We start from the raw sequence: 45,300 nt of genomic DNA, 5'->3' as shown, positions 1-45,300 counted from the left end.
TGCAAGGTGAATTGTCAACAGGCCCTAGTTGGACTGTCCATTCCAATCGAGAAATATCGTTTAAACAGATTCCAGCGGACTGAAAAATCATGATCATTCTCTGGAAGTCGCCATATGCAATGAAGATGATCCGGTAAAACAACCAATCCATCCATATGATAAGGGTGCTTGTTCATGACATATCGAAATGCAGCTTTCAAACGGGTTAATGTCGGTTCTTCACATAATAGCGGTTGACGATCATGAGTGACTACAGTAAAAAAATACGTGCCGCCCTTTATGAATAGACGATGATAATCGCTCATATTTATAACTCTTCCGTGGTTGGTTGGATTGTGTGGTGGGCACGTCGCTGCGCTCCTTTGCCCACCCTACAGTAATGCTGTGCATGCTATTTTACATTGTTCGCTGGTATCGAACCTTGGCCAGAAGGGTATCTTCTGCCAGCAGGCGTACCCAGGGCCATAATAAAATACTGAGCAGACTGCTGCCGATCACGCTTACCCAGCTCACATGAAAACTGACAAAGGCATCCACCAGCATCATCACCAGCTGATAGACAAAACTCAGCAGCCCAATCAAGGCCATTTGCTGGCCAATTGAAAAGAAATAAAAACGACGGGCTTTGGTGCTGGCAAGCCAGGTTACAATGATCAGAGCAAAAGCGTGCTCGCCTAATACCGTCGATAACAGCACATCAAGAATCAAACCAATGATAAAAAGATTTCGTACATTAAAATAATCCGGCAGATAAAACTGCAGGTACAGCACCAGCAGCAAGACCCAGGGTGGGCGTACACCGCTCATAAACTCAGGCATGGGCAGAATGGTCAGTGCCAGAGTCAGCAAAAATGCAAGAACCAGTCGCAGGCTGATGGACATCATGCGTTCTCTCCGGCTGCTTTCATACGCTCATTTATCTGGGCTGTCAGTTTGGCCTGTTCATCGTCGGGCCAGATCAATAAAACCAGGCGATTGCGGTTCAACAGGGCAACCGGTGTTACATCCACCTTAATGAACGCTTCCCCTGGATTATTGTTTACATTTGAAACGCGCCCTACCGGATAACCCTCCGGATACAAACGCCCCAGACCTGAGGTTACCAGCAAGTCACCTTTCATGATTTCGGATGTTCGCGGCAGGTTAATCAGAGACATCTGACTCGCATCATTAAGGCCAACCAGGATGGCACGCTCGCCCGTTCGATTATTTCTCACGGGAACTGCGCTTTTGAAGTCGGAAATCAACAGCACCGTACTGGTCATATGCCCTACATCAATGACCTGACCGACCACGCCTTTGGCATCCAGCACCGGCTGACCAACGTAGGCACCATCGCGTTTCCCTTTGTTCAAAATCAACAGCTGGCGGGCAATACTGGTATCTACAGCAAGAATCTGAGCCGCCATGGCTTTCATGCGGGCTTTTGAGGAGGTCAGCAAGAGGCCACGTAACTGGGAGTTTTCTTCCTTGATGGCCATGAGGCGCTGCATATCCGCCTCGAGCATGGTCTGCTGATAGCGCAGCTGCATGTTTTCGTTGATCAGGGCTGTTTTGGCGCTGAGCAGTAACTGCACCCATCCAAATACGCGTACAGGATAATCCACGGCGTATTGCAGGGGCGAAACCAAAAAGGAAAAACCACCACGCACACTATCAAGATATTTGTAGTGGTAGTCAGAAAACATCAGGATAACAGATAAGGCTGATGCCAGGACAAAGGACAGCGATCGGTTCTTTGTCTTGGCAAACAATCTGTCCCGTGAACTATTCAGTTGAGAGGAAATCACCACCGCGCAGATCCATTGTTTCGAGTGCCTTACCACCGCCACGAGCTACGCAGGTCAGTGGATCTTCTGCAACCAGCACGGGCAACCCGGTTTCTTCCATTAATAAGGTGTCCATATTTTTTAACAGAGCACCACCCCCGGTCAGTACCATGCCACGCTCGGCAATGTCTGCTGCCAGTTCAGGCGGTGCCAGCTCAAGAGCAGCACGTACAGCGCCAACAATACCAGACAATGGTTCCTGCAACGCCTCCAGAATTTCGGCGCTGGTGAGAACAAAGCTGCGTGGCACGCCCTCGGCCAGGTTTCTGCCCCGGACTTCAATTTCAAAAAGATCGCGGCTGGGATAAGCAGAGCCAATTTCGTGCTTGATTCGCTCAGCCGTGGTTTCACCAATCAGGGTACCGTAATTGCGACGCACGTAGGATACAATGGCATCATCAAATTTGTCGCCACCGATACGAACGGACTGGTGGTAAACAATACCGCTCAGGGAAATAATGGCTACTTCCGTGGTGCCACCACCGATGTCAACCACCATCGAGCCACTGGCCTCTTCAACGGGCATGCCGGAACCGAGGGCAGCGGCCATCGGCTCTTCAATCAGGAATACTTCCCGGGCGCCGGCACCCATGGCCGACTCACGAATCGCGCGTCGCTCAACCTGGGTGGAACCACAGGGAACACAGACCAGTACCCGAGGGCTTGGTCTCAGGAAACGGTTCTCATGAACCTTGTGAATAAAATGCTGCAGCATTTTTTCGGTAACGAAAAAATCAGCAATCACGCCGTCTTTCATGGGACGAATGGCGTTGATGTTGCCAGGTGTCCGTCCCAGCATACGCTTGGCCTCGAGACCAACAGCGGCTACGCGCTTCTGGCCGGACTCGTTTCGAAGAGCGACAACGGATGGCTCATTGAGCACGATCCCTTTGTCTCTGACATAAATCAGTGTATTGGCGGTTCCCAGATCGATGGACAAATCATTGGAAAAAACACCCCGGAGTCTGTTGAACATAATGTGGTATAACCTCGTTCTTTTTTTAGCCGTACTTTATCCTAAATTTGATTATAAATCGACAAGGATTTGGAAGATTTTTTGTAATAAGCTGAGAGAGGAACGGCCTTACGCTGAACCGTGTAGCCCGGATTAGCGCAGCGTAATCCGGGAATAACGATATCCGGGCTACGGTCAGAATCTTATTTCAGCGAAAAAACACGTTCCAGCTCGTCTTTGTGTGTTTCAACAAAGCGTTTACCAAGACCAGGTACCTGCCCGAGCTCGGCAACGGTCTTGAATCCCTTATGCTCATCGCGGTATTTTACAATCGCCTCTGCCCGCTTCACACCGATGCCCTTAACAGATTTTGTCAGGGTTTTTACATCAGCGGTATTCAGGTTGATCGTGCGAACGACAGAATGTTCAGGCTGCACGGGAGCAGGTGCTGCACCGGCCGCCCAGGATTGGGGGAACAAAACAATAAAAGACAACAGACTGATAAACAGACGGATTTTCATAAACTACTCCATATTGATTGGACTACGCGGGACAGAATTATCGCGCGCTTTGCGCTGTTAACTTCCATAACAGAGCAAAGCAGAGTATCGCATCGATTTCAATTCTTGTCGAGCTTCGCCGCAGATGACAGGGCTCAACGCTTTCGGTCAGGATGGATTCGCCTCGGCTCTCTCACGAATGCGGGTCAGGGCGTAGTCCAGGCGTGCCAGCGTTCTGGTTTTGCCAATCAGCGCGAGGGTGGCGTCGATGGCGGGTGATGAGCCGGTACCGGTTACCGCAACGCGCAGTGGCTGGCCGATTTTGCCCATGTTAATGCCGAACTCCTCACTGACTTCAATAATCACCTGGTGCAGACGTTCGGCAGACCAGTCGTCCTCCTGCTGCAGGCGCTCATACAGACGCGTCAGTGGTTCGAGAATAACGGGGCGCAGGTGCTTTTTAATCGCATCTTCGTCATAGGCTATCTGATCCACATAAAAATAATGACTGGCTTCGCACATCTCCACCAGCGTTTTGCAACGCTCTGCCTGCAGAGCAACCACCGCTGCCAGTGACGGCCCCTGCTGCGTATCAAGGCCAGCCGCGGCAAAATGCCAGGCCAGAGCCTCAGCCACATCAGCCGGGTTTTGCGATTTCAGATAATGCTGATTCAGCCAGTACAGTTTTTCGTAGTTAAAACTGGATACGCCACGGCTGACATGCTGCAGATCAAAGAGATGAATCATGTCATTGAGCGAAAAAATCTCCTGATCGCCATGTGACCAGCCCAGTCGAACCAGATAGTTCAGCAGAGCCTCAGGCAATATGCCCTCTTCACGAAACTGCATCACGCTCACCGCACCGTGACGCTTAGACAGACGTTTGCCGTCGTCGCCCAGAATCATCGGCAAATGCGCAAACACCGGTATGGGTGCGCCGAAAGCCTTGAATAAATTAATCTGCCTTGGGGTGTTATTAATATGATCATCACCACGAATCACATGAGTAATGGCCATGTCCCAATCGTCAATAACCACCGCGAAATTATAGGTTGGATTCCCATCTGAGCGAATCAGAATCAAATCATCGAGCTCGCTGTTTTCAACCTGAATATCACCGTAGACCTGATCGTGAAACGCCACGGTGCCTGTTTGAGGATTTTTAAAGCGGACAACAAAAGGGGCATCGGTCTCGGGCAGATGTCTGTCGCGGCAATGGCCGTCGTAGCGGGGCTTTTCCTTTGCCAGCAATTGTGCTTCACGCAGCGCTTCCAGACGCTCTTTGGAGCAGGTGCAGCGATAGGCCTGGCCTTCTGCCAGCAGCTGTCCGGCCATTTGCAGGTAACGTGCGTAACGATCGCTCTGGTATACAGGCCCTTCGTCGCAGGTCAGGCCCATCCACGCCATGCCATCCAGAATAGCCTGAACGGATTCCTGAGTGGAGCGTTCTTTGTCGGTGTCTTCAACCCGAAGGACAAATACGCCGCCATGACGTCTGGCATACAGCCAGGAATACAGGGCTGTGCGAACACCCCCTACGTGTAAAAGACCAGTGGGGCTTGGGGCAAAGCGGGTTCTAACGACCATTGGGCGCTCCGTTGTATGCAGGAAAATAATCGGGCTATAATAGCCGACTTTACAGTCAACGCAAAGCTGACGATGTCTAAAAGCAGGACTCTATGAAAGGGATTGGCATAAAATACCAGCTGCGAATCACGACCCTGATACCCGTGTTCGTAGTCGCCTTGCTGTTCGCCGTCTTCTACAATGGCCAGTTCAACAAGGATCTGAAACAACACGTATCCCGTCTGGGGGAAACCTACATACGGCAGTTATTACCCGCAGCCCAGCTGGCGATGATGCGCAACGATCATCGAACCCTGCAGGGAATCATCAACGCCTCGATCGTTAATCGGGAAGTGGTGGCGCTGGCCTTTTACGATGCCGAAGGCAGGCTGATAGCCTATCGCGGGGGAAAACATTCCGTCAATACACCCTTCAAACCACCGCAGTTTACGGGTGATTATGTTGAAAGACGACGACTTACGCCCTATACCGCCAACTTTGTAGCTCCCATTATCCTGCCCAAATTCAATCTCTATTCCGACGCATCCGACCAGGCCAGCCCGACTTTTCTGCCCTGGCAGGCGGATGACAACCTGGGCTGGTTATCTATTGATATCGATACTCAGCCCATGCAGATCAAACGCTATCAGATGTACATCATCACCATTTTTATCACCCTGCTTGGTTTATTGATCAGTCTGTCCATTCACTATTTTCTGTCCAAGCGCATTTATCTGCCCATTGCCCGCCTGCGACGCAGCATGAAACAAATCATCAGCAACGAATTTGAGACCCACATAGCTGTTGGCAGCAAAGGTGAAATTGGTGAAATTGAACAGGGTTGTGCGCATCTGCAGAAACAATACCTCAGCACAATCCGCGACATGAATCAGCACATCGAAACGGCCACGGAGGATCTGCAGCAGAGTCTGGAGCTGCTGGAAGAAAAAAATATTCAGCTGTCGCTTGAAAAGAAAAAAACCGAGGAGCGCAGCCGTCATAAATCCGAGTTTCTGGCCAATATGAGTCATGAAATCCGTACGCCGATGAACGGCGTGCTGGGCTTCACCAACGTTCTGCTGGAAACCAAGCTGGACACCCTGCAGCTGGATTACGTTAAAACCATTAAATCCTCATCCCAGGATTTGCTGAATATCATCAACGACATTCTCGATTATTCCAAAATGGACGCCGGCAAGCTGCATCTGGACTGCATTCCTCTGGACCTGCGCGCCTGCATTGACGAAGTCCTGACCCTGGCCGCTCCCAACGCTCATAAGAAAGGGATTGATCTGATTCCCTCCACCGAAATCAACGTGCCTAAAACCGTCCTCGGTGATCCCCTGCGCATCAAGCAAATCCTGACAAATCTGGTCAGTAACGCGATTAAATTTACCGATCATGGCTACGTTCTCGTTCATACCAGCATTGAGCAGGAAACCAGCAGTGATTACAGCCTGACGATTTCCGTAACCGATACCGGCATCGGGATCTCCAAAGAGGATCAGGTCAAACTGTTCCAGGCCTTTAACCAGGCTGATACCACCATCACCCGCCGCTACGGAGGAACCGGGCTTGGGCTGGTCATTTGCAAAAAGCTCGCGGAAGCCATGAAAGGCCGTATCATTCTCAGCAGTGAGATGCATAAGGGCTCCACCTTTTCCATCAAAATTACCCTGGAAAAACTGGCTGCCTATGAAGTGGAAAAACATCAGAGTCATCGCTTTGGCAACCTGAAGGTTCTGTGTTTTGACGATAATTCACTGCAACTGGAGTCACTGTGCAATGGTCTGGGCTGCTGGGGAATTGAGTGTGTACGCGTTAACCATTTCAATCAGCTGGATGCGGCGTTTCAGGAAAACCCCGACTGCGAAATAGCGTTCATTAACGTCAACGAAGGCTGTGAAAAGCAAGTGGCACAGGTTATTGAGAACAAGAGCATCCCCTGCGTACTCTTGTCCAAATGGCTGATTCATAATGCAGAATCCCTGGGTGCCAGGGCTTTTTTATACAAACCACTGAGCACACAGAAATTATATGACACCATCGCATCTCTGTTGAATCAGACGATACAGCAGAGCGAAAACGAACTGGAACTGATGGAGTTAAGACAGCAGCTGAAAATCAGGCACCCAAACATTCTCATAGCGGAAGACAATCCCGTTAACCGCATGCTGTTCAACTCGCTGCTGTGCGAACTGTCTACTATCAAGGCGGTAGAAGATGGTAAGGACGCTGTGAACGCCTGCCAGAAAAAACCCTATGATCTTCTGATTCTTGACCTGCAGATGCCCCGCCTGAATGGTCTGGATGCCGCCCGCAGGATCAGGGAAGAATCAGCCCTCAACAAGAAAACACCCATTGTTTTAATCAGTGCCAACACCAGCGATATCAACCCGGAAAGCCTGAGTGACGCCTGTATTGATCTTTGCCTGCAAAAACCAATTGATGAAAAACAGCTCCTGAGCCATGTCTTAAGCATGCTGAAACAGAAACAGGAGGCCAAAGCCGACAGCACAGCCATCGACTGGCCACTCTGCGTGCAGAAACTGTCAGGAAACAAAGCCGTTGCGGCAGAGTTTCTCGCCCGCTTTGTTCAGGAACTGTATGTTAATCGGGTAGAATTCATTGGTCTGCTCAAACAGCGCGACCTGAAAGGCCTCGAAAATGCCGCTCACAAACTGCACGGTGCCTGCTGTTTTTGCGGTGTACCACGCCTGCAGACGCAGGTGGTTCTGCTGGAAAAACAGGCTCGTGAAGCCAAAAGCGCACACGAACTGAAACACTGCGTCGATACCTTATTGCAGTATATTGACGAGGTGATCGAGGAATTTGATAATTTCTATCAGACAAAAGAGTCTTCATGAAAAAACAACAGAGAGATAACATGGCTATCAAAAACGCAATATATGCCCAGTCTGGCGGAGTCACCGCCGTCATCAACGCCTCAGCCTGTGGCGTTATTCAGACAGCACGCCAACACCCCGATAAAATCGGAAAAGTCTTTGCAGCTCAAAACGGGATCATCGGAGCACTGGAAGAAAAACTCATAGACACCTCGCTGGAAAGCGACGCAGACATAGCAGCCCTGTTGCACACACCCTCTGGCGCCTTTGGTTCCTGTCGCTACAAACTCAAAGACAGCGGCCCGGAGTACGAGCGCTTACTGAAGGTTTTTCAGGCGCATGACATCGGTTATTTTTTCTACAATGGCGGTGGCGATTCCCAGGATACCGCTAACAAAATTGCCATTATGAGTCGGGAAATGAACTACCCGGTCACCTGCATCGGCATTCCAAAAACTGTCGATAACGACCTGCCATTTACTGACAATTGCCCAGGCTTTGGTTCTGTCGCCAAATACGTGGCGATCTCAACTCTGGAAGCTGGTTTTGATGTCGCGTCCATGGCCGCCTCCTCCACGAAGGTCTTTATTCTGGAAGTGATGGGACGACATGCGGGCTGGATTGCAGCAGCCGGTGGTCTGGCGGCACAACATGAAGGCGAGCCGCCTCATATTATCCTGTTTCCCGAAGTAAGCTTTGATGAACAACGGTTTCTGGCCAAGGTTGATGAATCGGTTAAGCAGCATGGCTATTGTGTTGTGGTCGTTTCCGAGGGTATTCGTAATCAGGAAGGCAAATTTTTAAGTGACGCCGGTTTGCGCGATGCCTTTGGTCATGCGCAGCTGGGTGGCGTTGCCCCGGTGATTGCTCAGCTGGTCAAAAGCAATCTGGGTTACAAATATCACTGGGCAGTAGCCGATTATCTCCAACGCGCCGCCCGACACATTGCGTCTCAGGTTGATTTGGATCATGCCTACGCTTTGGGCAAGGCTGCGGTGGAACTGGCGCTCAGTGGTCATAATGCCATTATGCCGATTATCAAACGCGAACAGGATGCCCCCTACCGCTGGCGCATTGATCACGTGGATTTGAAGGACGTAGCCAATCAGGAAAAAGGCATGCCGCCCGAGTTTATTCGCGCCGATGGTATGGGCATTACCGATGCCTGCCGCCGCTATCTGGCACCGCTCATTCAAGGCGAGGCCTACCCACCGTATCAAAATGGTCTCCCAAGGTATGTACGCCTGAAAAACACCCTGGTCCCGGCGAAATTATAAGCATCAACTCCCGGATTACGGCTGCGCCTAATCCGGGCTACAGTTCGTCAACAACCCAAAAAAAACCCGCGTAGCCCGGATTAGGCGCAGCCGTAATCCGGGACCCATCCCCCACAACGACACTCAAAATCTTCGTAAAAAAAAGCCACTCAATCGAGTGGCTTTCAGCTCCAGAGACCCTGTTACGGTCTGCAGGCAGCAGGACGATATTTGTTAAGTAAAGTACCACCTGCTTTACAATCCCAGGTAATATCGCCGTTAGCTGTCAGGGTTGGTGTCATTAAAAGCGTACCACCACCAGCAGCTGCTGTGTACGTGACTGTGATAACACCATTCGCACCAATCGCGATGGATGTAACATTGGATGTAGCGGCTGGTGTAACATAGCCGGTAGCAGCCTGAGTTGCAGGCAGGGCATTATTGGTCTGAGCCGTTTCTGCAACCGCCAGCTTAGCTGAGGATGCCATGGTCATGCCTTCCGAAACCCGCGCTCTGATGGTGTAATCCTGATAGGCAGGAATTGCAATAGCGGCCAAAATACCTACAATTGCAACCACAATCATCAGCTCAATCAACGTAAAACCCTTTTGTTTCATGTTGCTCTCCTTAGTTAATATAGTCTTGTTATTAATCACAGCAGTAACTTAGTCAGGATTCTTAATGGGAAAAGATTAACAACCCGGAAAAGCAACCATGTAACTTTTTTATCATAATTTGCTCTATTCAACAAGACCTTAGCACTTGTGTAACCCTTTGTTCATGCTGTCTGATATTCTCTGTAAAACCAGATTATTAAAAAATACAGTACAGACGGGCTACCTTTTAAGTATATACTCAGATCCCAAAAACATGTTCAGACTGGATAAAAAATGTTACGAAAACAACGCATGCATGAAACACTGACTCCGGCCTTAATGCCACAACTGCTCATTATAGAAGACGAATCGCACAGGCATCATGTACCCACTGGAGCTGAGAGCCACTTTAAGCTGACCGTGGTAAGCGAGCTGTTTGAACCCATGACGCGCATACAGCGTCATCGCCTGCTTAATTCGCTCCTGGCCGACGAGTTCGACAAAGGATTACATGCCTTGAGCATGCATTTGTTCAGCCCGGCAGAATGGCAGACGCAGGAAGAAAAAACGCCGCGCTCTCCAGCCTGCCGTGATGGATTTAATCAGGATCGCTCTGAAAAATAAAAGGCTTGCAATCGTTTATTTGAGCATGACTATTGCTCTATAATGATTTCTTTTTGCCATAAAATACAATGCGGAACGCCTAATACATGAAAGCCTGGTCCTCAGAAAAAATATCCGTTTTTGCGCTGGTGTTATTAATTACCGGAGCGATTGACAGCATTCGCAACCTGCCGGCAACAGCCTTGTTCGGTTCTTCTCTGATTTTCTTTTTTACCTTGTCGGCCATTGTATTCCTCATTCCCGTCGCGCTGGTTTCTGCGGAATTGTCCTCCACCTGGTCTGAGGAAGAAGGCGGGATCTACAGCTGGGTTAAACACGCATTTGGCGAAAATGTCGCCTTTTTCACCATCTGGCTGCAGTGGATTAACACCATGGTCTGGTACCCTACCATTCTGTCCTTTATTGCCGGCACGCTGGCGTATCTGATTAACCCGGAGCTGGCCCAGAATAAATACTATCTGATTGCGGTCATTTTAACTGTTTTCTGGTCACTGACGCTGCTGGGTCTCTCAGGGCTGCGCGCCTCGGCCGCCTTCGCCAGCATTTGTGCGATTGTCGGCATGATTCTGCCCATGGCACTGATTATTCTGCTGGCCGTGATATGGATTATTCAGGGCAACCCTATCGCCATTGATCTAAGCCTGAAAAATCTCATCCCGCACTGGCATGACAGCCAGTCCTGGGTCTCGCTGACGGCGATCATGACCTCTTTTCTTGGCATGGAGCTGGCTGCGGTTCATGTGCGTAACGTACGCGATCCGCAGCGAAACTTCCCCCGTGCCATGATGTTCTCTGTCATTCTGATTCTCAGCACCATGATTCTGGGCTCGCTGGCCATTGCCTTTGTTCTGCCGCAGGACCAGATTAATCTGGTTGACGGCGTCATGCAGGCTTTCAGTAATTTTTTCGCAGCCTATCATATGAGTGCGCTGATGCCAGTGGTGGTTATTCTGCTTTTACTCGGCAGCCTGGGCGGTATGGTCAACTGGATCATTTCACCGGCGAAAGGCTTACTGATGGCGGCAGATAATGGCTTTTTGCCGCACTGGCTTTATCGCCTGAACCGCCACGGAATTGCCTCGCGTATTCTGTTGCTGCAGGCCACCCTGGTCACGCTGCTGTGCAGCGGTTTCCTGCTTTTTCCAAGCGTTAATGCCATTTACTGGCTGTTCACAGACTTGAGCACTGAGCTGTACATCCTGATGTATGCCCTGATGTTTATTGCTGCCTGGCGCCTGAAAGGCAAATTCGCAACCCTGCCGCGCCCTTTCAGTATTCCCGGCGGCCGTGTTGGTTATTATCTCACCTGTGCTTTAGGCCTTATCGGTTGCAGCATCACGCTCGTGGTTGGTTTTATCCCGCCTGAGAATGCCGTAACCAGCGGTGGTGCCGGTCATTTTCGACTGGTATTCTCATTGGGTATTTTGCTTATGGTGCTGCCTTCGTTTTTATTGTACATTCGTAAGCAACGTTGCTCGCGTTGAGTTTTATCTCTGTGCCGGGCAAAAAATCCGGGCTGTCATTCCCGCGCAGGCGGGAATCTATCCAGGAGCTGGCCCCGTGCCTGATTTGACCAGGGATCTCCGCCTGCGCGGGGAGGACAAATGTGATGTGCGGAGGGCAAATAATATTAAAAACGTAACTACTCAGGTTGTGGATAAATTTGCTCTTTCATTCAACCTAATGAACCCACGTTATCCTGAACGTAGTGAAGGATCTCCTGATGTTGGCTCCATGCTAAACCATTTGAGATCCTTCGCTACGCTCTGGATGACGTACCTGGGTAGTTACTTAAAAACTAAAAATTGTCCAGTACAAAGCAGTTTTGTTAAATTATTATGCAGATTTAATATTCTCTTAAGAATAAAATGATATCTTCTTCTCTACCACGGTTTATTTGTAAGCAGGGTATCCAAATGACGATTGAAGAACGGAAAACGCAACTGCTCAGGATAATTGATGACGTTCAAAGCATAGACGGGCTACACTCGGAAGGATTGGAACGGAAACATGCAAGTATCAGTAACTACAAGGATGAACAGGACCTGGACGTACAGGAGCAATGCATCGCTATGTTCATCTATGACACTCTGAACGAAGAGGCAGCGCGAAGGAAGCTGACCTGGCATCCTGTCTCTTCTCAGGCAAAATCCTCCACGGATACAAGCACATTAGCCAGTAATCTCGAAGAAGATATTGCCCTTTTCAAGAAATTAATTTCACCAAAGGCTCCCAGCCCTTCAACGGAACGAAGACAAAATGGAAAAGCCAGACCGCCCCAGCCAAAGCTGGTCTCGATAGAGGAAGTGGCAGCACCCAGTCCATTGAGCGTATTTGATGATCTAAGCAAAATCAAAGCAGAGTATGCCAGGACATTCCTCGAACTGAGCAAAAGCACTGTTCGCTTATACCTTACTGAAGACCCTGAAATAATGGCCTTGCTCGAAACATTCCGAACAAAAGCAGCAGGCGCGACTGAAGTAATCAGTAATACTGACAAAATAATAGAAGACAGTAAGTATAGATTTGATACCAGACAACACACAATTACATCGAACATTGAAAAAGCCAATCTGGAATTGATGGCTATATATGAAATTTTTGAACCGCTTAAAAAACGTCTACAACAGCGTATAGAAGAGCTTGCACCGTTTGCCCACGAAGCGGCATCACCGGAACTTATTCAAAAGTTACGCAAAGAAAATATCAAGGTTCATGCGCTACTGAAAAAGAGCCTGCGACAGTTTCTTAATCAATTTATGGAACTGAGCTTTGGCGATAAAAGTGATACGGATACTCAGACCATTGTTAAAGAATTAACGACATTTATTGACTCCCTGGTGTCGAATATGAGCAAGGGCGATCTCATGCTGGATATAAGCCAGCTTGCAGAGTTCAAAAGCAGCCTTTACCATCACTTGAACGAAAAATCTGACCTGAGGGAAATATTTTCCAGTATGATTTGGGAGGATACATCACAGGCGGAGCCACTGACAGCAGAAAAAATTGAACAGATGCTCGCATCATTATTCACGACTGCCTCAGCTCAGGAATCCTCTGTGACACAGGAACATGAACCCACTGCAAAACAAAAATTTCTGGCCAAAATATCCAGTAGCACACCGCAGGATCTTCAAATTGCTCAGATCCGCGAGCAGCTCGCCAACGCCCGTCTGGTCACAGATAAAATCGAGCAATTCGCCATACAGGGAATAAAAAACTATTCGGTCAATCTTAAAAACCTGCCAGAATTTGATAAACGTGTTACAGAGGCTTACAACAGGCTCCACGAAGATACCGCCGGGCTTTTACATACACTTTCCCGTTTAAAAGTGCTGAACTTTGCGTGCATAGACCCATCAGACGAGGAAGAAAAAAAGCAATACGATAAGGCTATGCTGTACATAAGTACGCTGCAAAATCAGTTGCAAAAACTTGAGGAAGATAATACCAATTATCTTAAAGAGTCTAGTAAACTGAGCCTTATCCAACAGCCAATCGAACGACTAAATAAAATTATTGAGTTACAGAATGATCAATTATCGAAGCTGACTGCAAAACGCGGCGTACTTGGCCTTCTTGACGAGGAAATATCAAAATCCGGGGTAAAAAGCAAACTTGGCTTAATGTACAACAGACGCACGTCAGAGCTGTCAAGACAGCTGGAAAGGGAAATTAATAACTGCCAGCTTGCCCTAAACGCGACCACGTTTCTCAATGCAGAATCAACAGCCGAAATTTCGGCCTTGATCGCTGACTGTCAAAATCTGGCAACCACAATCAAGATGGCTAAAATTGCGACTGATACTCCTGAACGTGACCTGGATGCGTTAACCGTTATTCCTGAGCTGCAACGCCAATATTCAGAGGCGGTCAGTACCCTTGATGCTCGTTTTCAGACATGCAAAGAGGCATTATCGGCAAATTACAGCGCCATGCTGGCGAGCCTGTCTGCTCAATCAGGAGAGCCATTTACCGCTATAAACAATTTAAAACAAAATAATCCCATGATTGAAGCATTGACTGCTGCTACTGAAGAGGCAGAGGATGAGATGGAGAGCCTCACGGCTGAGATGCAACAGCTGACTCATTTACGGGGAGAGCAGCTGGCGGCCTGGAAAGCCTCAATGGATGCCGGGATTGCCCGCACCGAGACTGCAATTACCGAGCGAAATATTGTTCGGCAGCAGGCAAGAATCATTGAGGTTCGTTTCCACAATCCTTACTACCGAGTGAGTACAGAGATAATCATTCCAAGGCTGAGAGCTGAGCGCAATAACAACAGAAACAATCATGCTCTCTGTTCTGAATTAGATCAGATGATCACGGAGTTTTCTCGTTTGAACAGTCGCTATATCAACAGGGATCTAAACAAAATCGGTGATGGTAACGAAGAACAGAAGGGTGTGCTTTATAAAAACCTTCTGAGAGGAAAAATCAATAACAGGATTCTTCGTAACGAACGAAACGATCTGGAAATCTTTTCCAACGGCATAAACAGTCCCTTCAGTCAATGGATTCGCACGCACATCCTGAAACCGATTCTGGACTTATTGGGCAATCGGAATCGCCTCTTCACCCCAGGGGCCGCCCGACCCGAGAGGAACATGGCTCATCTGGGGAACAACACTTTGCAGTGGGTGGATGGAGATCAAAACGTGCTGGTTGAGACTTTGAACACCATGGCAGGGCGGCCAAGGTAACAGCGTGAGGGTGTTCTCCGCCCTTGCTGACGTACCGAGCAGGCGGCATTATGTAGGTTGGGCCTTGGCCCAACATGGAATTGGCTTCCAGGCTGATTGTTGGGCCAAGGCCCAACCTACGGCTTTATGTGCATTATTAAATCATTCGGCGCTCCAGGGCGCCATGTTCTCGTCCCGCTTAACACATCCCGCGCGCCCGGATCAAATCGTCTTCCGTGTTAATGTCCTGATACGGCATGGTACAGGCTACATCCACACGAATGCGCTGCCCCTCCCATAACAGCCTCAGCTGCTCCAGCGACTCGCAATGCTCCAGGGCCGGGGCTGGTGTACGTACATAATCCAGCAGCGCGCTGACCCGCCAGGCGTAGAGACCGATGTGACGGAAGGCCTGACGAATACTGCCGGGGTTATCCCGATTGGCCGGAATGGCACTGCGTGAAAAATACAGTGCGTTATTATTCTTGTCCCGCACTACTTTCACTACATTGGGATTGTGTAACTGCTCCTGACTTTCGATGGGCCAGCACAGACTGGCCACCGATACATCCGCGCTCGCCACAATCCGGGCAACCTGGCTTATCAGCACAGGCTGAATAAATGGTTCATCACCCTGAACATTAACGATGATGTCATCTGCCTCATACTCGCCGCTGGCCAGCACCTCAGCGAGCCGGTCTGTTCCACAATGATGTGCTGCCGATGTCATCACAACGCGGGCGCCAAAGCTCATGGCATGCTCAGCCAGTTCAGGATGATCCGTGGCTATCACAACCGATTTCGGTCTTGCCTCCACAGACTGCCGATAGACGCGCTCAATGACTGATTGCCCACCCAGATCCATCAACAGCTTGCCCGGCAGGCGCGTGGAGTGATAGCGGGCCGGTATCAGCACATGAAAATCCATTTTACAAAGCCTCCTTTTCTTCCAGCGAAATAAATCGAGCCTCCTGTTCCAGCATCACCGGAATGCCATCACGGACAGGAAAAGCCAGACGATCAAAACGACAGATCAACTCGTCATTTTTTAATAATAATTGCCCTTTGCACAAAGGGCAAACCAGTATTTCCAATAAACGCCTATCCACGATCATCTCCTTGTACAATATTGTTGCGCACATAAACAGGCAGAGCTTCAGACGCCTGAACAGCCTGTACATCACCAGCGACAACCAGCCTTATCATAGCCGCAGCATCCGGATACAAAGGATGCTCTGACTCAATTCTTGCCAAAAGTTCAGCCGGCAACTGCTCGCGGTATGCCTCAAAGCCACTACCCGCCAGAACCAGTTTCTGCTCACCTGGAACAGAAACAGCGCCCGCATCACTCACCTGCTCGCCCTCCTCGCCCAGACCATAACAGGCCCAGTAAAGCTGGTTCATCCGGGCATCAATAACAGACAGAACCGGTCGTGTTGCCAGATCCGGGCGCTGATGCCAGAGTTCACCAGCGATACTGGCCAGACTACTGACCGGATATACTGGTAAATCATGCGCATAAGCAAGCCCCTTCGCCACGCTGCAGGCAATACGCAAGCCAGTAAAGCTGCCGGGACCGCGACCAAATACCACGCCATCAAGCTGCGCCATGCGGATATCGGCATCCTGCAGCAGACGCTCTATCATAGGCAGGATAAGGCGGGCGTGCTGTCTCTGCGCAGGCTGTACATCGCGGCTGATAGCTCCTGAGCTCAGCAATGCTACCGATGCACACTCGGTTGACGCATCAATCGCCAGTAATTTCATTGTTCACCGTTCCTGAATCAAGTTCTTCTATAAATTGTAATACCAGACGCTCCTCACGCGTCTTTCGCAGAGGGGGCAGACTGGCAAACACATGCCAGCCGTAAGAGCGCCCGCTCAAACGTGGATCGGCAATCATCAGCACACCTCGGTCGCTGACATCCCGAATCAGGCGCCCTACTCCCTGTTTCAGGGCGAGCACCGCATTTGGCAAGGATAGCTCGTCAAAGGCTGACAGGCCTTTTGATTTCAAATAGGCCATTTTACCCTGCATCACCGGATCAACGGGGCTGGCAAAAGGCAGTTTATCTATGATGACACAGGACAGAGCCTCGCCTTTTACATCCACCCCTTCCCAGAAGGTAGCCGTGCCCAGCAACACCGCATTACCCAGCTCGCGAAAACGGGCCAGTAAAATCGGTTTGGCTTCTTCGCCCTGAATCAGCAGCGGGTAGTGTAAAGTATTGGCCAGCAGTTGAGCAACCTGTTTCAAGGCACGATGACTCGTAAACAAAAAGAAACAACGGCCGCGACAGGCGTTGATCACAGGCAGGGCTTTTTCCAGCAGGCGCTCGTAATACTGGCTGTCTTTGGGATCAGGCAGCCCACGCGGTAAATACAATAAGGCCTGCTGCTGGTAATCAAAAGGGCTTGGCAGCAGCAGTGTGTCCGCTTTATCCAGTCCAAGCGGTTTGGTAAAGCAGTCAAAAGACGAAGCCATGGTCAGGGTGGCCGAGGTAAAAATATACGCACAGGACTGCCGTTCAAGCAGTTGGCGAAATTCCCCCGAAATATCGTAGGGAGTGGCATGAAAAATCAAGGACTGTTTGAACCGCTCCAGCCAGCGAATGACGGGTTTTTCACTTTGCACAAAGCTTAAGGCCAACTCTCTGAACTCTGTCAGACGCCTGGCGCAACGGGCAAGTCCGGCGTGCTCCTCGCTTACGCCGTCGTTCACGCAGGCAAGAAAGGCATCAACTAAGTCAATAAGCGCCTGCCAGCGCTCCTTAAATCCTGGTTTACGGACAACCTGCTCCCAGGAAAGCCTCTCCTCGCGCGCAGGTAAAAGCAGCAGCAGGTGATCGATGGCGGCATCCAGATCAAAACTGAGTTTTTTCAGCGGCTGGTTTGCCAGATCGAGAGCGGGCCATTCCTTCATCAGATCATCGACCAGATCGCGGCACTGACGTGTTCCCAGACGTTCTCCATGAAAATTAACCGCAATTTCAGCCAGCTGGTGCGCCTCGTCAAACACCACCACGTCCACCCCGGGCAATAACTCACCAAAGCCCTCTTCTTTTAGACGTGAATCAGCAAAAAACAAATGATGATTAATCACCACCAGATCAGCTTCCAGCGCACGTTTGCGTGCCTTGACGAGAAAGCAGTCCTGATAAAACTCACACTCACCGCCGAGGCAGTTATCCACGGTTGATGTTACGTACGGCCAGGCCTGAGAATCTTCGGTAATTTCCGGAAGCTCCGAACGCTCGCCTTCTTTCAGCTGTGGCAGTTTTTCATGGACATGCAGAATATCATGAGCGCAGGCCGGGCTGACAAAACGCCCCTCCTCCGTATGCAGCTGCACTCGATGACGGCAGATATAATTAGCGCGTCCTTTCAGATTCTGCACACGAACAGACAAACCCAGTGCTCGAACAAGCATGGGTAAATCTTTATGGAACAGCTGATCCTGCAGGGTTTTGGTTGCTGTAGATATCAAGGCTTTTTTACCACTTAGCAGGCAGGGTATCAGGTAGGCAAAGGTTTTGCCCGTGCCGGTTCCCGCTTCGGCAACCAGACTGGATTTTGCAATAATCGCTTTGCTGATGGCCGTGCTAAGGGTAATTTGTTGAGGGCGTGCCACGAATCCTGGTATTGCTGTTGACAGACGGCCATTTTTGCTCAGAACCCGCTGACAGTTGGCCACGGCGTCATCAGCAACGCTGCTTACTTCGTCCACTCTTTTTGCAGATGTGCCAGCTTACCCGGTACACCTTCCCAGGATTTAGCATCATCAGGACCATCTTTTTTGGACGTTATGTTAGGCCATTTTTTTGACAGTTCGGCATTCAATTCCTGAAACACCTTTTGGTCACCGGTCAAATCATCTTCAGATACGATGGCATTAACCGGGCATTCGGGCTCGCATAAGGCACAATCGATGCATTCATCTGGATGAATGACCAGAAAATTAGGCCCCTCATAAAAACAATCAACTGGACACACTTCCACGCAATCAGTGTATTTGCATTTAATACAGTTTTCGGTAACCACGAAGGTCATGACAACCCCTTAACAACATAATGAACAAAATAATATTGCCCGTTTCTCCCGGTCAGTAATCCGAACCGGGAAGAACGAGCAATGGAAAAAATATACTCTGCCAAAGGCAGGCTGAATCTTAGCCTCTGGTGAATGCTGATCCGCCTGGTCCTGCAGTTGTACCGCCGCCAAAAATAGTTTGACCCGCCATGCCCATGACAGATGGCATAAACAGCAGCGCAGCACCCACCAGCAACAGGGCAATTGGTGTTCCAATAGTAACTTGGGTTGGATTATCCTTATGCTGCTTGAACTTCATGATGGCGCCCACCATAAAGGCCAGACCACCCACATAGCAGCCCCCTGTAATCAAAAGAGCCAGCGGCTCCATCGATTGGCTGATGAGGGATGCCGCTGAACCGAGTGACACATCCGCTGAAGCCATGCCGGATGCTGCCGAAAGGCCTGTGGTCAGCAATGCCTGCTTGATTCTGAGCTTTCGTTTTAAACTGTTTAACATGGTATTTTCCTTATACTTAATTAATTAGATGACGATGTTCGAAAACTGGCCAGCCCTGAACAAGGCAGGCCCGATCATCAAGAGTAAATTGAACCACTTGGTCCAGCCGTAGTGCCTCCACCGAAGATAGTCTCTCCAGCCATACCCATGACAGACGGCATAAACAGTAAACCGGCACCCACCAGTAACAGTGCGATTGGTGTACCAATCGTCACCTGGGTTGGATTATCCTTATGCTGCTTGAACTTCATGATGGCCCCCACCATAAAGGCCAGACCACCCACATAGCATCCACCGGTTATCAGCTTGGACATTGGCAGGAAAGAGCCTCTAATCAGGTTAGCAGAATCTCCGAGTGAACCTGTGCCGGCAGCAAACAGGTTCTCAGCAGTGAACATGAAACTAATGGCGATAAGTGATATTTTATTCGATATCGATTTGAGCCATGATACTTTCACTACTCTCTCCTTGTTATTATTCCGTATCTGTACAAGACATTATCTATAATTTTTTGTTCAAGTACAATGCTCTATCACCTTTCGCCAGGAACACGAGTGGCCTTTATCAGCACAGACGGCACGCGCACGAATCACTGCGCACGTCGGACAGGCAGGCAATCCACTGTCCTGACACAAAACCCGCTGTCAAAATCTGTTTTACTCCATAGCCGAAGGCAGCACCTTGACATTAGGATCTTTCGAATAGGCGCTAAGAATTTCATTAACCAGTTGCTCAATAGCGCTGCGCTTGTCATCCTCCTCAATTAAGCCCTCCTGGGCCCTCATCGTAGCGAGGCGATCTTCAATCACCTTGGCTACGGATCCGCCAGGATATAAGTTTGCCAATACCCGTCTCGCCTCTGCAGGTCCAAGATGACGATAAAGATGATTACGTACGGCGGCGTCTTCTGCCGTGGTACTGAACGCCCATAATTCAATCGGGCCCAGGGTCAGGGTCAGCAGTTGTACGTTGATACCACTTTTGGTGGCATACTGAACAAGAAAGGTCGAGCCACCCTGGCGCGGTCCATGAACGCGCGTTCGCAGGGCTGTTCGTGCCGTGTTGGACAAACCGAATATCTGACAGGTTTTTTCAACGGTCTGAGCCGGGCCGGCGTCCATAATGTAAATAGCCGTAGCAAAGTCAATCATGATGGAGTCAAAGTCTTCCACGGATTGGGACAGCAGAGAAATCTGAACCTTCCATTTACGCCCTTCGCGCATATCAATAATAACCTGTTCACGCACGGCCGCTGATTTTGAGGTACGGTGAAACTCGTCATAAACGATACGTTTCGGATCTTCCCTGATTTCCATAATACGCGCCAGGTGATAATCCTTATACTGCTCAGGAATACCGACAACACTCTCTTCCGTTAAATAATAGTGGCGGGCCAAAACATAACGCGCCAGCATATACATCACCGATGTCTGCCTGTCCGCCGCATCTCCGCCGCTTTTTGCAACTTCATCAAGGTCAAGCGACACAACACGCGCATCGCCAATATCAAAACTGGTGACTCGCGACAGAATCGGGTATTCACGTACGGCACCAGATATCATCCGGGAAAACGAATTAATCAGTGATTCGCCAGTAGGCGTTGTAATTTTTTCATACAAATCTTCAATGGACGGCGTGCGGCATATTGATGCGGAGTCTGCCAGTAAGGGCATTGCATAACGCTGGGCAAGCAGGGCTTCATGAGCAAACCCGGCCGAGAACAAGGCATCTGTCACTTCCCACCAGGTGGATTTAGAATCTCTGACGAAGCCAATTTCTTCCAGGATGGTGTCGATAAACTCTTCAACGCCTGGTGCATAAGGCGTGGGATTGTATTCATCGGCCATGGATTTATACAGCTCGTCCACAACCATCCCGGCCAAATCAGCCATCCCGTCATAGGCTCGAGCCGCACCTAAAGGTGTGGTCAGGAGGGTCAGGAAGTTAACGAGGAACGCTCGCTCGGAGGCATTGGGATAACGGCATCCCAATTGCGTGTCAAAGGGATTAATAGAATATTCAGGCAGCATGCGCAGGCGATGGTAGGCTACCAGATGCCGCATGGAAACCGGCAGAGCTTCTTTCAGAAGAGAAATAAGGCCGCTGCTGGATGGTCCGATATCGATAATGGCTATGCGTGGCAGACGAGTGATACCAGCCGACAGGCATAAAGCCAGATTCTGAGCATTGGATAGTACCGATTTACCGGAACCTGGGCGGGCGTAAATCAAATCAATCCAGGTAGTCTGCTGGCTCGAGCCAGGCTGAAAAGGCCATGGCTTACCGTCTGGGGTGCGGAATAACAAGGCTCCCGATGTCCAGGGTGATGCAGGCCTTGTTATAGGCAGCATGGTAATGACGCTTGATAAGGGAGCAACGGTCGGAACCGCCGGGCTGTCCACAGTCGTGGCCAGCATGGTAGCCACAAAGCCGGCGAAAGGATCACCGCAAATCTCGGACACATCCATGGATCCCCAGCCCTGCAGCGCCTTGACCAGCTCAGAACTGCGACGGCGCAACACCGGCAACTGCCCTTCCGGTGCCCAGGTTGTAGCCACGACACGTAAACGAACAATGGCATCATCGCTGTTTAACTGCAGGTATTTCAGTAAATTGACCGAATCGCTGATCAGTCGATTCTGAGCGGAGGAAAAGCTTAGAATCGCCGCCATCATCCCTTTGAATCGGATGGTGCTAAGACCCTCGCTTTCAATCAAAAAAGATATGCGCCAGGGTACATGGGCCGGCAGAATACGGGCAAAAAGCACCATAAACGAACGAATATCCTTAGGAAACAGATCAATATAAGCAGAGGAGTAGATTTTATCGCCAACCTGAATCGTGCGCAGATCAAGCTGCTCCGCATCACGGGGTATGACCTGCTTCGCCAGAGAAGGCCATAGCAAATCAGACGCATCGCCTTCAAAGTCATTCACTTCGCGCGGATAAATTTTATCGCCGGGCAGGCTGGCACGCCAATCGTCTCCGGTATAGTCGGGATCCGCAGTCATTCGGATGGCGTGCAGCGCCTCATGAGACGTCAATAAATGGGCCTGGATATTCAAGGTTTCGAAGTCATTAAGAACCGAGCGCACATAAGCATCATGGGTATCGCGCAATTCAGGAATGGCGGCGTAAACGGTCTGAGAATTTTTAAACGGAGGTGCCTTCAGATCCTTAATCATTTTAAGTTTGGCTTTGTTCGCCGCCTTCAGCTGATCCGTGGGCAGATTAAAGGGACGGGTGAACAGGACAAAATACACAGCCTCTTCGGAACAGTAGCTGGCAAGGTAGTCTACGCGCTCGTTGAACAAATCATCGAGTTTCAATTCCAGCCGCTTTTCCGTTGCTTCCGCACCCTGATAGATATCGCGTATGATTTTTTTTATGTTTTGTTTGTCATGATTAAACAAAACCTGAAGAGCATGGCCGGGCCTGCTCATGGCTCCCTGGAAGGCATTGCTCAGGCCCTCAATCAGCACTTTAAATTCGTCGGCCCCCATCATGGTGGTCACACCTTCGATTTTCAGCACCGAGAGCAGGGAGCCATCGTGGTAGACGAGAACATTCGGGCTGTCTGCCGTCTCCAGCATGCAGTAAGACTCTGTTGTCTGCTTCAGTGATGTGCTGAGCCAGGCAAAAAACGTATCAACACCCTCAAAAAAAGAATCCGACCATTTACCCATTCTGTTTACCTGCTTCCCTGGTTATTTTCAGCGATTTCTTCCAGCGCACTGGCTGCCCATCGCTCAATTTGTTTACGGAACCTGGCTCTGGAAGGCAACAGTCTAATGTTGGTGAAGAGTTTTTTTGTGTCTTCCGGTGAGGTTCCTGAATCAATGATTAGCTGACCAAAAATGGCGGGATCACTGGTTCCTTCGCCAAATTTATTCTCAACAGCCTGTGAGCGGGCCTTGAAGCTGCGATAGATGGTCTGGGCGCTGCTTTTGTAACCCGTGTCATTCGTAATGGCACAGAATAAAACATGGCACAGGCTGTTTAACTCAGCCTGCGTTAATTCAGGCAGATAAATCAGTGTTCCCCCGCCATAGCCCCCCACTCCAACCGACTCAATGAAAAAACACTGAGCACAGAAACAGCAGGCGGTAGCAAGGTTAGACAGACGATTGTTCGTGTAGTTGCCATCAAGGTTAACAACATCCTGAAACAGCCGGGCCTGAAATCCACAGAACTGGCAGGTATAGGCATCGCGTTGCAGTACTTTGGCTTCAAAGGCCTTGAAGCGCTCATCAGCCTTTCTCGCCGAATAGAGTCTCCAGGCACTTGGGCTGGCGGTTAGTTCCAGTTGTTTGCGTTCCAGATCAGCCATAGTTTATTGTTTCACTCACATTATCAATTGCTGCGAACAAGCCGATTGGGATTCAATCCATGGCATTTCAACCACTCAGCATCCATGCCGGATCGAGACACAGAGTTTACCTGGAGAACGCTGAGCCGCCAGGACCTGCTGTCTTAGCACTGCTGCCAAATATTGTTTGTCCGGCCATACCCATCACAGACGGCATAAATAAGAGACCTGCGCCAACCAACAGTAAGGCAATGGGCGTACCGATAGTGATTTGAGTTGGATTGTCTTTATGCTGCTTGAACTTCATAATGGCGCCCACCATAAAAGCCAGGCCACCGACGTAGCATCCGCCTGTAATCAGCAGGGCCAGAGGCTCAAATGATTTAGTAATGGATGTGGCAACGTTGCCCAGCGTATAATTACCGCCTGCAGCGACTGGGAATGAGCTCACCCAAAGGGCTAACATCATCAGCTTATTCTTGTTAACTATTGATCTGAAACGATGTAATTTCACGTGATGCTCCTAACTTAACCTGGACCGTATAATGTATTATCTATAATTTGCAATGTAAGCACAATATTCATGGCAACGATGCCACCAAAAATATGAACCAGCCCCTTGCCTACTCCGCCTGGCTGCTGTCCCTGTGACGCTGAGCGGGCAATTAATATCCAGCCACGGACGAAGGCAACAAGACCAATTGTCTGAATAACGATCGACAGAGAATGACCAACCGTGCTATCCGGTCCAAACAAGGTCTGTATGGCAGGATTTCTCGAATCGCTGCTGGCATATTCTAAGATATTCGACGATCCAAATGCGGTCATCAGCACGGTTGAAACAGCCGTGGGTAAGTAAAGCAACACGCTTGCTACCAGAAAATAGACCAAGGGTTCCTTCATGGAATGGCTGCCGCCAGACATCATGGATCTTGATTCGCCCAGGGCTTTTAACGCCAGGACCGCTTTAATGAAAAAACCAAGCCCTAAAATATAGGCAGCCCCTGATATCAGTTTTTGAACCGGGATCAGGCTGGTAGCAATATTTTTCAACGGCTCAAAATTTGCAATCTGGTCGTACCAGGCAGACATATTATCCTCAGCTATCCTGTTGACTGAACCGTATAACCTGGCCTGTGCTCATCACGACACGTCCCTGGTTAGGATCAATCAGTCTCACCGTACCAAGTCCGGGAATAATGGTACCCTCTCTTACGGTTAGTGTAGACCCATTTTGAGCAATAAGCCAAGCTCTTCCGGGTATGATTGCCTGAATGGAATACTGAACGCGGGGAGCATACACACGTCGTTTGACCACGGGTGCGGGTTTTGGTTTGTTTTGTCGGGCAATCAGGCTGGACAACTCACCTGACTGCTGCTCAATTCGTCCAGACAAAGTCAACAGACTTTGATTTAAGGCAGCCAGTTTACTATTTAATGAGCTGATGTTTTCGTTAATAGAGTTGAGCTGGCTGTTCATGCCATTAAGATCGGCACGCAGACTTTGCTGACTGGTTTCCAGATCAGACAGTTTTTGTGTGACATTACTGAGATCAGCTGATGGCGCCTGGGGCAAGGGGGTAACGTCTGGCACGATGGGAGCGGTCTGGGCAACCGGTGGCGTCTGCTGTCTTGATTTTACAGCCTCTACGTCTTTATGAAACAGAGAGCCGAGAAACTTATACAGCACCATTAATACAACAACAATGGCTACAACGATGAGCGCATTGCGAATAATGTCTTTTTTGGGTTCCTGCCCCAGGGAAACCCCAGGCTTTTCTGGTGAACCGAAACCCGACTCTTCGTTTTCCATGTCGACACCCATGGTGTCTAAATCGGCAAACTGGTACTCGTCATCATTCTCAATTTTATCTGTCATGTTCTGTCCAGGTTCATGTTAAAGGGAGGCTAAATCCTGTGTAAACAGGACGCCGATGCCCGTACCGGAATAAACTTCCACGGTAGTGGGTGTATTAAATTGCTGCTGGGCTACCTGTCCCCAGGCCTTACCGACAGTTGCAAGTCCTATCACCGCATTTTCGAGAGCGGACTGACCTGCCCCGCCGCCCGTAATGGTCGTGGTGTTGTTGCCGCTGCCTGAGCCGCCAATCGTGATGGTGGTATTGGCTGACTGGAAGGCGTTACCAAATCCCTCAAGAAACGATGAGGCAAACAACGATCCGTACCTGAGTAAATAATGATGGTTGGTGTTGCTGGATAAAGCCGTTCTTGCGGTATTGGCATCAATGGCGAAAGCGCTGATCGATACGGAACTTTTCGCACCGGGTACCGAGAGCGTGTTAAAACTGATGATCATTTTGCTGGCGTTAGACGGCAGATTAAAGCTGCCTATCAGTTTCGCTCCCTTCAATCGACCAGATACAATGGTTGCCAGAATGGGGCTGGGTTCATCACTGTTAACTGAGGTGTCAATCACCGCGAACAGGACATCACCCGTTTTAATGATAGCCTTCTGCTCGGGGGCATTAACGGGATTAACTGCATTGGGGTTGGCAGCAGCACCAGGATTACCGGCGCTTATTGCCGCAGCGGCTGCCCCCGCCTTGCTGTCATCCGTACTGCCTGCAACATAGGTCTGTGTTGAAACATTTCGCCATACCTGCAGGGACTGATTGGCGCCAGCCAGCATTTGTGATGATCGCTGTTGGATTTTCTGCTGGAATTTCTGATCAGCAAGCTGGGCATTTTGCCTGTCCAGTACCGCCTGCAGCTGTTTGGCACTGTTCGCTTCCGCGCCTGACTGGCTGCCCTGAAAACCGGGAACAGGGGGCAGCGTGGTTGGATTCGGCGGCTGGATTCCAAAAGGACTGAGACCTGCAACCTGCGAACTGTCAATGCCAGCGCTATTGAGCTCAGCCTTGCTGTAACCTGCGCCCGCTATCTGAGCCGGAGAAAATCCAGCACTCTGCAGGTTGCTGGCGCTGTACCCACCAGCGCGCAGTTCGGCAGCAGAGAAGCCCGCTTTTTTCAGGTCTTCTGCAGAAAATCCTGCTGCTTTCAGATCACCGGCAGAAAATCCGGCATTTTTTAGCTCATCGGCTGTATAGCCAGCTGCCTTGAGCTGACTGGCGCTATAACCAGCAGCCTTCAGATCAGCAGCGCTGAACCCGGCGTCTTTCATTTGTGCCGCTGTAAAACCTGCATCTTTCAGGTCTTGTGCAGAAAACCCGGCGGCACGAAGTTCTTTGGCAGAAAAGCCAGCCGCCTTCAAATCACTGGCACTAAAGCCGGCTGCTCTCAATTCAGCTGCCGTAAATCCAGCGGCCTTCAATTCAGCGGCCGTATATCCGGCAGCCTTTAATGCATCGGCACCACAACCCAGTGTCTGTCTTATGGTACTTGCTGATATGCCTGCGGCACGAGCCGCCGTTAAGCTTGCCACACTGCAATCTGCCTTGCGCCCGTCTGCTATCAGTGCAGCAGGACCACTCCCGGCGGCACTGATTTGCTCCGGCGTGAATCCAGCAGCCAGAAGCTGCTGGGGCGTATAGCCGGCATCAGCCAGAGATTTTGCATTAAATCCTGCGGCCTTTAACTGCGCGGCACTGCAGCCATTGCTGTTGCGTATGGTAGTGGCAGAAACGCCCGCATTGAGCAGAGCCCGTAATTTGGTCGGATCACAACCGGCTGCCTTGATGCTGGCAGCTGTCGGCTCCAGCGCGGTTGAGCCGGCACCACGTATCTCGTCGGGAGTAAAGCCTGCTGCGGCCAGATCCTGTGGCGAAAATCCTGCGGCCTGGAGTGCCTGGGCATCAAAACCAGCCGCTTTAAGCTGGCTGGCGGTGCAGCCATTGCTCGCGCGTATCTTTCCTGCCGAAACACCTGCCTGTAACAGCGCCTGTAACTTAGCCGGATCGCAGCCAGCTGCTTTTATCGCCGCGTCAGACTGACTTTCAGCAGCCTTTATTTCTGCGGGGCTAAAGCCTGCTGCAGCCAGATCCTGAGGCGTAAATCCCGCATTTAAGAGATTTTTCGCGCTGAATCCCGCTGCTTTTAACTGTGCCGCATTACAGCCATTCAGATCATGAATGCGTTTCGCCGACACACCTGTGTCCATCAGCGTCTTCAATTTGGCCGGATCACAGCCCGCCGCCTTGATAGCATCATCAGACTGCTGCATGCCTGCCTTTATCTGCTCAGGTGTAAAACCCGCCGCGGCCATGTCCGCGGCGGAAAATCCGGCATCACTCAGTGCCTTGGCATCAAAACCGCCGGCTTTCAGCTGGCTGGCTGAGCAGCCACTGTCATCGTGTATCTGGCTGGCAGATTCACCCGCGGCTTTACGGGCACTTATTTTTGCCGGATCACAATCCGATGCGACTCCCGTTGCAAGCCCGGGAGCCGTTGTCCCCGTTGAGGCGCCCGCGATCTGCTGAGGAGTAAAACCGGCATTACTTAAATCTTCGTTGGTAAAACCAGCTGCTTTCAGTGCCTGTGCGCTGCATCCTGCGTTTTGTCGAATCAGCTTTGCACTGACTCCTGCCAGGCGCTCGTTTTTCAGAGCATCGACATCACAGCCAGATTTTTTAATGTCGTCGGCCGATACGCCGGGAGGCAGTTCATTTTCAGCAGCGGCAACGTCAGAAGGAGAATAACCAGCAGCTTCCAGTTCATTGGGCATAAAACCGGCATTTAACAGATCACGCGCCGTGAATCCGGCCTGTTTCAGCTGAGCGGCAGTGAAACCGGCCTTGCGTAAATCGGCTGCGGTAAACCCGGCGTTTTTTAAATCAGTGGCCGTGTATCCAGCCGCTTTTAATTGTTGGATACTGCAGCCACTGATTCGACGAATAGCAGACGCAGTGACGCCAGAGGCGCGCAATTTAGCCAGTTGGGTGGCATCACAGCCGGCACTGCGTACCATGGCGGCGCTGATGTTATCCGGTAACCCGCTGGCTTTGGCAATTTCGGCATCCGAAAATCCGGCGCCTTTTAACTCATCATCACTGAAACCACCGTCTTTCATTTCCTGAGCGGTAAACCCGGCATTGCGCAATTCGCAGGCATCAAAACCACAGGCACGAAGACGCCCGGCGGAATAGCCAGCCTCTTTAAGCTGGCGGGCATTGTATCCGGCTGCCTTCAGCTCCTTACAGGAACAGACTGGTTCGAGCTGTGCCAAAGGATAACCGCTGTCTTTTAACTGTATGCAGGAGCAGGCGCTTTTCAGATCAGATAACTGAGCACCCTGATTAACCACATCGTTAATAGCGGCTTTGCTGCAGCTGCCGTTTTGCAGTTCCTGAATCCAGGCAGTCTGCTGTACACCGCTGTCATCTTCACGTGCCAGTGCTGAAAAACCAAGACCGCCACTTCCACCCTGCGCGCCAACCGAATTGACACCGTCCCCCAGTTTTTGTGACTGGACAATCGTTGGAATGGCACTGGCGCCGGTGTTCAAGGCTTTTCTGGCCTGAGTTACGTTTTGCGCCTGTTGCAGCTTCACATACTGGACGGTAGGATCCAGTGCGCCTGGGATAGATTGAATCCCCGGCGTAAAGGGCACGGTGGACGGCAGAGCCGTCAGTGCGCTGGATTTATGAAACTTTACAAAACCCACCACCACGGCGACGATCAGAACCATTAATGTAAACAGAATAATAATTCGTGAACGGGTGTTGGTGAACAAGGATTTGAGATTCTCTTTTGTTCCTGCCATTTGATTATAACCCTTCTACCTTGAGCTGCATGACTTTACCATGCCAGGAAACCAGCAAGACTGGCGATTTTTGCATTTCATACGCATGTGTTCCATCCGCGCTGGTCATACTGCCAATCCAGCCCGGAGATAACACGGTAAGATTCGTTCTCACGTACATCAGATCGTTAAGCAGCCAGGCACGGGCATCCCCGCCACTGACGGTTAAACGCTGGCTGCCTGCTGGAGGAACACCGTCAAGCACGTGGAGCAGAATATCACTTGCACTGGGTGGTACGCCCTCTTCGGTTGGGGCCGCGGCCGCATTGGGTCCGTAACCCTGTACACGCAGATCAACACGGTAATCTACGGCTTTTTGTCCTGGGATGAGGGTAAGCATGACCGGGGTGTTCAGACCCTTCAGCCTGACAGCCAGATTGCCGTAATTGTAGAGCTTGACGGCCTGAATCATCAGCGTATTGCCGGTTTTATCCCACTGGATATTGAAAGAGGCCGGATCACCAAGATCGTAGGCGTGAATGGGCCAGGGAGCACCTGTGCTGTCGAGGAAGACCAGAGAGGATACAAAACCCTGTGAAAGTCGAATAACAGGCGGCGTGGAACCCGGTGATAAATTAACAAACTGAGAGGTTGCCGTTGGTTTGGGTGGCACACCGGCTGTGGCGGCCTGAGCAAACTCAGAGGTATGATAAATCTGTTTTAAACGGATAATCTGTTCGGGCGTGAGAGGAAATAACTGTTTGGCTACACCCGCGAAGGCCTGATCCTCAATCAGCTCAGCATCCGTTTTTACGTGCACAGGTGGCGCATCAGGTACGCCATCGTTGGCTACCGCAGCAGGCGCTGGGTTCGCTGGCGCTGTCTGCGCAACACTGGCGGCAAGAAGGGGTTGCCCGGGCGGCCTGGGCCTATCGTTTTTTGTGCTTTCCGCGCCACCGGGATCCTGCTGTTTTGCAAGACGCTGCTGCAGCATGTGCAGCTGCTGCAGGGCCTGCTGAGCTGAGTCAGTTTGATTACCACCCGGTGCCGAAGCGTACAGCGACGCACTGAGTACGCTAAGCAGACTGATGGATACTGATTTTTTCCACCGGGGATCAGGCTTCAATCTCTTCATTACTGGTTGACCTCTGAGGTTGCTGGTCCAACAACGAATTGTGAAATTCCAATACCTCTTGGTGTATTGAGTGTTGATACCCGGGTAACCAACATGGTTACCACGTTATTTTGCTGTGAAAACTCGCTGGCAGACTGATAGGTAACCAGCAGCGGCATTTGAATGCGCCAGGAATACTGACCGTTCAAAATCCCTTTTTGCAGAATGATAGGTGCACGAGTGGCGACCGCGGACACGATCAGTTTTTTGGCTTTAACGGCGTCAAGGTTATTGGATTGCTGTAATGCCGTCAGGAACTGTGTCCAGCCATCTGCCGTGAAAAATCCGGAGGAGGCCTGTAACTCGCTGCGGTAATTAACAAAGTTATAGGTGAAGGCGGCAATCGCGGCCTGATTTGCCCATTGCAATACAGCGGAGTCCGACTGGTTTGGCTCGTTAAGCGGGAAGAGCGGCGTAATTCGCCCGTTGATGCTGGTGGCAAAATATTTAGGCGTGGGCGGATGGGTAATGTCGTAAAACAACATGGTTGCCATAATGGCGTTCACGGCCAGAGAAGTCAGCAGGGCAGCAATCAGTTTGCGTTGTCCATCTCGATAAAATCTGTTTCTCAGCATTACGGCAGCAAGCGCATCTTCAGCCATATTAACCTCGTTTATTCTGGTATCAGTTTAGTATCCGTTTCCGTCATGGGATCCGGAGGCAATAATGCTTCTGATGATTCATTCGGGCGTTCCATGGCATTAAGCATGATGGGCGCCGTCACACCATCTGTCGCGTAGTAGGTGCGTACTGGTTTATGCAGCTGACTGTATATCACTGCAAAACACAATACTATATTTAACAAAATTGAGTAAACAAGCCAGGACGATAATTTTCTGTAAACCCGTACATAGAAAAATCTGGCTTGCTTTATTCTACCCCACTTTCCTCTGCTCATCAGAACCTCGTTACGAACTCTCCGGCTTTAATTCAGTACAGCATCTCTGAATGTAATTTCAATTCTTGAACTGGGTGCCTTGTCTCCACGTTCAGTAACCGCGGTGACTGGCTTGTCGCTGCCGGCTCCGTCTGTGAAGATAAACCGGCTGTCTATGCCCTGTGACCAGAGATAATCACCCACAGCCCTTGCTCTGGCCGACGTTAAGGCCTGTTCTCTAGCCACCGACCGGTATGGACTGCTGTAGCTGGTGACTGTAACCGAAATTTTCCTGAATTGCTTCAAAAATGCTACCACCTGATTCAGGCAGCTGTAACCCTTCCAGGTAATCCGGGGTGACTCATCGGGAAACAAAGCCTGTGAAGGCAGGCTCACAAGGTAATCCTGACCAATCGTTACGATGTTGATGGTATTGGTTCGGTTAAACTGTCTGATCATCGCTGCCACTTTGGGGTCGGATGCTCCGGCTACGTTGCGTGGCAGACGAAAACTTTCTTCCTCTAAGGGTAAGGGAGCCTGTTTATGGCAAGCGGTCAGAGCAGGAAAAACCAATAACATGGTCAGCCATATTGAAGCGCTTGAGAGGCTGGGCAGCCGATGCATCACAGTATACCCTCATGATTGTCAGACAATGGATTGATTATTATCTTCAAATAAAACATAGAAATCAGCGCGTTACAAGCAGTTAATGAAAATTCGTGTATTTAAGCCACCCGGCAGGGTCCATATATGTCAACACGCTCTAGTCAATCGGCACCTGGTTTTTAGCATCGGCAATTCGCCTTGTTAATTGATCTGTCAGTTCCGCCAGCTCCATCGCAGTGACCATATCCCGCTCGGCAGGTGGATAACGGGTTGCGTGTTGAAAATCCTTGATCAGTTCATTAGCCACCGTTCCCGCATATCTGTCTTTTGAACCACTGACGCGTTCAATCGTGGTCAGATAATCCCGGGTTTCGTTTATGGGTAACAGGGGTTGCGAGAAGGTCTGAACGTCCTTAACCAGCAAGGGAAGACTGCCTGCTGAACGACGCAGGTTAGAAAATATGGTTAATTCACCATCCTCTTCCTCTGCAATCAGCTCCTCAACCGGTTCCGGCTCGTTATGACTGTGGTAAGCCAGTAGCGCCGCGACACCACGCTCGATGGGCTCTATGACCAGAGAGTCACGCAGCGACTTGGTGATCAGACTGATTTCTTCGTCATCTATCGACTGGTTAATACTCAAATCCCCGCTTTCGAGAATGCGCTGAAAACCCGCCAGTTGCTTTTGCAGCTTAATCAGGTAATCATCCGGTGGTGCTTCAACCTTCAGAAACTGGTTTAATTTCAGTCGCTTGACTGGGGTAGGATTAGCATAAAACATGCGTGCGCGCACGATTTTGGATTTGAAGAATATATGCGCCTCACCTTCTGTCTGTTCCTTCAAATCGAGCAGGTCAATACGTGCACGTTTTTCAAACGATGAGCTTTTGCTGTCAAGGTATGAGTTGGCAATGCTGCCGTCCTTTACCTGAAAGGAATCGACTTTGGTTACGTAGGCCTCGCCAGCTGTTTTGGTGAAAAAATCCCAGGTTTCAGTGGGATCTTCAAGTTTCATACAGATCTTGATATTGGTGTTCGCACCAATGGAGGCCGCTTCTTCTTTGGATGCCTTTTGGAAGGCTGGTAAGTCCTGTCCTGCGAAAATAGCAGAAAATCCGAGAGAACGTGCCTGGGCAGGTACCACGGCAAAGCCCTGCACCGCGTAATAGCCATACTCGTCGAGGATACACATATATGGTGTGGGCGCATTGGTTGGTTTTCTTCCAATTACGTCGCGGTAGTCGCCTTCCACGTCCTCACCGAGACCGGCTGCCATCATGGCTTTGAGTGATGACACAATGATTTTGCCCAGATTGGCCAGCTCATCGGGGGATTTTTCCAGAGCCGGTAACAGAACCACCAGAATGCGTCGATTCAGTACCACGTCCTTAAAGTCCACTTCCGCAAGGTTGGTACGAATGATGTGACCGTAGGTATCCGCCAGCGATGAAAACGTACGGGTCAGCTGCATGGTAATAAAACCGTGCTGCTCAAGAACCTGCGATACCTGTTTACCCTTCTTCTCCTTATTGTAGCCAGGCAGGTTAAATACATAGTTGCGCAGAGGATCCGTTACCAGTTTAGGCACCGATTCAATGTTAATGCTTTCCTGCTCATCGCGGGGGAACACCTTGTCGATCACGATGGCTTCGAGGCGCTGCAAATCAAAATAGTTTCGGATGGTATTGGCATCGAGCAGTATCGCACCGTCATCGCGCATATACACGAGCAGCTTCATCAGGGCCTCGACGAAGCTGATTGCCCGGCCTTTCCACATGTCACCGTCAGAGGACTGACTGGAGCTTCCCATCAGACTGGTTACAAGGTTGGCCAGCATGCTGGATGAGCCCTGGCAGAATGGATTCAGGGTATTGGACAGACGTTTTTCCTGTGGACCAATAATATCACGCGCACCGGTCATGAAATTTACCAGCAGCAGATCATCTTCCCGCCCCATGCTGCGTACCATGGAAAATACCTTGGCATACAGGGAGTTATCGCCTTTTCCGTCAACGTAAATAAATCCACTGGCCTGCACCAGAGCATTGTAGGCAAGTGAAACCAGAGCTTCTGTCTTACCGCTACCGGTTGAACCAAAAATCAGGGCGTGAGTACGCATGTCTTCATTGGCAAACCACAATTCTTCACCCGTCTTGCGATCATTACCAAAAAAGGTGATACCGCGCGCCGTGTTGGGAGTCATGATTCCGGGTTTGAGATCGTTGTAGTCTTTGGCCTTGGCTATCTGGGGCAGACGAAAGGGCAACACTTTCTTGCGAGTGTAACTGAATAAAAAAAATCCCAGGCCAAACAGAAGCATGAGCGTGGCCAGCTGGGAAATATAAAACGAGGCACCGGCTAAAGAAATCAGTAAAATGGCAATGTTGGTCGAGTCGGCAAAAAAGTCTGACAATCTCTGGCCAATGGAGCGGGTATCCCGCAACAGCATTGAGGGATCAAGCTCATTTCTCGTATCAATACCACGCATCATGGCTGTAACTCCTGAAACACTTTTGGGCTCAGCTTCACTTCTTTAATGGCAATTTCCAATGCTTTGATTGCTTCATCAATCATCGGAACCAGCGAACGCCGACCCAGGGCCTTTTCGGCACGCCAATGCGCAAAAGGACCCGCGACTTCTGCAAAAGGGGTTTGTCTGCCTACACTGTTAAGCATATACCATAAGCGGCGATCGATGGTCTTTAACCATAAAAATTCCGCACTGGGAACCACTCCGTCCTGACGAGCAGCCTCCAGCATGGTCGATAACACGGTTAGCTGGTACGCGTGTTTTCCAATAATTTCCTGCAGTTCCGGTGTGTTCTGGTATTTTTTCAATATTGGTCGGGCAACGGAAAAATCCGGTTTCCCAGCCGAGCAGGTTCTGTCCAGTGTTTCCAGGATAAGACTGGCCGAATTACGATCGCGGTTCATTCTGGCCATGAACACGGCGGCCAGTGCGTAGGCGTGTGGAGGGCAGCGATCAAAACCTTCCCAATAAGGTCCCAGCTGCAGGGTAAACACACGTTTGGCGTCACCACGACGGATACCAGCCGTAAACTCCATGCCAGGTAAGGGGTTATCCAGCAGGGCATCATCTTTCTTCAATAAATTATATTTTTGCGCAAACTCCAGGGGCGTGAGCGACATGGCCCAGGGGCCTTTGCTCACATCTGCTGCGACAATGTCTTCCTTGACAACAGGCATAATTGCCGGCCAGTTAAACTGCTCCTGCGCACGCAGGCTTTTCATGCTGTGGGCCTTGCGAAAACGCAGGGTAATGTTTGATTGATACAGATAAATGGCAAGAACCACTAAAATCACGGCGACCGGGTAACGTGTGTACATGCCTACGCTGCCGGTCAGGTCGACCAGCTGTTTCCAGGTGACTGAAGCAGGATTCAGGGTCTGCATCAGCATGATGCTGTTATCCAGCTCGGCATTACTGACAAAGGGCGTGACCAGTTTGGCCTGCCAGAGATTGACTGTAAACACAAAGGAAACGATGTACTGTCTGGCAAGAGCCCAGAACGTGAAACCAGCAAGAAACACCAGTATGGTGATCCAGACTGGTGCCATCGAATTGTCGTTATTACCGCCGCCGCCCTGTTGTTGTGCCATCTGTCACTTTTGGTTAAGCCTTTGACTGTAAGTATATATACTCAGAGGCAATGTAGCCAGGGCTTTTCAGGCAGGAGGGGAAATCGATATCAGTCGTTGTCAGAGTCAATCAACATAACTTTGTTGGGCCAAGGCCCAACCTGCGACACATTAGGATACCGGAGGTTCAGGGAACAGCCTTGACCAGACGATTTTTCACATAATTGTACTGGAGGCCGTTGTGAACGAAATGACTGATGTTTTCGATTTTTAAGGCTCGGTCCTTCAGCGTCATCAGGGGTTTACCGAATTTATCACGCGGGGTTTTATCGGATGTCAGGGTTAACACATCCTGATTATCAACATAGATGGCAAGATAGGCTTCGTTTATGCGGTTTTCCTTTGATCTAATCATGAACTGCACATCATGCTCTTCAGCATAAATAGGTCGGGATAAGACCTGACGGGACAAATTGGCGATGATCCGCTCCCAGGATATCAACATGGATCCTTCACTGGAATACAGAGCAACATAAACCAGCTGCTGGCCACCGCGCACCAGATCCTGGCGCGCCTGACGGGCTTCGGTACTGGCGGCCGCGGCCATATCACTGCTGACCATCTGAGTAGCAAACTCTTCACGCAGCTCTCGTAGTTTCTTACCAAAAAGACGCAAAAAATTCGACTCTTCCCAAGGTCCTTTGGTAATCGCCCTGTCAAGAGCATCCAGAATCTCTCTGGCCTGCTCATCGGTCAGTTCATCTTTCATAGAATCCTGGAATTGTTAATTAAACAAATCTCACATCCAATTATCGTGGTCGGATGCCTGGACCAGGTTCTTCAAATTCTATCTGGTTACGTGACTCTATCACGGTTGATATGGTGGCTATCACATCGGATACTTCTTTCATGGCAGAACTCAGCCCCGTAGAGGGTCTGTTTTTGTTCATGACTTCGAGACTGGTTCCCATCCCGGTAAGTTTTGTGGCGAGTTGCTGGGCCGTATCAACCGTTACGCGCTGATCCTGACCTTTGTTGTCACGGGCTGCTGCTCCAAACATGGTATTTTGATTTATTATAGACATTGTGCAACTCCAAAAATCCTCTTCCAATTAACACTAGAATAGCAGATAAAGTATTAAGGGAAGCTTAAGGTTTACTTATTTTTATTATTTTTTTGAGCATCAGTCATACATCAGCTCATCCAGCGGTGTGTAATCCTTACTCGGACCTCCGTGTATCAACTCACTTAAAACATCCGTCATACATAACAGGCGCAGTGAATTGGGTGTAACTTCATCAAATACAACCCGCAAGCCCAACAGGGCATTTTCCGCTTCATCAAAGGTGGCACCCAGACCATAGCCCAGACAAAGAGAACAAAGCTGATCGGCACGCCGCGCAATAGCGGGCAGTAATCCGGTATCAGAAAATACTTCCTCGTAACCGACAAAACGATCGTTTAAATAAAATCGGGCGTTCATCGCCGCAGCAATCAAAGACAAACTTTTACGAATATCTGTTTCCATCTATCGCCACCAGGGTTGTGAGGATTTAATACGCCCGGCAAAAAAATTTCTCAGCCAGCGCAGAAATATCGGGACAGTAAAGCCGTATCGCTCAATAATGCCGAAGAATATAGCCGATATAATGACCAATGAGCCAGTCCAGACCCTGATATGCATCAGAAATATAAAAATGGGGAACGCGGCGCGGGCATCCACAATAAAAAAACGGGCACTCCTGGCTGAATCCCGCCAATGTGACGCTTCAGAAAAACCAGCCATGACAGTCTCCGATACAAACCGTTACCATGACCTTAAGTATATACTCAGTGCGGGGGTTTATGCGAGTACCAGAGGAAACTAATCCCGGGCTTTAATCATTTCAGCGGAATTTTCGCTCTGAGTATCTATTCGGGTCGCAGGTCAGCGTGTGGCTGGTTAAGGCAGTCAAACAGGGCTTGAGCCATCTTGCCGGGAGTCGCGCCGGGCTTCAATTTCAACTCATCAGGCTGAGCAAGAGGTTCATCCACAGTCTCATCACGTTTGCCGGGCACGGATTGACCGCCGGATAAACGCTTCAGCATACTGGATGTATTCATTGGGATCACTCCTTAACAAACCTTATGAGCGAAATCATACCACAATAAAAATTAAGGTTTTATTAAGATATAAATTTTTTTTATGAGGCGAGCCTGGGTGAGTGCTGATGCAAACCCTTACAAAAACTTAACATTCTTCACAGACGGTCTGAGCTACCATAGTACTCATAATCAAAAAAACCGAGCGTCTGAAACTATGAAACTGTTCACGGCAGAAGCAGCGAAATTGCGGGCATGGAAGAAAAAGCTGCAACCAATTCAAAGTAACCGCCAGCAATTAAAATCCGAGCTGATAAGTCTGCTGTCTAATGAAGATTTCCCGGCTTTTTACCGCTGGAGCCAGTTTAATCGTCGTCGTGCCGAACTCCTGCACGGTAACCACCATCATCAGGGATTCTACTGGACTCCCAGTTTCAACTGGTTTTACTCTCTGCTGAACGCCTTGACCAGAGGCCATTTCGTACGAAAAAAAAAGGGCTCCAGGCTGCGCGAGGCGCTGGCTGATGATATCCACCTGGACACTCGTCTGTTGTCGCTTAATGACTATGAACTCGCTGGCTGTGACCCTGTACTGACGGATAAACAATTCGAAAAAGCTCTGTTTGAAAGCCCGGAGCTGGCCTTAGGCGACATCAAGACACGCCTGACCGCCAACGACAACCATGTTAATGCGCTGATTGAACGCGTCCATGCTCTGAAATATCGTCTGGATACCAGCACCTATGAGTATTTGCTGAGCCAGTTATTTCAAAAACATCCCGCTCAGGCCGCCCTGTATTTCTACAGGGCAGGCAAGCTCGGGCATTATGATACCCCGGCTGACAATGATTTTATTGAACTGAATCTGCTGGTTCATACCCTGATGCAACACTTTATCCGCAATACAGCGAATATTCATCTGCATAATCACAATATTATTTATCTGCTCAGCTTAATCAGCATTAGCAGCACCCCGGCCCTCCAGGAAGCCATCGCGAAAAAAAATAAACAATGCGAAGCCGATCCCTTTCTAAAGCTATTGATCAACTGGAACGATTCAGGAAGAGCTGGTTTTTCAGCCTACGATGATTTATACGATGCCTTACAGACCAGCACCTACTCACAACTGACCGACGCAGAACAATCGAACCGTCAGGCACACCAGTTGACTTTTCAGACGACGGGCAAGTCTCCATTTCAGATTCTCATTGATTGCTGGAATCTTTACACCCCACAGAAATCGCCTTTATTGGTTCATATTGCGCGCCAGTCACTGGAGCAATTGTTCAGCGATTATTTCAGCAGCCCCGAGGATGAGACATGGAATCACGGCCACTCAGGCTATGAGGCCATTTCCTTTATTACCAGGCGAATGGTCAACACGTCGCTGCGTAACGATGTGGAGCACTTCGGGAAGCATTTATACGATCAATGGGAGGCGGCCATGACGACGCTGGGATTTGTTCCAGCTATTCCCTCGTCTTTTCGATTTGCGGAATATCAGGCTCTGTCGTTGATTAAGGCCATCAATCAAAATAGATTTCTGGATGGCGCCCGCTCTCTGCGCACTCAAAACTCAGGCAGTTCTGGCCTGGATGCATCTGATTTGAACTGGATAATGATTCGCATCAGCCGCATAGACAAGAGCCTGCTGCCCGCGTTGAAACACATTCTTTATGACACCAGGGTTTACGATCAATCTGCGTTTAACGAGCTGCTATCCCACCCTTCAATGCCGGTCACGGGTACCCTCGAAGACAGTATTGAAATGGTTCGCGCTTATTTAACCCGTGCTAAAGAAGCAGCACTGTCCCTCAACAGCGGGCATGAAAATGCCAGTGTCGAACTGGCTTTGGTCGGTATTTCTCACTGCCTCCACAACGATCGGCTGAATTCGGAGAGCATTGAACTACTGGTCAACGAATGCCTGCCGAAACTGCAAAAGCACTACATAACCGATGATTTGTTCAGCGAATTATCCAGCCGTTTCAGTCAACGACAGGCCAGCCTGCTCCGTTGGGACAGCAGTAATATCCCTGACGTGCACCTGGAATGCGTTAATGCGGCACTGCTGCAGGCCCAGGATTACCTGTACGATGCTCTCGCAGAGAAATCATCCTTTTTTCAACGCAGTTTCTGCAAGGAGCGTGAATACTCAGGGCTGGCTGTGGCCTGCTTCAGTCATTACATGAGCAATCCATCCCCGACAACCCGCGACCTGGCGCGCACGGTACTTATGAGCATGAAGCCTTACCTGACACCCGAGTGTTTCAGAGAATGGAATCAGGCTTTGTCGCCCAGTGCCAGGATATCTATGGCATCGTCAGGCAGCCCGAGCCTGTTTTATCACAAACAGACGGATAAGGCTTCGACTGACCTTACACACCATGTGGCGTTATCCAGCCCAGACTAAAGGCCAGAAATAAGAAAAGAAACAGCGACAGGGACAGAGCAATCCGCCAGGTTAAGGCTTTCACCGTGCGGTTGCTTTGTCCTTTGTCGCGCACCAGAAAAACAAGCCCGCTGCCTAAAGCAAATAAAATCACCAACATGACAACAAATATGAAGATTTTAGCAAACATTTGATATACTCCCGACACAACTACACATGAAGACGTAAATTGGCCAGTCTACCCTTTTTTTCGCGACGTTTCACGCCCAAATGGTACATGACCTGTCTGGCTGCTCTTGCCATAAGTCTGCTGAGCAGCCTCGGTTACTGGCAACTGCAGCGGGCTGAAGAAAAATCGGACATGTTGAACAGGGCCACCCAATTATCCCAACAGGCGCCCTCACACTGGACAGAAAGTCAGACGCTGCCAGCGCAATATCAAAACCTGTCAGTCCGGGGAACGTATTTACCCCAGGTTCTTCTGCTCGATAATCAATATCACGATCATCAGATTGGCTACGATGTCCTGTCCCCTCTGCTGCTGAGCAATAATCGCATCATCCTTGTTGATCGCGGCTGGATAAAAGCCAGCGCCGACCGCCGGCAAATCCCGGACATCAGCAATCCGCTCAGGGAATTACAGTTAAGCGGACAAGCCTATTATCCATCTGAAAAAACGTGGGTGCTTGGCGAGGTTATCGAAAAAAAATCGGACAAAAACATCTTGATTGAAAAAATTGATACAAAAATAATCAGCCAGCTTTTGCATAAATCTGTCTATCCGTTTATCATTCGCCTGGGCGGCCAGGAAGCCTACGGTTTTATTCGTGACTGGGCAGTTGTTTCCATGCCTCCAGAGCGGCATAAAGCCTATGCTCTGCAATGGTTCGCCATGGCTTTGATTGTCCTGATCCTTTTTATTACGCTCAATCTGAAGAAAACTGATGAAAAATCCGCAACATCGTAAATATATTGTTTTATTACTGCTGGTTCTGGTATTCGCCAGTCCCGGACTGGCGGCGCTGTTATTTTATAAGCACCCGCAATGGCTAAGTTCCAGCTCGGTTAACAAAGGTCAGCTGCTCACGCCACCTGAGCAGATAAGCGGCCTCCTGGGTGCGCCCAAATGGCGCCTGATTCTTTGGAATCCTGGCCCCTGCGACAGTGACTGCCGCCAGCAGCTGGACAAACTGGCCCGCGTCCGCCTGGCGCTTGGACGACGTTTATACGAAGTAGAAGCGTGGCTGATAAACACCAGTCCTCTGCCCGAAGAACTGCAGAAAAATCTGGCAGATCAGGATATACGATATCTCAATCTTTCGGGACACAAACCCGGCGAAGGGAGCGCCTTAAACCAGCACGCGCGCATTTTTATCGCTAATCCGGACAGCTTTCTTATTCTGGCGTACCCATTAGACGACAAACCTGACAGTCTGTTTCAGGACCTTAAGCGCCTGTTAAGTTCTAATGACAAGAAGAGTGGTTAGACAAATGAAATCAAAACGAATCATTATCATGATATCCGTGGCGGCGGCCTTTGCCTGGTTCGTGGTCATGCTCGGCGCCTATACGCGACTGACCAACGCCGGTCTTGGCTGTCCCGACTGGCCTGGCTGCTATGGTCACCTGGTTCTGCCGTCTGCTGAACAGGCGCGCAGCGCAGCACAGAGTGCCTGGCCCTCCGTTCCCATTGAGGCACGCAAGGCATGGACTGAAATGGCACATCGTTACGCTGCCGGAACACTGGTTCTGCTCGTCACGCTGATAGCGCTGTCTGCCCTGAGACAAAAAAACAGCCGCTACAGGATTCTGCCCCTGTTTCTTGTATTACTGATTGGGTTCCAGGCAGCACTGGGCATGTGGACAGTCACCCTGAAACTGCTTCCAGTTGTGGTCATGAGTCATTTACTGGGCGGGATTCTGATTTTTTCCTGCCTGTGCCTCCTGCGTACTCAGGTCAGCTCCATCAAAGCGCAATATCTTCCTGGCTGGCCTCGCTGGATTGCCCTGGGTGCCTTGATTGTGTTTTGCCAGATTGCCCTGGGTGGCTGGGTCAGCGCCAATTACGCCGGAATCGCCTGCGTAGGCTTCCCCCAGTGCAACGGGCAATGGCTGCCCAGCTGGCAATTGCATGAGGGCTTTTATCTGCTCTCCCCCGTGGGGGCAAACTACCAGGGCGGGCTATTGGATAATGACGCCCGTGTCAGCATTCAGATGGTGCACCGCATCGGTGCGCTGGTCACCGCTCTGTATTGCCTTTCTCTTGCCATCAGCCTGCTGGTCAAAGTGAAGAAATCCGTCATTCGCGTACTGGCCTGTCTGTTGATTGTGCTGGTTCTATTGCAGATTTCACTGGGCATTCTGAACGTTATATTCCTCCTGCCCATCAGCATTGCCGTTGCTCACAATGGCGTCGCCGCCCTGCTTATGGCCACCATGCTGGTTCTGTTTTACCTAAGCACCGGCTCCTCCTCACAAAAGGACGACCAATGAACGATACCTGTAACACCCTGACCAGCGCACCCGTTGCCTGGCGTGATTATCTGGAGCTGTGCAAACCGCGTGTGGTTGCACTGATGCTGTTAACCGTAGTGGTAGGCATGTATCTGGCCACGCCAGGCTGGGTACCGATTAATCTGCTGCTGCTGTCCCTGTTAGGCATAGGCTGTACAGCCAGCAGTGCCGCAGCTATCAACCATCTGGTTGATAAACGCATTGACGCCATCATGATGCGGACACGTAAACGGCCAATCGCCAGAGGGCGGGTATCTGCAAGACAGGCGGTCTGTTTTGCCAGCGCCATGGGCATCATTGGCTTATCGGTTCTGGCGCTGTTTGTTAATATGCTGACCGCTGTATTATCGTTTGTGACCCTGATTGGCTATGCCGGAATCTATACGGGTTATTTAAAACGGGCCACTCCACAGAACATCGTCATCGGTGGGCTGGCCGGAGCCGCGCCCCCTCTTCTGGGCTGGACAGCCATCAGCAATCAGCTTGATCCTCAGGCTCTCCTGCTGGTCTTGATTATTTTTACCTGGACACCCCCGCACTTCTGGGCGCTGGCCATCTATCGTTATGAAGAATATCAGCACGCCGAAATACCCATGCTGCCGGTTACTCATGGCATTGATTTTACCAAACTGAATATTCTGCTATACACCATTCTTCTGCTCGTTGTCAGTGTGCTGCCTTTCGTTGTGGGCATGAGTGGCTGGCTCTATCTATCAGGAGCCCTGTTGCTGGGAGCGCGTTTTCTCTACTGGGCCATTGTTCTTTATCGCACAAAGGAAGCCGTCGTCGCCATGCGCACCTTCCGCTTTTCTATTGTGTATCTCATGCTGTTGTTTGTATTTTTATTAATTGATCACTGGGGATAACATGTCAGCCAAAAAAAATCGTATTGCTCTAACCGTTGTCGTCTTACTCGCCTTTGCAGCGCTGGTGACGGGCATATTCGTTTCGCAACACATGCACAGCGGCAAAAAAATTGACCGCTCACAGTTCCACGGAACCCTGCTGGATGAGCCACGTGAAATCGCAGCATTTGAATTAACCGGAACCGACAACAGGCCATTTAACAACCAGAATCTGAAAAATCACTGGACTATGATCTTTTTTGGCTTTACCAACTGCGGTTATCTGTGCCCCACCACCATGGCAGAACTGGCCAAAACATACCGAATTCTCGAAGCCAATGGCGTTAAGCCCCTGCCAGAGGTTGTCATGATATCCATTGATCCCGAGCGCGACACTCTGGAAAAGATCAAACAGTACTCAACATCATTTGACCCTCATTTTACCGGAGCGCGCGGTGATGAGTCCGTTGTTAAAAAAATGACGCATGAAATGGGCGTAGCCTATATGAAAGTCACCACCCCATCAGCTGATCAGGCAAACTATGATATTCAACACAGTGGTGCGGTTATGTTATTCAACCCAGAGGGCCAGTTGACCGCGTTTTTCACCACGCCTCACCAGGCTGATCTGCTGGCAAAAGATTATCAGTTGCTGGTTAACTGATTCGTTTATTGTAACTATCTGCTTCCTGTCTACCTCCTGCGGTCTCGCCGCGGGAGTGGTCGCTGTTTTCTTTAAACTGTTGCCTTGAGTAGACCTGGCGAAGCCTGTTGCTGATACTTAACTTTATTATTTAATTTACATTTGGAAACTGCTAGCTATGAAAATCGCGATATTGGCCACAAATCCCCAATTATATTCTCATCAGAGGCTGAAAGAAGCCGGAGAGGAAGCCGGACATGAGGTCAGCATCATTAATCCCCTTCACTGTTACCTGAACGTAGCGGCTTCCAGCCCTATCGTTCACTATCGTGGCGGCGAACCCCTGCCTAAATATGATGCCGTTATTCCGCGCATCGGCGCGTCCATTACATACTACGGGACGGCAGTTCTGCGGCACATGGAAACCATGGGCATGTATACGGTCAATGAATCGATAGCAATCTCCCGTTCACGCGACAAATTCAGAGCCTTGCAGTTACTGGCCCGCAAAGGGATTCCGATGCCTCTCACCAGCTTCGCGCAGTCACCCGACGATACTGAAGATTTGATCCGCATGGTCGGTGGCGCACCGCTGGTAATCAAGCTGCTGGAGGGAACGCAGGGTAAGGGCGTTATTCTGGCTGACAGCCACCAGTCGGCTGTCAGCATTATCAATGCGTTTAAGGAAATGTCGGCCAATATTCTTGTTCAGGAGTTTATTGAAGAATCACGCGGCATGGATATTCGTTGTTTTGTGATTGGTGATAAGGTCGTTGGAGCCATGAAGCGTATTGCCAAAGAGGGCGAGTTTCGTGCCAATGTGCATCAGGGCGGCAAAGCGATGAAGGTGACGCTGTCCCCACAGGAGCGCGCCATTGCCATTAGCGCCGCGAAAACCATGGGACTGAAAGTTGCCGGTGTCGATCTGATCCGCTCTAATCACGGCCCACTGGTTCTGGAAATCAATTCCTCACCGGGCCTTGAAGGCATAGAAAAAGCCACTCACAGCAATATCGCGGGTAAAATTATTCATTATATTGAGAAAAATGCGAAACCAAAGACCCTGAATCATCGCTTTCAGGGATAGCATATAATATCAGGCATCGCTTTGAAGGCCTGGTGTATCTGATGGAGTGACCCTCATCCCCAACCCTTCTCCCTTAACCAGGGAGAAGGGAGCCTGTTTTGTGCCAGA

Annotated in this window: 44 protein-coding genes; 12 read left to right on the top strand and 32 right to left on the bottom strand. The window is 50.0% G+C overall.

Going from position 1 to position 45,300, the window contains the following annotated elements; translation table 11 throughout:
* Positions 1 to 14: 14 nt before the first annotated feature.
* The 6 genes from ACQUTA_RS11420 to gltX form a co-directional block, all read right to left on the bottom strand.
* Positions 15 to 305, bottom strand: coding sequence for an REP-associated tyrosine transposase (locus ACQUTA_RS11420; RefSeq protein WP_444988379.1), 291 nt, complete (start codon positions 303 to 305; stop codon positions 15 to 17).
* 91 nt (positions 306 to 396) lie between these two features.
* Positions 397 to 885 (bottom strand): rod shape-determining protein MreD, encoded by a 489-nt coding sequence (gene mreD / locus ACQUTA_RS11415; RefSeq protein ID WP_444988378.1) that lies wholly within the window; start codon positions 883 to 885, stop codon positions 397 to 399.
* Positions 882 to 1,790: a rod shape-determining protein MreC gene (gene mreC, locus ACQUTA_RS11410; protein WP_444988383.1), complete on the bottom strand. Its 909-nt coding sequence runs from the start codon at positions 1,788 to 1,790 to the stop codon at positions 882 to 884. Before mreC ends, mreD begins: the two co-directional genes overlap by 4 nt.
* Positions 1,768 to 2,805 carry a rod shape-determining protein gene (locus tag ACQUTA_RS11405; protein WP_444988377.1) on the bottom strand — a complete coding sequence of 346 codons (1,038 nt, stop codon included), beginning with the start codon at positions 2,803 to 2,805 and terminating at the stop codon, positions 1,768 to 1,770. The genes mreC and ACQUTA_RS11405 overlap by 23 nt, the downstream gene beginning before the upstream one ends.
* A 182-nt stretch (positions 2,806 to 2,987) precedes the next feature.
* Positions 2,988 to 3,305: a ComEA family DNA-binding protein gene (locus ACQUTA_RS11400; protein ID WP_444988376.1), complete on the bottom strand. Its 318-nt coding sequence runs from the start codon at positions 3,303 to 3,305 to the stop codon at positions 2,988 to 2,990.
* 147 nt (positions 3,306 to 3,452) lie between these two features.
* Positions 3,453 to 4,871, bottom strand: a complete 1,419-nt coding sequence (gene gltX / locus ACQUTA_RS11395; protein WP_444988375.1) for a glutamate--tRNA ligase — start codon at positions 4,869 to 4,871, stop codon at positions 3,453 to 3,455.
* A 92-nt stretch (positions 4,872 to 4,963) separates the two neighbouring features.
* Between gltX and ACQUTA_RS11390 the strand changes: the two genes are divergently transcribed.
* The gene (locus ACQUTA_RS11390; protein WP_444988374.1) at positions 4,964 to 7,717 is read left to right on the top strand and encodes an ATP-binding protein; all 2,754 of its coding nucleotides are present in this window, start codon (positions 4,964 to 4,966) and stop codon (positions 7,715 to 7,717) included.
* Positions 7,718 to 7,737: 20 nt separating this feature from the next.
* Positions 7,738 to 8,973, top strand: a complete 1,236-nt coding sequence (locus ACQUTA_RS11385) for a 6-phosphofructokinase (RefSeq protein ID WP_444988382.1) — start codon at positions 7,738 to 7,740, stop codon at positions 8,971 to 8,973.
* A 182-nt stretch (positions 8,974 to 9,155) separates the two neighbouring features.
* Here ACQUTA_RS11385 and ACQUTA_RS11380 read toward each other — a convergent pair whose 3' ends face one another.
* A complete protein-coding gene (locus tag ACQUTA_RS11380; protein ID WP_444988373.1) occupies positions 9,156 to 9,569 on the bottom strand; it encodes a pilin in 414 nt (137 codons plus the stop codon).
* 273 nt (positions 9,570 to 9,842) lie between these two features.
* Here ACQUTA_RS11380 and ACQUTA_RS11375 point away from each other — a divergent pair, with 273 nt between their 5' ends.
* The 3 genes from ACQUTA_RS11375 to ACQUTA_RS11365 all read left to right on the top strand — a co-directional run bounded on the left by ACQUTA_RS11375 (position 9,843) and on the right by ACQUTA_RS11365 (position 14,875).
* Entirely contained in the window at positions 9,843 to 10,172 is a 330-nt protein-coding gene (locus ACQUTA_RS11375; RefSeq protein WP_444988372.1) for a BolA family protein, read from the top strand.
* Positions 10,173 to 10,258: 86 nt separating this feature from the next.
* Positions 10,259 to 11,656, top strand: a complete 1,398-nt coding sequence (locus tag ACQUTA_RS11370) for an amino acid permease (RefSeq protein WP_444988371.1) — start codon at positions 10,259 to 10,261, stop codon at positions 11,654 to 11,656.
* A gap of 432 nt (positions 11,657 to 12,088) precedes the next feature.
* Positions 12,089 to 14,875 (top strand): hypothetical protein, encoded by a 2,787-nt coding sequence (locus ACQUTA_RS11365; protein ID WP_444988370.1) that lies wholly within the window; start codon positions 12,089 to 12,091, stop codon positions 14,873 to 14,875.
* A gap of 178 nt (positions 14,876 to 15,053) precedes the next feature.
* On the opposite strand, the gene kdsB is transcribed toward ACQUTA_RS11365, so the two are convergent.
* The 24 genes from kdsB to ACQUTA_RS11245 form a co-directional block, all read right to left on the bottom strand.
* Entirely contained in the window at positions 15,054 to 15,782 is a 729-nt protein-coding gene (kdsB, locus tag ACQUTA_RS11360) for a 3-deoxy-manno-octulosonate cytidylyltransferase (protein WP_444988369.1), read from the bottom strand.
* A gap of 1 nt (position 15,783) precedes the next feature.
* Complete coding sequence (locus ACQUTA_RS11355; protein WP_444988368.1) at positions 15,784 to 15,963, bottom strand: Trm112 family protein; 180 nt, start codon at positions 15,961 to 15,963, stop codon at positions 15,784 to 15,786.
* On the bottom strand, positions 15,956 to 16,621 hold the full coding sequence (tsaB, locus tag ACQUTA_RS11350) for a tRNA (adenosine(37)-N6)-threonylcarbamoyltransferase complex dimerization subunit type 1 TsaB (RefSeq protein WP_444988367.1): 666 nt from the start codon (positions 16,619 to 16,621) through the stop codon (positions 15,956 to 15,958). Before tsaB ends, ACQUTA_RS11355 begins: the two co-directional genes overlap by 8 nt.
* Positions 16,602 to 18,581 (bottom strand): DNA repair helicase YoaA, encoded by a 1,980-nt coding sequence (gene yoaA, locus ACQUTA_RS11345; protein WP_444988366.1) that lies wholly within the window; start codon positions 18,579 to 18,581, stop codon positions 16,602 to 16,604. The genes tsaB and yoaA overlap by 20 nt, the downstream gene beginning before the upstream one ends.
* Positions 18,569 to 18,904 (bottom strand): ferredoxin FdxA, encoded by a 336-nt coding sequence (gene fdxA, locus ACQUTA_RS11340; protein ID WP_444988365.1) that lies wholly within the window; start codon positions 18,902 to 18,904, stop codon positions 18,569 to 18,571. The genes yoaA and fdxA overlap by 13 nt, the downstream gene beginning before the upstream one ends.
* A gap of 118 nt (positions 18,905 to 19,022) precedes the next feature.
* Positions 19,023 to 19,403 (bottom strand): type IV secretion protein IcmD, encoded by a 381-nt coding sequence (locus ACQUTA_RS11335; protein ID WP_444988364.1) that lies wholly within the window; start codon positions 19,401 to 19,403, stop codon positions 19,023 to 19,025.
* A 77-nt stretch (positions 19,404 to 19,480) separates the two neighbouring features.
* Positions 19,481 to 19,801, bottom strand: a complete 321-nt coding sequence (locus ACQUTA_RS11330; protein ID WP_444988381.1) for a type IV secretion protein IcmD — start codon at positions 19,799 to 19,801, stop codon at positions 19,481 to 19,483.
* Positions 19,802 to 20,059: 258 nt separating this feature from the next.
* Positions 20,060 to 23,089, bottom strand: coding sequence for a putative type IV secretion/conjugal transfer ATPase (locus ACQUTA_RS11325; RefSeq protein WP_444988363.1), 3,030 nt, complete (start codon positions 23,087 to 23,089; stop codon positions 20,060 to 20,062).
* Positions 23,090 to 23,094: 5 nt separating this feature from the next.
* On the bottom strand, positions 23,095 to 23,733 hold the full coding sequence (icmJ, locus tag ACQUTA_RS11320; protein ID WP_444988362.1) for a type IVB secretion system protein IcmJDotN: 639 nt from the start codon (positions 23,731 to 23,733) through the stop codon (positions 23,095 to 23,097).
* Between the two features lie 106 nt (positions 23,734 to 23,839).
* Positions 23,840 to 24,181 carry a type IV secretion protein IcmD gene (locus ACQUTA_RS11315; RefSeq protein ID WP_444988361.1) on the bottom strand — a complete coding sequence of 114 codons (342 nt, stop codon included), beginning with the start codon at positions 24,179 to 24,181 and terminating at the stop codon, positions 23,840 to 23,842.
* Between the two features lie 59 nt (positions 24,182 to 24,240).
* Positions 24,241 to 24,804, bottom strand: a complete 564-nt coding sequence (locus tag ACQUTA_RS11310; RefSeq protein ID WP_444988360.1) for a type IV secretion protein IcmC — start codon at positions 24,802 to 24,804, stop codon at positions 24,241 to 24,243.
* A gap of 7 nt (positions 24,805 to 24,811) precedes the next feature.
* Positions 24,812 to 25,591, bottom strand: a complete 780-nt coding sequence (icmG, locus tag ACQUTA_RS11305) for a type IVB secretion system protein IcmG/DotF (protein WP_444988359.1) — start codon at positions 25,589 to 25,591, stop codon at positions 24,812 to 24,814.
* Between the two features lie 18 nt (positions 25,592 to 25,609).
* The gene (gene dotG / locus ACQUTA_RS11300) at positions 25,610 to 29,392 is read right to left on the bottom strand and encodes a type IVB secretion system protein DotG/IcmE (protein WP_444988358.1); all 3,783 of its coding nucleotides are present in this window, start codon (positions 29,390 to 29,392) and stop codon (positions 25,610 to 25,612) included.
* A gap of 4 nt (positions 29,393 to 29,396) precedes the next feature.
* On the bottom strand, positions 29,397 to 30,506 hold the full coding sequence (locus tag ACQUTA_RS11295) for a DotH/IcmK family type IV secretion protein (RefSeq protein WP_444988357.1): 1,110 nt from the start codon (positions 30,504 to 30,506) through the stop codon (positions 29,397 to 29,399).
* Positions 30,506 to 31,147 carry a type IVB secretion system apparatus protein IcmL/DotI gene (locus ACQUTA_RS11290; RefSeq protein ID WP_444988356.1) on the bottom strand — a complete coding sequence of 214 codons (642 nt, stop codon included), beginning with the start codon at positions 31,145 to 31,147 and terminating at the stop codon, positions 30,506 to 30,508. The genes ACQUTA_RS11295 and ACQUTA_RS11290 overlap by 1 nt, the downstream gene beginning before the upstream one ends.
* A gap of 11 nt (positions 31,148 to 31,158) precedes the next feature.
* A complete protein-coding gene (gene icmM, locus ACQUTA_RS11285; RefSeq protein ID WP_444988355.1) occupies positions 31,159 to 31,443 on the bottom strand; it encodes a type IVB secretion system protein IcmM/DotJ in 285 nt (94 codons plus the stop codon).
* A 27-nt stretch (positions 31,444 to 31,470) separates the two neighbouring features.
* Entirely contained in the window at positions 31,471 to 32,046 is a 576-nt protein-coding gene (locus ACQUTA_RS11280) for an OmpA family protein (protein WP_444988380.1), read from the bottom strand.
* Positions 32,047 to 32,185: 139 nt separating this feature from the next.
* Positions 32,186 to 34,519 carry a TraM recognition domain-containing protein gene (locus ACQUTA_RS11275; RefSeq protein WP_444988354.1) on the bottom strand — a complete coding sequence of 778 codons (2,334 nt, stop codon included), beginning with the start codon at positions 34,517 to 34,519 and terminating at the stop codon, positions 32,186 to 32,188.
* Positions 34,516 to 35,649 carry a type IVB secretion system coupling complex protein DotM/IcmP gene (gene icmP / locus ACQUTA_RS11270; protein WP_444988353.1) on the bottom strand — a complete coding sequence of 378 codons (1,134 nt, stop codon included), beginning with the start codon at positions 35,647 to 35,649 and terminating at the stop codon, positions 34,516 to 34,518. Before icmP ends, ACQUTA_RS11275 begins: the two co-directional genes overlap by 4 nt.
* A gap of 166 nt (positions 35,650 to 35,815) precedes the next feature.
* Entirely contained in the window at positions 35,816 to 36,397 is a 582-nt protein-coding gene (gene icmQ / locus ACQUTA_RS11265; RefSeq protein WP_444988352.1) for a Dot/Icm secretion system protein IcmQ, read from the bottom strand.
* Positions 36,398 to 36,437: 40 nt separating this feature from the next.
* Positions 36,438 to 36,713, bottom strand: coding sequence for a hypothetical protein (locus ACQUTA_RS11260; RefSeq protein WP_444988351.1), 276 nt, complete (start codon positions 36,711 to 36,713; stop codon positions 36,438 to 36,440).
* Positions 36,714 to 36,812: 99 nt separating this feature from the next.
* The gene (locus tag ACQUTA_RS11255; protein WP_444988350.1) at positions 36,813 to 37,157 is read right to left on the bottom strand and encodes a type IV secretion IcmS family protein; all 345 of its coding nucleotides are present in this window, start codon (positions 37,155 to 37,157) and stop codon (positions 36,813 to 36,815) included.
* Positions 37,158 to 37,415: an IcmT/TraK family protein gene (gene icmT, locus ACQUTA_RS11250; RefSeq protein ID WP_444988349.1), complete on the bottom strand. Its 258-nt coding sequence runs from the start codon at positions 37,413 to 37,415 to the stop codon at positions 37,158 to 37,160. It lies immediately after the preceding gene.
* 125 nt (positions 37,416 to 37,540) lie between these two features.
* Entirely contained in the window at positions 37,541 to 37,732 is a 192-nt protein-coding gene (locus ACQUTA_RS11245) for a hypothetical protein (protein WP_444988348.1), read from the bottom strand.
* 196 nt (positions 37,733 to 37,928) lie between these two features.
* On the opposite strand from ACQUTA_RS11245, the gene ACQUTA_RS11240 reads away from it, so the two are divergent.
* Positions 37,929 to 40,124, top strand: coding sequence for a hypothetical protein (locus ACQUTA_RS11240; RefSeq protein ID WP_444988347.1), 2,196 nt, complete (start codon positions 37,929 to 37,931; stop codon positions 40,122 to 40,124).
* On the opposite strand, the gene ACQUTA_RS11235 is transcribed toward ACQUTA_RS11240, so the two are convergent.
* Positions 40,090 to 40,293, bottom strand: coding sequence for a twin transmembrane helix small protein (locus ACQUTA_RS11235; protein ID WP_444988346.1), 204 nt, complete (start codon positions 40,291 to 40,293; stop codon positions 40,090 to 40,092). The genes ACQUTA_RS11240 and ACQUTA_RS11235 overlap by 35 nt on opposite strands.
* 39 nt (positions 40,294 to 40,332) lie before the next feature.
* Between ACQUTA_RS11235 and ACQUTA_RS11230 the strand changes: the two genes are divergently transcribed.
* The 6 genes from ACQUTA_RS11230 to rimK all read left to right on the top strand — a co-directional run bounded on the left by ACQUTA_RS11230 (position 40,333) and on the right by rimK (position 45,192).
* A complete protein-coding gene (locus ACQUTA_RS11230) occupies positions 40,333 to 41,070 on the top strand; it encodes an SURF1 family protein (RefSeq protein ID WP_444988345.1) in 738 nt (245 codons plus the stop codon).
* Positions 41,048 to 41,590 carry a redox-active disulfide-containing membrane protein gene (locus ACQUTA_RS11225; RefSeq protein ID WP_444988344.1) on the top strand — a complete coding sequence of 181 codons (543 nt, stop codon included), beginning with the start codon at positions 41,048 to 41,050 and terminating at the stop codon, positions 41,588 to 41,590. Before ACQUTA_RS11230 ends, ACQUTA_RS11225 begins: the two co-directional genes overlap by 23 nt.
* Positions 41,591 to 41,594: 4 nt before the next feature.
* Positions 41,595 to 42,596 carry a COX15/CtaA family protein gene (locus ACQUTA_RS11220; RefSeq protein WP_444988343.1) on the top strand — a complete coding sequence of 334 codons (1,002 nt, stop codon included), beginning with the start codon at positions 41,595 to 41,597 and terminating at the stop codon, positions 42,594 to 42,596.
* Positions 42,593 to 43,483: a heme o synthase gene (gene cyoE, locus ACQUTA_RS11215; RefSeq protein WP_444988342.1), complete on the top strand. Its 891-nt coding sequence runs from the start codon at positions 42,593 to 42,595 to the stop codon at positions 43,481 to 43,483. Before ACQUTA_RS11220 ends, cyoE begins: the two co-directional genes overlap by 4 nt.
* Before the next feature lies 1 nt (position 43,484).
* Positions 43,485 to 44,126, top strand: a complete 642-nt coding sequence (locus tag ACQUTA_RS11210) for an SCO family protein (protein ID WP_444988341.1) — start codon at positions 43,485 to 43,487, stop codon at positions 44,124 to 44,126.
* Positions 44,127 to 44,283: 157 nt separating this feature from the next.
* Positions 44,284 to 45,192 (top strand): 30S ribosomal protein S6--L-glutamate ligase, encoded by a 909-nt coding sequence (rimK, locus tag ACQUTA_RS11205; protein ID WP_444988340.1) that lies wholly within the window; start codon positions 44,284 to 44,286, stop codon positions 45,190 to 45,192.
* The last annotated feature ends 108 nt before the right edge of the window (positions 45,193 to 45,300 follow it).

Source organism: Legionella navarrensis (assembly GCF_052527415.1).
Note: the sequence above shows the minus strand (reverse complement) of the source record. Positions and strands in the feature narration are given on the sequence as shown.

Coding starts and splice junctions, on each gene's coding strand:
- ACQUTA_RS11420 (WP_444988379.1), bottom strand. CDS start 305: ATGAGCGATTATCATCGTCTATTCATAAAGGGCGGCACGTATTTTTTT.
- mreD (WP_444988378.1), bottom strand. CDS start 885: ATGATGTCCATCAGCCTGCGACTGGTTCTTGCATTTTTGCTGACTCTG.
- ACQUTA_RS11405 (WP_444988377.1), bottom strand. CDS start 2,805: ATGTTCAACAGACTCCGGGGTGTTTTTTCCAATGATTTGTCCATCGAT.
- ACQUTA_RS11400 (WP_444988376.1), bottom strand. CDS start 3,305: ATGAAAATCCGTCTGTTTATCAGTCTGTTGTCTTTTATTGTTTTGTTC.
- gltX (WP_444988375.1), bottom strand. CDS start 4,871: ATGGTCGTTAGAACCCGCTTTGCCCCAAGCCCCACTGGTCTTTTACAC.
- ACQUTA_RS11390 (WP_444988374.1), top strand. CDS start 4,964: ATGAAAGGGATTGGCATAAAATACCAGCTGCGAATCACGACCCTGATA.
- ACQUTA_RS11385 (WP_444988382.1), top strand. CDS start 7,738: ATGGCTATCAAAAACGCAATATATGCCCAGTCTGGCGGAGTCACCGCC.
- ACQUTA_RS11380 (WP_444988373.1), bottom strand. CDS start 9,569: ATGAAACAAAAGGGTTTTACGTTGATTGAGCTGATGATTGTGGTTGCA.
- ACQUTA_RS11375 (WP_444988372.1), top strand. CDS start 9,843: ATGTTACGAAAACAACGCATGCATGAAACACTGACTCCGGCCTTAATG.
- ACQUTA_RS11370 (WP_444988371.1), top strand. CDS start 10,259: ATGAAAGCCTGGTCCTCAGAAAAAATATCCGTTTTTGCGCTGGTGTTA.
- ACQUTA_RS11365 (WP_444988370.1), top strand. CDS start 12,089: ATGACGATTGAAGAACGGAAAACGCAACTGCTCAGGATAATTGATGAC.
- kdsB (WP_444988369.1), bottom strand. CDS start 15,782: ATGGATTTTCATGTGCTGATACCGGCCCGCTATCACTCCACGCGCCTG.
- tsaB (WP_444988367.1), bottom strand. CDS start 16,621: ATGAAATTACTGGCGATTGATGCGTCAACCGAGTGTGCATCGGTAGCA.
- fdxA (WP_444988365.1), bottom strand. CDS start 18,904: ATGACCTTCGTGGTTACCGAAAACTGTATTAAATGCAAATACACTGAT.
- ACQUTA_RS11335 (WP_444988364.1), bottom strand. CDS start 19,403: ATGTTAAACAGTTTAAAACGAAAGCTCAGAATCAAGCAGGCATTGCTG.
- ACQUTA_RS11330 (WP_444988381.1), bottom strand. CDS start 19,801: ATGTTCACTGCTGAGAACCTGTTTGCTGCCGGCACAGGTTCACTCGGA.
- ACQUTA_RS11325 (WP_444988363.1), bottom strand. CDS start 23,089: ATGGGTAAATGGTCGGATTCTTTTTTTGAGGGTGTTGATACGTTTTTT.
- icmJ (WP_444988362.1), bottom strand. CDS start 23,733: ATGGCTGATCTGGAACGCAAACAACTGGAACTAACCGCCAGCCCAAGT.
- ACQUTA_RS11315 (WP_444988361.1), bottom strand. CDS start 24,181: ATGATGTTAGCCCTTTGGGTGAGCTCATTCCCAGTCGCTGCAGGCGGT.
- ACQUTA_RS11310 (WP_444988360.1), bottom strand. CDS start 24,804: ATGTCTGCCTGGTACGACCAGATTGCAAATTTTGAGCCGTTGAAAAAT.
- icmG (WP_444988359.1), bottom strand. CDS start 25,591: ATGACAGATAAAATTGAGAATGATGACGAGTACCAGTTTGCCGATTTA.
- dotG (WP_444988358.1), bottom strand. CDS start 29,392: ATGGCAGGAACAAAAGAGAATCTCAAATCCTTGTTCACCAACACCCGT.
- ACQUTA_RS11295 (WP_444988357.1), bottom strand. CDS start 30,506: ATGAAGAGATTGAAGCCTGATCCCCGGTGGAAAAAATCAGTATCCATC.
- ACQUTA_RS11290 (WP_444988356.1), bottom strand. CDS start 31,147: ATGGCTGAAGATGCGCTTGCTGCCGTAATGCTGAGAAACAGATTTTAT.
- icmM (WP_444988355.1), bottom strand. CDS start 31,443: ATGAGCAGAGGAAAGTGGGGTAGAATAAAGCAAGCCAGATTTTTCTAT.
- ACQUTA_RS11280 (WP_444988380.1), bottom strand. CDS start 32,046: ATGCATCGGCTGCCCAGCCTCTCAAGCGCTTCAATATGGCTGACCATG.
- ACQUTA_RS11275 (WP_444988354.1), bottom strand. CDS start 34,519: ATGATGCGTGGTATTGATACGAGAAATGAGCTTGATCCCTCAATGCTG.
- icmP (WP_444988353.1), bottom strand. CDS start 35,649: ATGGCACAACAACAGGGCGGCGGCGGTAATAACGACAATTCGATGGCA.
- icmQ (WP_444988352.1), bottom strand. CDS start 36,397: ATGAAAGATGAACTGACCGATGAGCAGGCCAGAGAGATTCTGGATGCT.
- ACQUTA_RS11260 (WP_444988351.1), bottom strand. CDS start 36,713: ATGTCTATAATAAATCAAAATACCATGTTTGGAGCAGCAGCCCGTGAC.
- ACQUTA_RS11255 (WP_444988350.1), bottom strand. CDS start 37,157: ATGGAAACAGATATTCGTAAAAGTTTGTCTTTGATTGCTGCGGCGATG.
- icmT (WP_444988349.1), bottom strand. CDS start 37,415: ATGGCTGGTTTTTCTGAAGCGTCACATTGGCGGGATTCAGCCAGGAGT.
- ACQUTA_RS11245 (WP_444988348.1), bottom strand. CDS start 37,732: ATGAATACATCCAGTATGCTGAAGCGTTTATCCGGCGGTCAATCCGTG.
- ACQUTA_RS11240 (WP_444988347.1), top strand. CDS start 37,929: ATGAAACTGTTCACGGCAGAAGCAGCGAAATTGCGGGCATGGAAGAAA.
- ACQUTA_RS11235 (WP_444988346.1), bottom strand. CDS start 40,293: ATGTTTGCTAAAATCTTCATATTTGTTGTCATGTTGGTGATTTTATTT.
- ACQUTA_RS11225 (WP_444988344.1), top strand. CDS start 41,048: ATGAAAAATCCGCAACATCGTAAATATATTGTTTTATTACTGCTGGTT.
- ACQUTA_RS11220 (WP_444988343.1), top strand. CDS start 41,595: ATGAAATCAAAACGAATCATTATCATGATATCCGTGGCGGCGGCCTTT.
- cyoE (WP_444988342.1), top strand. CDS start 42,593: ATGAACGATACCTGTAACACCCTGACCAGCGCACCCGTTGCCTGGCGT.
- ACQUTA_RS11210 (WP_444988341.1), top strand. CDS start 43,485: ATGTCAGCCAAAAAAAATCGTATTGCTCTAACCGTTGTCGTCTTACTC.
- rimK (WP_444988340.1), top strand. CDS start 44,284: ATGAAAATCGCGATATTGGCCACAAATCCCCAATTATATTCTCATCAG.